Annotated in this window: 47 protein-coding genes and 1 pseudogene (1 of these 48 only partly in view); 33 read left to right on the top strand and 15 right to left on the bottom strand. The window is 67.7% G+C overall.

Annotation, left to right across the window (positions count from 1 at the left end; translation table 11 throughout):
• The first annotated feature begins 432 nt into the window (after nucleotides 1–432).
• The 19 genes from mraZ to ileS all read left to right on the top strand — a co-directional run bounded on the left by mraZ (nucleotide 433) and on the right by ileS (nucleotide 23,991).
• Nucleotides 433–864: a division/cell wall cluster transcriptional repressor MraZ gene (gene mraZ, locus ACFXHA_RS36090; RefSeq protein ID WP_379364248.1), complete on the top strand. Its 432-nt coding sequence runs from the start codon at nucleotides 433–435 to the stop codon at nucleotides 862–864.
• Nucleotides 865–1,032: 168 nt separating this feature from the next.
• Nucleotides 1,033–2,046 carry a 16S rRNA (cytosine(1402)-N(4))-methyltransferase RsmH gene (rsmH, locus tag ACFXHA_RS36095; RefSeq protein WP_379364250.1) on the top strand — a complete coding sequence of 338 codons (1,014 nt, stop codon included), beginning with the start codon at nucleotides 1,033–1,035 and terminating at the stop codon, nucleotides 2,044–2,046.
• Nucleotides 2,047–2,119: 73 nt separating this feature from the next.
• Nucleotides 2,120–2,800 (top strand): hypothetical protein, encoded by a 681-nt coding sequence (locus ACFXHA_RS36100; protein ID WP_379364252.1) that lies wholly within the window; start codon nucleotides 2,120–2,122, stop codon nucleotides 2,798–2,800.
• Nucleotides 2,801–2,840: 40 nt separating this feature from the next.
• Nucleotides 2,841–4,778, top strand: coding sequence for a peptidoglycan D,D-transpeptidase FtsI family protein (locus ACFXHA_RS36105; protein ID WP_379364254.1), 1,938 nt, complete (start codon nucleotides 2,841–2,843; stop codon nucleotides 4,776–4,778).
• A 247-nt stretch (nucleotides 4,779–5,025) separates the two neighbouring features.
• Nucleotides 5,026–6,672: a UDP-N-acetylmuramoyl-L-alanyl-D-glutamate--2,6-diaminopimelate ligase gene (locus ACFXHA_RS36110; RefSeq protein WP_379364256.1), complete on the top strand. Its 1,647-nt coding sequence runs from the start codon at nucleotides 5,026–5,028 to the stop codon at nucleotides 6,670–6,672.
• Nucleotides 6,669–8,153 (top strand): UDP-N-acetylmuramoyl-tripeptide--D-alanyl-D-alanine ligase, encoded by a 1,485-nt coding sequence (gene murF / locus ACFXHA_RS36115; RefSeq protein WP_379364258.1) that lies wholly within the window; start codon nucleotides 6,669–6,671, stop codon nucleotides 8,151–8,153. Before ACFXHA_RS36110 ends, murF begins: the two co-directional genes overlap by 4 nt.
• The gene (gene mraY / locus ACFXHA_RS36120) at nucleotides 8,150–9,226 is read left to right on the top strand and encodes a phospho-N-acetylmuramoyl-pentapeptide-transferase (protein ID WP_379364260.1); all 1,077 of its coding nucleotides are present in this window, start codon (nucleotides 8,150–8,152) and stop codon (nucleotides 9,224–9,226) included. The genes murF and mraY overlap by 4 nt, the downstream gene beginning before the upstream one ends.
• A gap of 49 nt (nucleotides 9,227–9,275) precedes the next feature.
• Entirely contained in the window at nucleotides 9,276–10,718 is a 1,443-nt protein-coding gene (gene murD, locus ACFXHA_RS36125) for a UDP-N-acetylmuramoyl-L-alanine--D-glutamate ligase (protein ID WP_379364385.1), read from the top strand.
• Complete coding sequence (gene ftsW / locus ACFXHA_RS36130) at nucleotides 10,715–12,172, top strand: putative lipid II flippase FtsW (RefSeq protein ID WP_379364262.1); 1,458 nt, start codon at nucleotides 10,715–10,717, stop codon at nucleotides 12,170–12,172. Before murD ends, ftsW begins: the two co-directional genes overlap by 4 nt.
• Before the next feature lie 92 nt (nucleotides 12,173–12,264).
• Nucleotides 12,265–13,710, top strand: a complete 1,446-nt coding sequence (gene murC / locus ACFXHA_RS36135; protein ID WP_379364387.1) for a UDP-N-acetylmuramate--L-alanine ligase — start codon at nucleotides 12,265–12,267, stop codon at nucleotides 13,708–13,710.
• Between the two features lie 6 nt (nucleotides 13,711–13,716).
• Nucleotides 13,717–14,568, top strand: a complete 852-nt coding sequence (locus ACFXHA_RS36140; protein WP_379364264.1) for a cell division protein FtsQ/DivIB — start codon at nucleotides 13,717–13,719, stop codon at nucleotides 14,566–14,568.
• 320 nt (nucleotides 14,569–14,888) lie between these two features.
• Entirely contained in the window at nucleotides 14,889–16,157 is a 1,269-nt protein-coding gene (gene ftsZ / locus ACFXHA_RS36145; RefSeq protein ID WP_379364266.1) for a cell division protein FtsZ, read from the top strand.
• Between the two features lie 122 nt (nucleotides 16,158–16,279).
• Nucleotides 16,280–17,020, top strand: coding sequence for a peptidoglycan editing factor PgeF (gene pgeF, locus ACFXHA_RS36150; protein WP_379364268.1), 741 nt, complete (start codon nucleotides 16,280–16,282; stop codon nucleotides 17,018–17,020).
• Nucleotides 17,017–17,790 (top strand): YggS family pyridoxal phosphate-dependent enzyme, encoded by a 774-nt coding sequence (locus ACFXHA_RS36155; protein ID WP_379364270.1) that lies wholly within the window; start codon nucleotides 17,017–17,019, stop codon nucleotides 17,788–17,790. The genes pgeF and ACFXHA_RS36155 overlap by 4 nt, the downstream gene beginning before the upstream one ends.
• Nucleotides 17,791–17,894: 104 nt before the next feature.
• Entirely contained in the window at nucleotides 17,895–18,695 is an 801-nt protein-coding gene (gene sepF / locus ACFXHA_RS36160; protein WP_379364272.1) for a cell division protein SepF, read from the top strand.
• Nucleotides 18,696–18,994: 299 nt separating this feature from the next.
• Nucleotides 18,995–19,297 carry a YggT family protein gene (locus ACFXHA_RS36165; RefSeq protein ID WP_379364274.1) on the top strand — a complete coding sequence of 101 codons (303 nt, stop codon included), beginning with the start codon at nucleotides 18,995–18,997 and terminating at the stop codon, nucleotides 19,295–19,297.
• 72 nt (nucleotides 19,298–19,369) lie between these two features.
• A complete protein-coding gene (locus ACFXHA_RS36170; protein ID WP_379364276.1) occupies nucleotides 19,370–20,200 on the top strand; it encodes a DivIVA domain-containing protein in 831 nt (276 codons plus the stop codon).
• Between the two features lie 126 nt (nucleotides 20,201–20,326).
• A complete protein-coding gene (locus tag ACFXHA_RS36175; RefSeq protein ID WP_379364389.1) occupies nucleotides 20,327–20,539 on the top strand; it encodes a hypothetical protein in 213 nt (70 codons plus the stop codon).
• Nucleotides 20,540–20,835: 296 nt separating this feature from the next.
• A complete protein-coding gene (gene ileS / locus ACFXHA_RS36180; protein WP_379364278.1) occupies nucleotides 20,836–23,991 on the top strand; it encodes an isoleucine--tRNA ligase in 3,156 nt (1,051 codons plus the stop codon).
• A gap of 53 nt (nucleotides 23,992–24,044) precedes the next feature.
• Here ileS and ACFXHA_RS36185 read toward each other — a convergent pair whose 3' ends face one another.
• Nucleotides 24,045–24,623 (bottom strand): TetR/AcrR family transcriptional regulator, encoded by a 579-nt coding sequence (locus ACFXHA_RS36185; protein WP_379364280.1) that lies wholly within the window; start codon nucleotides 24,621–24,623, stop codon nucleotides 24,045–24,047.
• A gap of 132 nt (nucleotides 24,624–24,755) precedes the next feature.
• Here ACFXHA_RS36185 and ACFXHA_RS36190 point away from each other — a divergent pair, with 132 nt between their 5' ends.
• Nucleotides 24,756–25,043 (top strand): hypothetical protein, encoded by a 288-nt coding sequence (locus ACFXHA_RS36190; RefSeq protein ID WP_379364282.1) that lies wholly within the window; start codon nucleotides 24,756–24,758, stop codon nucleotides 25,041–25,043.
• Nucleotides 25,044–25,311: 268 nt separating this feature from the next.
• Complete coding sequence (locus ACFXHA_RS36195; RefSeq protein WP_379364284.1) at nucleotides 25,312–25,821, top strand: NlpC/P60 family protein; 510 nt, start codon at nucleotides 25,312–25,314, stop codon at nucleotides 25,819–25,821.
• Nucleotides 25,822–25,827: 6 nt separating this feature from the next.
• Here the strand turns inward: ACFXHA_RS36195 and ACFXHA_RS36200 are convergent, their stop codons facing one another.
• Nucleotides 25,828–26,241 (bottom strand): organic hydroperoxide resistance protein, encoded by a 414-nt coding sequence (locus tag ACFXHA_RS36200; protein ID WP_379364286.1) that lies wholly within the window; start codon nucleotides 26,239–26,241, stop codon nucleotides 25,828–25,830.
• 109 nt (nucleotides 26,242–26,350) lie between these two features.
• On the opposite strand from ACFXHA_RS36200, the gene ACFXHA_RS36205 reads away from it, so the two are divergent.
• Complete coding sequence (locus ACFXHA_RS36205; protein ID WP_379364288.1) at nucleotides 26,351–26,890, top strand: TetR/AcrR family transcriptional regulator; 540 nt, start codon at nucleotides 26,351–26,353, stop codon at nucleotides 26,888–26,890.
• A 3-nt stretch (nucleotides 26,891–26,893) separates the two neighbouring features.
• Here ACFXHA_RS36205 and ACFXHA_RS36210 read toward each other — a convergent pair whose 3' ends face one another.
• Nucleotides 26,894–27,937: a hypothetical protein gene (locus ACFXHA_RS36210; RefSeq protein ID WP_379364290.1), complete on the bottom strand. Its 1,044-nt coding sequence runs from the start codon at nucleotides 27,935–27,937 to the stop codon at nucleotides 26,894–26,896.
• A gap of 56 nt (nucleotides 27,938–27,993) precedes the next feature.
• Here ACFXHA_RS36210 and ACFXHA_RS36215 point away from each other — a divergent pair, with 56 nt between their 5' ends.
• Entirely contained in the window at nucleotides 27,994–28,437 is a 444-nt protein-coding gene (locus tag ACFXHA_RS36215) for a MarR family winged helix-turn-helix transcriptional regulator (protein WP_379364292.1), read from the top strand.
• A 21-nt stretch (nucleotides 28,438–28,458) separates the two neighbouring features.
• Here the strand turns inward: ACFXHA_RS36215 and ACFXHA_RS36220 are convergent, their stop codons facing one another.
• The gene (locus tag ACFXHA_RS36220; RefSeq protein ID WP_379364294.1) at nucleotides 28,459–29,466 is read right to left on the bottom strand and encodes an alpha/beta hydrolase; all 1,008 of its coding nucleotides are present in this window, start codon (nucleotides 29,464–29,466) and stop codon (nucleotides 28,459–28,461) included.
• A 229-nt stretch (nucleotides 29,467–29,695) separates the two neighbouring features.
• Nucleotides 29,696–30,574 carry a UTP--glucose-1-phosphate uridylyltransferase gene (locus tag ACFXHA_RS36225; protein WP_379364296.1) on the bottom strand — a complete coding sequence of 293 codons (879 nt, stop codon included), beginning with the start codon at nucleotides 30,572–30,574 and terminating at the stop codon, nucleotides 29,696–29,698.
• Nucleotides 30,575–30,825: 251 nt separating this feature from the next.
• Between ACFXHA_RS36225 and ACFXHA_RS36230 the strand changes: the two genes are divergently transcribed.
• The 3 genes from ACFXHA_RS36230 (at nucleotide 30,826) to ACFXHA_RS36240 (ending at nucleotide 36,218) form a co-directional block, all read left to right on the top strand.
• Nucleotides 30,826–32,151, top strand: a complete 1,326-nt coding sequence (locus ACFXHA_RS36230; RefSeq protein ID WP_379364391.1) for a DNA polymerase IV — start codon at nucleotides 30,826–30,828, stop codon at nucleotides 32,149–32,151.
• A gap of 177 nt (nucleotides 32,152–32,328) precedes the next feature.
• On the top strand, nucleotides 32,329–32,826 hold the full coding sequence (locus tag ACFXHA_RS36235; RefSeq protein ID WP_379364298.1) for a hypothetical protein: 498 nt from the start codon (nucleotides 32,329–32,331) through the stop codon (nucleotides 32,824–32,826).
• A 92-nt stretch (nucleotides 32,827–32,918) separates the two neighbouring features.
• Nucleotides 32,919–36,218, top strand: coding sequence for an arabinosyltransferase domain-containing protein (locus tag ACFXHA_RS36240; RefSeq protein ID WP_379364300.1), 3,300 nt, complete (start codon nucleotides 32,919–32,921; stop codon nucleotides 36,216–36,218).
• Nucleotides 36,219–36,333: 115 nt separating this feature from the next.
• Here the strand turns inward: ACFXHA_RS36240 and ACFXHA_RS36245 are convergent, their stop codons facing one another.
• Nucleotides 36,334–37,035: a hypothetical protein gene (locus tag ACFXHA_RS36245; RefSeq protein WP_379364393.1), complete on the bottom strand. Its 702-nt coding sequence runs from the start codon at nucleotides 37,033–37,035 to the stop codon at nucleotides 36,334–36,336.
• Complete coding sequence (locus tag ACFXHA_RS36250) at nucleotides 37,035–37,928, bottom strand: hypothetical protein (protein WP_379364302.1); 894 nt, start codon at nucleotides 37,926–37,928, stop codon at nucleotides 37,035–37,037. Before ACFXHA_RS36250 ends, ACFXHA_RS36245 begins: the two co-directional genes overlap by 1 nt.
• Before the next feature lie 181 nt (nucleotides 37,929–38,109).
• On the opposite strand from ACFXHA_RS36250, the gene lspA reads away from it, so the two are divergent.
• From lspA to ACFXHA_RS36265, 3 genes are read left to right on the top strand one after another with little or no spacing between them, the layout of a single operon-like run.
• Nucleotides 38,110–38,727 carry a signal peptidase II gene (gene lspA, locus ACFXHA_RS36255; protein WP_379364304.1) on the top strand — a complete coding sequence of 206 codons (618 nt, stop codon included), beginning with the start codon at nucleotides 38,110–38,112 and terminating at the stop codon, nucleotides 38,725–38,727.
• Nucleotides 38,724–39,650 carry an RluA family pseudouridine synthase gene (locus ACFXHA_RS36260; protein WP_379364306.1) on the top strand — a complete coding sequence of 309 codons (927 nt, stop codon included), beginning with the start codon at nucleotides 38,724–38,726 and terminating at the stop codon, nucleotides 39,648–39,650. Before lspA ends, ACFXHA_RS36260 begins: the two co-directional genes overlap by 4 nt.
• Before the next feature lie 12 nt (nucleotides 39,651–39,662).
• Nucleotides 39,663–40,325 carry a hypothetical protein gene (locus ACFXHA_RS36265; protein WP_379364308.1) on the top strand — a complete coding sequence of 221 codons (663 nt, stop codon included), beginning with the start codon at nucleotides 39,663–39,665 and terminating at the stop codon, nucleotides 40,323–40,325.
• Nucleotides 40,326–40,357: 32 nt separating this feature from the next.
• On the opposite strand, the gene ACFXHA_RS36270 is transcribed toward ACFXHA_RS36265, so the two are convergent.
• Nucleotides 40,358–44,833, bottom strand: coding sequence for a hypothetical protein (locus ACFXHA_RS36270; protein ID WP_379364310.1), 4,476 nt, complete (start codon nucleotides 44,831–44,833; stop codon nucleotides 40,358–40,360).
• A gap of 110 nt (nucleotides 44,834–44,943) precedes the next feature.
• On the opposite strand from ACFXHA_RS36270, the gene ACFXHA_RS36275 reads away from it, so the two are divergent.
• Entirely contained in the window at nucleotides 44,944–45,630 is a 687-nt protein-coding gene (locus tag ACFXHA_RS36275; RefSeq protein WP_379364312.1) for a GAP family protein, read from the top strand.
• Here the strand turns inward: ACFXHA_RS36275 and ACFXHA_RS36280 are convergent.
• A complete protein-coding gene (locus tag ACFXHA_RS36280; RefSeq protein WP_379364314.1) occupies nucleotides 45,627–46,418 on the bottom strand; it encodes an inositol monophosphatase family protein in 792 nt (263 codons plus the stop codon). The genes ACFXHA_RS36275 and ACFXHA_RS36280 overlap by 4 nt on opposite strands.
• 105 nt (nucleotides 46,419–46,523) lie before the next feature.
• Here ACFXHA_RS36280 and ACFXHA_RS36285 point away from each other — a divergent pair, with 105 nt between their 5' ends.
• The gene (locus ACFXHA_RS36285) at nucleotides 46,524–48,221 is read left to right on the top strand and encodes a DUF222 domain-containing protein (protein ID WP_379364316.1); all 1,698 of its coding nucleotides are present in this window, start codon (nucleotides 46,524–46,526) and stop codon (nucleotides 48,219–48,221) included.
• An 801-nt stretch (nucleotides 48,222–49,022) separates the two neighbouring features.
• On the opposite strand, the gene ACFXHA_RS36290 is transcribed toward ACFXHA_RS36285, so the two are convergent.
• A complete protein-coding gene (locus ACFXHA_RS36290; RefSeq protein WP_379364317.1) occupies nucleotides 49,023–49,814 on the bottom strand; it encodes an acyl-[acyl-carrier-protein] thioesterase in 792 nt (263 codons plus the stop codon).
• 216 nt (nucleotides 49,815–50,030) lie between these two features.
• Between ACFXHA_RS36290 and ACFXHA_RS36295 the strand changes: the two genes are divergently transcribed.
• Nucleotides 50,031–50,942 (top strand): ADP-ribosylglycohydrolase family protein, encoded by a 912-nt coding sequence (locus ACFXHA_RS36295; RefSeq protein WP_379364319.1) that lies wholly within the window; start codon nucleotides 50,031–50,033, stop codon nucleotides 50,940–50,942.
• A gap of 5 nt (nucleotides 50,943–50,947) precedes the next feature.
• Here ACFXHA_RS36295 and ACFXHA_RS36300 read toward each other — a convergent pair whose 3' ends face one another.
• A complete protein-coding gene (locus ACFXHA_RS36300; RefSeq protein ID WP_379364321.1) occupies nucleotides 50,948–51,775 on the bottom strand; it encodes a PhzF family phenazine biosynthesis protein in 828 nt (275 codons plus the stop codon).
• A 143-nt stretch (nucleotides 51,776–51,918) separates the two neighbouring features.
• A complete protein-coding gene (locus tag ACFXHA_RS36305; protein WP_379364323.1) occupies nucleotides 51,919–54,396 on the bottom strand; it encodes an HAD-IC family P-type ATPase in 2,478 nt (825 codons plus the stop codon).
• A gap of 336 nt (nucleotides 54,397–54,732) precedes the next feature.
• On the opposite strand from ACFXHA_RS36305, the pseudogene rarD reads away from it, so the two are divergent.
• Nucleotides 54,733–55,669, top strand: a pseudogene (gene rarD, locus ACFXHA_RS36310) (EamA family transporter RarD).
• Nucleotides 55,670–55,716: 47 nt separating this feature from the next.
• Here rarD and ACFXHA_RS36315 read toward each other — a convergent pair.
• The 3 genes in view from ACFXHA_RS36315 to ACFXHA_RS36325 are tightly spaced (at most 2 nt apart) and all read right to left on the bottom strand, a layout consistent with a single transcriptional unit that may run on beyond the window.
• Nucleotides 55,717–56,769: an ABC transporter substrate-binding protein gene (locus ACFXHA_RS36315; RefSeq protein WP_379364325.1), complete on the bottom strand. Its 1,053-nt coding sequence runs from the start codon at nucleotides 56,767–56,769 to the stop codon at nucleotides 55,717–55,719.
• A 2-nt stretch (nucleotides 56,770–56,771) separates the two neighbouring features.
• On the bottom strand, nucleotides 56,772–57,662 hold the full coding sequence (locus ACFXHA_RS36320) for an ABC transporter permease (protein ID WP_379364327.1): 891 nt from the start codon (nucleotides 57,660–57,662) through the stop codon (nucleotides 56,772–56,774).
• Nucleotides 57,652–57,671 carry the final stretch of an ABC transporter ATP-binding protein gene (locus tag ACFXHA_RS36325; protein ID WP_379364329.1) on the bottom strand. The gene runs 811 nt beyond the window's last position, so the window shows 20 of its 831 coding nt (coding positions 812–831); its start codon lies off the right edge, out of view — the gene reads right to left on this strand; it ends in the stop codon at nucleotides 57,652–57,654. Before ACFXHA_RS36325 ends, ACFXHA_RS36320 begins: the two co-directional genes overlap by 11 nt.

Genomic DNA, 57,671 nt, shown 5'->3' on the forward strand with positions numbered 1-57,671 from the left:
TGGGTGTTTTTTTTTTATTATCCCACCGCCCCAATTCTTTTGTCCCCCCCCCGGGGGCCCCCAACCGTTTTTGGGGGGGGGCCCCCACGGCGTTTCGTGTAGGTGGGTCTACGGCGTGTCGGGTTGATCCGTGATCCCCCACACCTCCCCACGGGGGTGCCCCACCGGCCCCCACTTGCGCCTGGAATGCCCGCTATCTGCGGGTTTGCTGGCGGTTGTCAGGTGCTCTCCGGCGCGCGTCGCGCGTGTCGGGGGAACTGCGCGAAATCTCCCCCACCTCGGTGATAGCTGGTGTGACCTGCGAAGTTCGCCAAGCGGGGACCGAGATCACCGACGCTTTCGATTGAAAGTGGGGGAAAGTGGGGTAATGTGGAGCCCGCACTACAGGAGGCCGAACAGTCGAGAGGGTGATCCGGTAGGAGGTGGCGAGGCTTGTTTCTCGGTACCTATACCCCTCGGTTGGACGACAAAGGGCGACTGACGTTGCCTGCGAAGTTCCGGGACGAGCTGGCGGGAGGGTTGATGGTCACGAAGGGACAAGACCACAGCCTTGCCGTGTATCCGAAGGACGAGTTCACCGCGTTAGCGCGGAGAGCCGCGGCGGCATCCCGATCGAACCCGCAGGCCCGAGCATTCGTCCGGGCCTTGGCGGCTTCCAGTGATGAGCAACGTCCGGACGCACAGGGCCGGATCGTGCTGTCGGCAGAGCACCGCCGCTACGCCAATCTCTCCAAGGATTGCGTGGTGATCGGCTCGGTCGATTTCCTCGAGATATGGGACAAGACGGCCTGGGATTCCTACCTGGCCGAGCACGAGGAGGATTACTCGCAGGCCAGAGACGAGTCGCTGGGCGGGATCTTCTAGCCCGCAGCGAGGCGAGTGCCCTGCGGCCTCTGCCCGACACCGACCCTGACGTACTTCCCCAACGCCAGGTGCGGTGCTTCGGTCAGAGACCACGGGGCATTCGCCTTGATTCGAAGGTCGCTTTTTGAAGCGTCACAGCGCCCGGCGACCCCCGATGGGGCCGTGCGAATGAACGTGAGGCAGGAATTCCGGGAGGTCCAGGTGCACCGAGGCAATGACGGCCCCCGCCATGTTCCGGTTCTCCTGCACCGCGCCGACGAGATACTCGGTCCCGCACTGCATTCCGACGGCGCGGTCTACCTCGACTGCACCCTGGGACTCGGCGGTCATGCCGAGCATTTCCTGCAGACCTATCCCAATATCCGCCTGGTCGGCCTGGACCGCGACACCACCGCGCTGAAGCTGGCCGGGGAGCGACTATCGCCGTTCCAGGATCGGATCACCCTGGTGCACACCAGGTATGACGGGATCCCTGATGCGCTCGAGCAGGCCGGATTGGCCGAGACCGGTTCGGTGCACGCGATTCTGATGGATCTGGGTGTGTCCTCCATGCAGCTGGACGAGGCCGATCGCGGCTTCGCCTATTCCATCGACGCGCCCCTGGACATGCGGATGGACTCCAGTACCGGCCCCACCGCCGCCGACGTGCTCAATACCTACAGTCACGGCGACCTGGCCCGGGTGCTGAAAACCTATGGCGAGGAACGATTCGCGGGCAAGATCGCCTCCGAGATCGTGCGCCGGCGCCAGCGCACCCCGTTCACCACCAGTGCGCAACTGGTGGAAGTGCTCTACGACTCCATTCCCGCCGCGGCCCGGCGCACCGGCGGGCATCCGGCCAAGCGCACCTTCCAGGCGCTGCGGGTGGAGGTGAACAGAGAGCTGGAATCCCTGGAGGCCGCCCTGCCCGCCGCGCTGGACGCGCTGGCCCCGGGCGGGCGCATCGTGGTGATGAGCTATCAGTCGCTCGAGGACCGGGTGGTGAAGGTGGAGCTGGCCAAGCGGTCGGCCTCGCGCACCCCGCTGGACCTGCCGGTCGAATTGCCCGGCATGGGACCGGAATTCAAGATCCTGACCCGGGGCGCGGAGAAGGCGACCCAGCAGGAGATCGACGAGAACCCGCGGGCCGCTCCGGTGCGCATGCGGGCGGCGGAACGGATCGCAGGGGAGGACCGGTCGTGAAGTTGCGGGGAGAGCCGAGGTTGGCGTACGGCGAGCGATGGCGGTCACGCACCCGCTGGATCGGGGTCGCCCTATGACGATCCAGAAGCAGGCGGCGGGCCGGGGGACGCGCCGCGCGCAGGCCACCGAGAGCGTGAAAAAGGGTGCGGCGCAACGTGCTTACGCGCGTCGCCGTAACCGCGAGGGCGGCCGGGCCGAGCTTCCGGGCATGCGCCGCGGCCGGCGCAGCGATGCGATGCCGCGCGGGCGGATGTCCTTCGTGGCCACCATCATCGCGCTGCTGGGCTGCGGTCTGGCCCTCACCCTGCTGCTGACCACCCGCGCCACCGAGGACAGCTATCAACTCGGTGATCAGCGCCGCGCCAATCAGAAGCTCTCCGATGAACGTGATGCCCTGCAACGCGAGGTCGCCGCTGCCGATTCGGCCCCCGAATTGGCCCAGCGCGCCGCGGAACTCGGCATGATCCCGGCCAAGGATCCGGCCCGCCTGGTGATCGCCCCGGACGGCCAGGTCATCGTGGTCGGCAATCCGCAGCCCGCCCAGGGCAATCCGGTGCCGCCGCTCAACACCACCCCGCCCGCCGCGACCCAGCCGCCCAAACCGGGCCAGCCGCAGGCCGATCGCGTGGTCCCGGTGACCACCACCCCGGCCGCGCCTGCCGCCCCGACCACCACCGCCGCGAATCCCGTTCCGGCGGCTCCGATCCCGACGCCGCAGAACCCGCAGGTCCAGGCGAACGGAGCGCCGCGATGACGAACGCGGTGAGCTGGGAGACGACGAACGGGGTTGGTCGATGAGTCCGACCCGCGCGGGGCGCGGGCGCGATTCGAGCCGGGGACGCAGTACCACCACGCGGAGCCGGACCGGCGCGGGCCGGGCGAGTTCCGGGCCGGGGCGGCAGTCGAGACCGCGGCCCGCTCCGGGGCTGGACTCGAGTACGCGATTCCGGTTCGGGGTGGGCCGGTTGGTCATGCTGGTGGCGCTGGCCGTGGCGGCCATTCAATTGTTGTGGGTGCAGAGTGTTTCCGCGCCGAAGCTGTCGGCGGAGGCGGCGAGTCAGCGATCGACGACGGTGCCGGATCCGGCCACCCGCGGTGCGATCACGGACCGGTACGGCAAGTCGCTGGCCTTCACGATCGCGGCCAAGCAGCTGAGCTTTCGTCCGCTGGTGGTCCGCAAGGACCTCGCGGATGCCTACGAGAAGAATCCGCAGACGGCGCCGAATCCGGACGATCGGCTGGCGGCCATCGCCAAATACATGCACGAGAAGCTCGGCAACGCGGCGATCGAGAAGGACATCCTCGCCCAGTTGAAGAGTGACGAGCCGTTCGTCTACCTGGTGCGGAACGTGGATCCGCGGATCGCCGCCGACATCACCCTGAAGTTTCCGGAGATCGGCCAGGACCGTCAGGACATGCGCCAGTATCCCGGTGGATCGTTGGCCGCCAATGTGATCGGCGCGACCGGCTGGGACGGGCACGGTCAGATCGGCCTGGAATCCTCGATGGACGCGCAGCTGGCCGGCACCGACGGCTCGCTCACCTACGACCGCGGCTCCGACGGCGCGGTGATCCCGGGCTCGTGGCGCGATCGCCACCCCGCGGTCAACGGCTCCGGCCTGGAGCTGACCCTGGACTCGGATCTGCAGTACTACGTGCAGCAGCAGGTGCAGCAGGCCAAGGATCTCTCCGGCGCGGGCGCGGCCTCGGCGGTGGTGCTGGATGTGCACACCGGTCAGGTGCTGGCCATGGCCAACGACAACACCTTCAATCCTTCCCTGGACCCGGCCACCTGGGCCACCACCGATCTGGGCAACCCGTCGGTGCAGGAGGTGTTCGAGCCGGGTTCGGTGAACAAGATCGTCACCGCGGCCGCGGCCATCGAGTACGGCGTCACCAATCCCGATGAGGTGCTGGATGTTCCGGGCGCCATCAATATGGGTGGCGTCACCGTGCACGACGCCTGGGTGCACGGCAACGCGCCCTACACCACCACCGGAGTCTTCGGTAAGTCGTCGAACGTGGGCACGCTCATGCTGGCCCAGCGGGTCGGCGAGGACCGCTGGTACGACATGGTGAAGCGCTTCGGCATCGGCCAGCGCACCGGTGTCGGCCTGCCCGGTGAGAGCGCCGGTGTGCTGCCCTCGCGGGATCAGTGGTCGGGCTCGACCTTCGCGAACCTGCCCATCGGACAGGGCCTTTCGATGACGACCCTGCAGATGACCGCCATGTACCAGGCCATCGCCAATGACGGCGTGCGGATTCCGCCGCGCATCGTGAAGGCCCGCATCGCCCCGGACGGCACCCGCACCGAGGAGGAGCCGCCGGACAGCGTCAAGGTGGTGAGCCCGCAGACGGCGCGCACGCTGCGGCAGATGTTCGAGTCGGTGGTGCAGAAGGATCCCAACGGCGGCAACCAGACCGGCACCGGTACCCAGGCCGCCATCGAGGGCTATCAGGTCGCCGGGAAGACCGGCACCGCGCAGCAGGTCGACCCGAAATGCCACTGCTATTCGGCCGACCGCTACTGGATCACCTTCGCGGGCATGGCGCCCGCCGACAATCCGCGCTACGTGATCGGCATGATGCTGGACGCGCCGGTGCGCAGTTCCGACGGCAGCGGCGGCGGTTCGGCCGCGCCGCTGTTCCACAGCATCGCCTCGTGGCTGCTGCAGCGGGATCGGATTCCGCCGTCGCCGCCCGCCAAACAGCTGGTTCTGCAGGCGAGTTAGAGCAGGGATCGGATGGTAGTGATACATGCCGCGCCCGGCGCTCACAGTGCGCTATGACCGGCCCGCGCAGTGCTGGATGACGGCCCTGCGCAGTGCCGGACGATGACACCGCGCAGGGCCGGATGACCGAACGCCGCCGTGCCGATCGCGCGGCGATCCAACACAGGTAACCTGACACGTCGATCCGGTCCGCCGGACCGTTCTCCTGATATGACCGCCTTGATGACCGCCACTGGAGAGGAGCTTCGTGCCCGCGCAGTTCAGCCCGCAGGTGCTTCGGCCCGCTGCCGCCGCAGCGACCGGCTTGCGCAAGGTGCAGGAACTCACGGGCGCGCGCAGCGCCGCATCCCCGGGAGAACTGGAGAACATCCAGGTCACCGGTATCGAGCAGCGCTCCAACGCGGTTCGCGCGGGTGATCTGTTCGCCGGTCTCGCCGGAGGACACGCGCACGGTGCCCGATTCGCCGCGGATGCGGTCGAGCGCGGAGCGGTTGCGATCCTCACCGATGCGGCGGGTGCGGAGTTGATCGGCGAGATCGCCGTCCCCGTGCTGGTACACGACGCGCCGCGCGCGGTGCTCGGTGAGTTGTCCTCGGCCCTTTACGGTGACCCGTCACGCAAACTCCGCATCGTCGGCATCACCGGTACCTCCGGTAAGACCACCACCTCCTATCTGGTGGAAGCCGGGCTCGCCGCGGCCGGGCTGCGCACCGCGCTCATCGGCACCATCGAGACCCGCATCGGCGGCGTCCGGGTGCCCTCGGCGCTGACCACCCCCGAGGCTCCGCAACTGCACGCGATGTTCGCGCTCATGGTCGAGCAGGGCGTGGACGCGGTCGTCATGGAGGTTTCGAGCCACGCGCTGGCGCTGGGCCGGGTGGACGGGGTGAGCTTCGCGGTCGGTGCGTTCACCAACCTGTCCCAGGACCACCTCGACTTCCATTCCGACTTCGAGGACTACTTCGCGGCCAAGCGCCGCTTGTTCATTCCGGACGGCCCGGATTCCGCCGCCGCGCCGCGCCCTTCGGTGGCCGCGGCCGTATCGGTCATCTGTGTCGACGACGAGTGGGGGCAGCGCCTCGGGGCCGAGATCCGCGCTGACCTGGCCACCGCCTCGGACCGTCGTTTGCAGACCGTCGCCACGCGTGACGGCGTTGCCGCGGACTGGACGGCCGGTGCCGCCACGGCGGGCGTCGGGGGCACCCAGGAGTTCACTGCTTCGGGGCCGCATGTCAATGTGGATGTGCGCCTGCGGCTTCCGGGTGCGTACAACATCGCCAATGGGCTGCTGGCGGTCGCGGTGTGCGCGGCGGCCGGGGTCGAGGCGGAGACTGCCGCTGCGGCGCTCGGTGCGGTGGATGTGCCGGGCCGCATGCAGCGGGTTGACAAGGGCCAGGAGTTTCTGGCCGTGGTGGATTACGCGCACAAGCCCGCCGCGATCGAATCGGTCGTGGCGACCTTGCGCACGTGGTTGGCCGACGGTGCCCATTCAGGGCGCGGGACGGGACGTCTGGCGGTAGTGGTGGGTGCGGGCGGTGATCGTGATGCCGGCAAGCGGCCCTTGATGGGTGCGGCGGCGGCGCGCGGCAGCGACCTGGCCATCATTACCGACGACAATCCGCGCAGCGAGGACCCGGCGGCCATTCGCGCCGCGGTGCTCGCCGGTGCCGAACAGGTGCCGGACGCGGAACGCGGTGAGGTCCGGGAGGTGGGGGACCGGGCGGACGCGATCGCCGCCGTCGTCGCTTGGGCGCAGCCCGGCGACGTGGTGCTGATCGCGGGCAAGGGACATGAGACAGGGCAGGAGATTTCAGGAGTGAAGCATCCGTTCGACGACCGCGAGGTACTCGCGGCCGCCCTGTCGGAAAAGACGAGGGACCTGACGCATTCATGATCGAGATGACTTTGCGGGAGATCGCGGAGGTCGTCGGCGGCACGCTGCACGACGCCCCGGACCCCGACGCCAGGGTCACCGGCTCGGCCGAGTTCGATTCGCGCCGAATCGGTTCCGGTGACCTGTTCCTGGCATTGCCGGGTGAGCGCGCCGACGGCCACGACTTCGCGGCGCGCGCCGTCGCGGCGGGCGCGGTCGCGGTGCTGGCCGCCCGGCCGGTGGGCGTGCCCGCCATCGTGGTGACGCCGCGCCCCGGCGATACGCACGCCCTCGCGCTGGCCCACGACACCGACGGTTCCGGTGCGGCGGTGCTGGCCGCGCTGGCCAAGCTGGCCCGTGTGAGCGTGGATCGGCTGGTGGCCGCGGGCTCCCTGACCGTGGTCGGTGTGACCGGTTCTTCCGGCAAGACCTCCACCAAGGATTTGATCGCGGCCGTGCTCGCGCCGCTGGGATCCGTTGTGGCCCCGCCCGGTTCGTTCAACAACGAGCTCGGCCACCCGTGGACCGCGTTGCGCGCCGACGCGGACACCCGCTTCCTGGTGCTGGAGCTCTCGGCTCGCGGCCCGGGACATATCAAGGCGCTCACCGAGATCGCCCCGCCCGGCATCGGCGTCGTGCTCAATGTCGGCACCGCGCATCTGGGCGAGTTCGGCAGCCGCGAGGTCATCGCGCAGGCCAAAGGCGAACTCGTCGAAGCACTTCCGGCTTCCGGTCTCGCCGTGCTGAACGCCGATGATCACCTGGTCGCCAAGATGGCGGAGCGGACCTCGGCCCGCGTGGTCACGGTCGGGCAGAGCGGCAATGCCGATATCCACGCCTCCGACGTCGTCCTCGACGACCGTGCCCGGGCCCGATTCACCTTGCACGCCAAGGGCCAATCCATCGCTGTCCAGCTGGCCGTGCACGGTGAGCATCAGGTCGGCAACGCGCTTTCCGCAGCCGCTGTCGCCCTCGATCAGGGCGCGGATCTCGCCACCGTCGCACAGGCGCTGTCCGGCGCGACCGTCGTCTCGGGCCGCCGCATGGACGTGCGCACCCGCGCCGACGGCGTCACCGTAGTCAACGACTCCTACAACGCCAACCCGGATTCGGTGCGGGCCGCGCTCAAGGCGCTGGTCACCATGTCCAAGGCCGGTACCGAACCCCGCGCCAGCTGGGCGGTGCTCGGCGAAATGGCGGAACTGGGCGAGGAATCCGTCCTCGAACACGACAAGATCGGCCGCCTGGTGGTGCGCCTGGATGTGGATCGCCTGATCGTCGTCGGCCAGGGCCGTCCCGTGCGCGCCCTGTTCCAGGGCGCGGTGCAGGAGGGCTCCTGGGGTGAGGAGGCCATTCACGTGCCGGACACCGAGGCGGCCATCGCCCTGCTCGACGAGGAATTGGAGCCGGGTGCGGTGATTTTGGTGAAGGGCTCGAACTCCGCGGGCCTGTGGACGGTCGCCGACCATCTGCTCGAGACCGCGCCGGAGGCCACCCGATGACCCAGATCCTATTGTCGGCGGCCATCGCGCTGACCGTCTCCATCCTGCTGACCCCCGTGGTGATCCGCTATTTCGCCAAACAGGGCTTCGGACAGGAGATCCGGGTGGACGGCCCGGAGAGCCACAAGGCCAAGCGCGGCACCCCCACCATGGGCGGCGTCGCCATCATCATCGGCATGTGGGCCGGATACCTGGGCTCGCACCTGATCTCGATGACCTACGGCGAGCCGGGGCCCTCGGCCTCGGGGCTGCTGGTCATGGGCCTGGCCACCGCGCTGGGCTTCGTCGGCTTCCTTGACGACCTGATCAAGCTGCGCAAGCAGCGCAATCTGGGTCTGACCGCGGCCGGCAAGTACATCGGCCAGCTCACCTCGGCGGTCGTGTTCGGTGTGCTGGCACTGCAATTCCGCAACAATCACGGCCTCACGCCCGGCGACAAGCACCTGTCCTACACCCGCGACATCAATACGGTGACGCTGTGGCTGCCGTTCTTCCTGGCGTTCGTCTGCCTGATCGTGGTGGCCTGGTCCAATGCGGTCAACCTGACCGACGGCCTGGACGGTCTGGCCGCGGGCTCCATGAGTCTGGTGCTGGGCGCGTACATGATCATCACCTTCTGGCAGTGGCGTAATTCCTGCTCCGCGCACGCGGTCGCGGGCTGCTACCAGGTCCGGGATCCGCTGGATCTGGCACTGGTGTGCGCCGCGGGCGGCGCGGCCTGCATCGGCTTCCTGTGGTGGAATGCCGCGCCCGCCAAGATCTTCATGGGCGACACCGGTTCGCTGATGCTGGGCGGTCTGCTCGCGGGCCTGTCCATCACCACCCGCACCGAACTGCTCATGGTCGTGATCGGCGCGCTGTTCGTGGCCGAGACCGCCTCGGTGGTGCTGCAGGTGGCGGTCTTCCGCACCACGCGCAATCGCCTGTTCAAGATGGCACCGTTCCATCATCACTTCGAGCTGAGCGGGTGGGCCGAAACCTCGGTGATCATCCGGTTCTGGTTGCTGGCCGGTATGGCCTCGGCGATCGGACTGGGCCTGTTCTACAGCGAATACCTCTCTGCGGCAGGGTGAGTGAGCAATGTCCGAACATTCTCCGAGGGTCCTGCGTTCACCGGGGCCCATGTTGGAATTCCTGCGCGGCCGTGACGTGCTGGTGGCCGGTTGGGGCGTCTCCGGACGCTCGCTGATCGAGCCCCTGCAGGACATCGGCGCGCGCCCGATCGTCACCGACGGCGGCGAGAAGGCACTGGCCGAGGCCGCCGAACTGGGCCTGGGCACCGCCACCGCCGACGAGCTACTGCAACCCGATGCGATGCAACGCTTCGCGCTGGTGATCACCAGCCCGGGCTGGCGGCCGGACTCGCCGGTGCTGGTGTCCGCCGTCACCGAGGGCATCCCGGTGTGGGGCGACGTCGAGTTCGCCTGGTGGGTGGATCAAGCCCGCATCTACGGGCCGGTGCGCAAATGGCTGGTGGTGACCGGCACCAACGGCAAGACCACCACCACCCAGATGACGCACTCGATTCTGCGTGCCGCCGGGATCGCCTCGGTGGCCTGCGGCAATATCGGCCTGCCCATCCTGGACGCGCTGCGCCGCAGCCCGGGTCCGCAGATCCTGGCGGTGGAACTCTCCTCGTTCCAGCTGCACTGGGCCCCGTCGGTGCGCCCGGAGGCGGGCGTGGTGCTGAATGTGGCCGAGGATCACCTGGATTGGCACGGCGGGCTGGACGCCTACGCGGCCGCCAAGGCGCGTGCACTGACCGGTCGGGTCGGCGTGGTCGGCCTGGACGATGCGGTGGCCGCGTCGCTGGCGCGAAAGTCCAAGGCGCGCCGCACCGTCGGCTTCCGCATCGGCGTCCCCGCCGACGGTGAACTCGGTGTGGTGGACGGCAAGCTGCTCGATCGCGCCTTCACCAAGGCCGCCATCCTGGCCGAGGTCGGCGATATCAGCCCGCAGGGCCCGGCCGGGGTGGCCGACGCGCTGGCCGCGGCCGCGCTCACCCGATCCATCGATGTGGCACCGCAGTTCGTGAAGGAGGGCCTGCAGGAGCACAAGGTCGGCCCGCACCGGGCGGCCCACGTGCGGGAGCTGGCGGGCGTCGAGTTCGTCGACGACTCCAAGGCCACCAACCCGCATGCCGCGCGTTCCTCGATCCTGGCCCACCCCAGCGTGATCTGGGTGGCGGGCGGTCAGCTCAAGGGCGCGGGCGTCGAGGACCTGATCGAGGAGTGCCGCGAACACCTGGTCGCGGCCGTGCTTTTCGGGCAGGACGCGGCCGTGATCGCGGCCGCACTCGCGCGACACGCCCCCGATGTCCCGGTCGTGGAGCTGAATTCGGGGGACGATGCTCGGATGGGTGACCCCTTCACCGAGATCGAACCCGACGCGGTGATGGCGCGCGCGGTGCGCGTGGCGGCCGGTTACGCCCATCGCGGCGATACCGTCCTGCTGGCCCCGGCCGCGGCGTCCCTCGACATGTTCGCCGACTACACGCACCGCGGACGGAGTTTCGCGGCCGCCGTGCAGGCCCTGGACGAGAAGGACATCGGGAGAACCGAATGACGACGACGGCGCCGCGGCGGGCCGGGTCTGCCGCCCAGCGCATGCGAACCGGATGGTTCGGAGCCTGGCTGGCCCGCCCGCTGGCGTCGTTCCATCTCGTCGTCGCCATCGCGGTACTGCTCACCGTGCTCGGCCTGGTCATGGTGCTCTCGGCCTCCAGCGTGGAGTCGTATGCCGATGGCAAATCGGCGTATTCGCTGTTCATCCAGCAGACCATGTTCGCCGGTCTGGGCGCGGTGCTGTTCTATATCGCGCTGCGCATCCCCATGCGGGTGATGCGGCGGCTGTCGTTCCCGGTCTTCGCGCTCTCGGTGGTACTGCTGGTGCTGGTGCTGATTCCGGGCATCGGCACCGAGGTGCAGGGTTCGCGGCGCTGGTTCGACCTCGGGGTCGTGTCGGTGCAGCCCTCGGAGATCGTGAAAATCACACTGGTGGTGTGGGGTTCGCACCTGCTGGCCTCGCGGCAGACCGAAAAGGCCGGGTACAAGGACATTCTCATGCCGCTGGTGCCCGCGGGCCTGCTGGCGTGTTTCCTGGTCGTGCTGGAACCCAACCTCTCGACCACCATCGCGCTGGGCATCGTGCTCACCTCGCTGCTGTGGTTCGGCGGGCTGCCACTGCGCATGTTCGTGACGATCGCGGTCTCGGGCGGGGTGGCGGCGAGCATTCTCGCGCTCTCGGCCGGATACCGCTCCGACCGCATGCGCGCCTTCTTCAGCCCCGGCTCCGACCCGCAGGGCATCGGCTATCAGGCCCGGCAGGCCATGTATTCCCTTGCCGACGGCGGCATCTGGGGTCGCGGGCTGGGACAGTCGCGGGCCAAGTGGAGCTATCTGCCCAACGCGCACAACGACTTCATCTTCGCCATCATCGGCGAGGAGCTCGGCTTCCTCGGCTGCGCACTGGTGCTGGGACTGTTCGCGCTGTTCGTCTACGCCGGACTGCGCATCGCCACCCGCTCGGTGGATCCGTTCATCCGGCTGCTGACCGCCTCGGCCACCACCTGGATCACCGGTCAGGCCCTGATCAATGTCGGCTATGTGGTGGGTTTGCTGCCGGTCACCGGTCTGCAGCTGCCGCTGGTGTCGGCGGGCGGCTCGTCGCTGGCCATCACCCTGCTCATGTTCGGCATCATCGCCAATGCCGCCCGGCACGAACCGGAGGCGGTGGCGGCCCTGCACGCCGGGCAGGACGGGCGGGTGAGCCGGCTGCTGCGGCTGCCCACCCCCGAAATGTATTCGCCCGCACGGGCGAAGGCGGCGCGTGCCCGCACCAAGGCGAAGGCCAAGGTCAAGCCGAGTCCGCCGCGCCGCGCGCTACCATCGCCCCGGGAACGGGGTGGCCCGGAACGGTCGTCGCGGCGATCGATAGATTCGGATTCGGCCCGGCGCAGCCGGGCCTGGGAACCCAACTATCCGACCAAAAACGCCAGGGAACGGGGTAATTCGAGGTGACAGTGGAGCGGCCGGACGGCGATGCGGCTACCGCGACCGAGCCGATCGCGGGTGTGCACACCGATTTACCCGAACACCTGCGGCGCGTGCACATGATCGGCATCGGCGGTGCCGGCATGTCGGGCATCGCCCGGATTCTGCTGTCGCGCGGCGGCATGGTGTCGGGCTCCGACGCCAAGGAGAGCCGCGGCGTGCTGGCGCTGCGGGCGCGCGGGGCCGAAGTGCGCATCGGCCACGACGCGAACGCCCTCGACCTGCTGCCCGGCGGGCCCACCGCCGTGGTCACCACCTACGCCGCCATCCCCAAGACCAATCCTGAACTGGTGGAGGCGCATCGGCGCGGGCTGCCGGTGCTGCTGCGCCCGGCCGTGCTGGCCTCGCTGATGGAGGGCCACAAGACGCTGCTCGTCTCGGGCACGCACGGCAAGACCTCGACCACCTCCATGCTGGTGGTGGCATTGCAGCACTGTGGATTCGACCCGTCCTTCGCGGTCGGCGGCGAACTCAACGAGGCTGGCACCAACGCGCACCACGGCACCGGCGGCATCTTCGTGGCCGAGGCCGACGAGAGCGACGGGTCACTGCTGCAGTACGCGCCGGATGTCGCGGTGGTCACCAATATCGAATCCGACCATCTGGATTACTTCGGCACCGACGAGGCGTATGTCCAGGTCTTCGACGACTTCGTGGACCGGCTCGAAAAGGGCGGTCGGCTGGTGGTGTGCCTGGACGATCCGGGCTCGCTGGGGCTGGCGCGGCGCTCGGTCGAGAGGCTGGCCGACGACCCACGCGGCATTCAGGTGATCGGTTACGGCTCGGGCGATTTCGCGGAGTTCGGGGTGCCGGTCGGCGCGCAACTGCTGTCGTTCGAACCGCGTGATGTCGGCGGTGTGGCGGTCTTCCAGCTTTCCGACGAGCCCGCCCCGCGCACCCTGCGCCTGTCGGTGCCCGGCCGCCACATGGCCCTCAACGCGCTCGGCGCGCTGCTGGCCGCTCGTGCCACCGGGGCCGATATGGGCGAGATCATCCAGGGCCTGGAGGGTTTCGGCGGTGTGCACCGCCGCTTCCAACTCACCGGGCGCGAGAACGGCGTGCGCGTCTTCGACGACTACGCCCACCATCCGACCGAGGTGCGCGCGGTGCTCTCGGCCGCCGCCGAACTGGTCGCCCAGGAGGCCCGTGACGGCGCGCGTTCGCGGCCGGGCCGGGTGATCGTGGTCTTCCAGCCCCACTTGTACAGCCGCACCGCCACTTTCGCGACCGAGTTCGGGGCGGCGCTGTCGCTGGCCGACGAGGTCGTGGTGCTCGATGTGTACGGTGCGCGCGAGGAGCCGCTGCCCGGCGTCAACGGTGCGCTGGTGGCCGGCGCGGTCACCAAACCCGTGCACTACCAGCCGGATATGTCGCGCGTCGGCAAGCAGGTGGGTGCACTGGCGCGGCCCGGCGATGTGGTGATCACCATGGGCGCGGGCGATGTGACCATGCTGGGCAGCCAGATCCTCGACGGCCTGCGCGCCCGACCCAGCCACGGGCGGTGAGCACGCATGAGCTCGGGTGGGGGAGTGGACGGTCCGGCGACGCCGGAGTCGGACGAAGACGACTGGGCGGACGGCGATCCGGCCGAGTTCGAGTCGGCTGAGCCCGAGGAGATCGTCGAGAGCTCCGCGGCCCGGCGGGCCCGGCTGCGGCGCGGCCGCGCGCCGCGCGAATCGCGGTTCCGCAATGCCTGGCGGTCGCGCGGGATCCGGCTCGGGGTACCGGCCGGTGTGATCGTGCTGATCGCGCTGGGACTGGTCGCCTGGTTCACCCCGCTGCTGGCCGTCCGCACGGTCCGCATCGAGGGGCTGGCCGCCATTCCGGAACAACAGGTTCAGGACGCGCTGCAGATGCCCGAGGGCCGCTCGATGCTGCGGTTGGACACCGATGCCCTGGCCGAGCGGGTGGCGCGACTACCCAAGGTCCGTTCGGCGCGCGTGCAGCGCGAATTCCCGTCGACCGTCCAGGTGACCGTGGTCGAACGCACCCCCGTGCTGTACTTCGACAGCCCGGACGGGACACACCTGCTCGATTGCGACAGCGTGGAATTCGCCATCGAGCCGCCGGGACCCGGAGTGCCCAAACTCATTACCGACCATCCGGGCGGTTCGGATCCGGTGACCAAGGCCGCGGTCGCGGTCATGGCCGCTATGCCCGTCTCGCTGCGCGATCAGGTGGGCGTGGGAGCGGTTGTGGCCCGCTCGGTTTCGGATATTGCCCTGGAGTTGCGTGATGGGCGTACTGTGCTCTGGGGAGGAACCGTGGACTCGGCGCGCAAGGCGGCGGTGGTCGGCCCCCTGCTTTCCCAGCCGGGCAAGGTATTCGATGTTTCGAGTCCGAATCTCGTCACGGTAAAGTGAGCGATACCCATTGGGCCGCCGAAATTTTCGGTGGTTTGCCGGAAGGGCACCATCGGTTCCGATCCAGGACCGGAGGGCAACCGTCCACGATACGATGCTCGGGTGGGTCGGACGAGGCGAATCACACAAGATTCTGACACTCGTTTCGGCGCGCCTGCGCAAGTAACTCGGTGGCTGCGAATACCGTTCGGCACCAGTCGGATACTTGACATAACGCTGAAGCTATGGTTGAGGGTTTATCGGACCGAGACCATAACGCCGGCGTACGGCGAGTAACCGAAGACGACAAGCTGTTTCAGATCGAAGGAAGGCGAGAGCCCATGACGCCCCCGCACAACTACCTTGCTGTGATCAAGGTCGTCGGTATCGGCGGCGGCGGCGTGAATGCCGTCAACCGGATGATCGAACAGGGACTCAAGGGAGTCGAGTTCATCGCCGTCAACACCGATGCGCAGGCGTTGTTGATGTCCGATGCCGACGTGAAGCTCGATGTCGGCCGCGAATTGACCCGCGGCCTGGGCGCCGGAGCCGACCCCGAGGTCGGCCGCAAGGCCGCCGAGGACCACAAGGACGAGATCGAGGAAGTGCTCAAGGGCGCGGACATGGTCTTCGTGACCGCCGGCGAGGGCGGTGGCACCGGCACCGGTGGCGCGCCCGTCGTGGCGCAGATCGCCCGCAAACTCGGCGCACTCACCATCGGCGTTGTGACGCGGCCGTTCTCGTTCGAGGGCAAGCGCCGCAGCAACCAGGCCGAGGCGGGCATCCAGGCCCTGCGCGAGTCCTGCGACACCCTCATCGTCATCCCCAACGACCGCCTGCTGCAGCTGGGCGACGCGGCCGTGAGCCTGATGGACGCCTTCCGTTCCGCGGATGAGGTGCTGCTCAACGGTGTTCAGGGCATCACGGATCTGATCACCACCCCGGGTCTGATCAATGTCGACTTCGCGGACGTCAAGTCGGTCATGTCCGGCGCGGGCAGCGCCCTCATGGGCATCGGTTCCGCCCGCGGCGAGGGCCGCTCGGTGAAGGCCGCCGAGTCGGCGATCAATTCACCGCTGCTGGAAGCCTCCATGGACGGCGCGCACGGCGTGCTGCTCTCGATCGCCGGTGGTTCCGACCTCGGCCTGTTCGAGATCAACGAGGCCGCCTCGCTGGTGCAGGAGGCCGCCCACATCGAGGCCAACATCATCTTCGGAACGGTCATCGACGATTCGCTCGGCGATGAGGTCCGCGTCACCGTGATCGCCGCCGGTTTCGACGGCAGCGGACCGGCCCGGCGCATCGAACCCGCGGTCAGCCGGTTCACCGGCAGCGGCGCCGGCACCGCCTCGGCCTCGGCCGGATCGGTAAGCCGCAGCAGTGATTACAGCCCGGCGCGCGCCGCCGAGCCCGCCCGCCCCGCCGAGCCCGCCCCGGCACCGGTGGCCCAGCAGCCCGCCCCCGTGGCCGAGCGCGGACCCGCGCCCTCCTACAGCGCGCCGCGTCCCACCACGGTCGATCCGACCATCGGCAGCAACTCCCGCAACCACATTCAGCCCCCGGACGCCGATGACGACGATGTCGACGTCCCGTCCTTCATGCGGCGATAACTCCAAGCGCCCGTAAGGGATTCATCTCACATCGCGCCCGCTCCGATCCCGGAGCGGGCGCGGTGGCGTTCGGGCCGTGGTGAGTTTCGGGTAGCCCGCCGATGGCTACTACCCTCGATGTCATGACTTCTGCTGCACCGATGTTTCGAACCCGGCGGGTGACCACCACTCGCACGGGTGGGTTCTCGCAGGCTCCCTACGACTCGTTCAATCTGGGCGACCATGTCGGGGATGATCCGGAGGCGGTGCGGCGCAATCGGGTTCGGCTGGCGGAGAGTCTCGGGCTGGCGCCCGATCATCTGGTGTGGATGGAACAGATCCACGGGCGGAACGTGGAGATCGTGGACGGGCCGCGCGACGAGCCGGTGCCTGCCACGGATGCGCTGGTGACCACGCGCCGCGATCTGGCGCTGGTGGTGCTGAGCGCCGACTGCGTGCCGATCCTGCTGTCGGATGACGAGGCCGGGGTGATCGCCGCCGTGCACGCGGGCCGCATCGGGGCGAGGATCGGGATCGTGCCGCGCGTGCTGGAGGCCATGGTGTCGGTGGGCGCGAAGCCCGAGCGCATCGGCGCGTTCCTCGGCCCGGCGGCCAGCGGTCGCCAGTACGAGGTGCCCGCCGCCATGCGCGCCGATGTCGAGGCGCATCTGCCCGGCAGCGCGACCACCACCGCCAAGGGCACGCCGGGTCTGGATCTGCGCGCGGGCATCCGCCGGCAGCTGGAGGCGGCCGGGGTGAGCGGCGTGGCCGTGGATCCGCGTTGCACCATCGAGGACAAGACCCTGTTCTCACACCGGCGCGGCGCGCCGACGGGGCGACTCGCCGGTGTGATTTGGATGTCATCCGAGGGAGTTTCAGAATGACCGAAAGTTTTACCGCCCCAGCGGGATCCGATGCGACGGGCGTCACGTCCCGCACCGGTCGCGCCGCGGAGCTGGAAAGCTCCCTCGCAGCGCTCATCGAGCGAATCGACGCAGCGTGCCGGGCCGCTGGCCGAGATCCGGGCGAGGTGCGGCTGCTACCGGTCACCAAGTTCTTCCCCGCCTCGGATATCGAGATCCTCTATCACCTGGGCCGCCGCGAGTTCGGTGAGTCCCGCGAGCAGGAGGCCGCGGACAAGGTGGCGCAGCTGGGACACCTGTCCCAGATGCGCTGGGAATTCATCGGCAGGCTCCAGCGCAACAAGGCGAAATCCGTTGCACGCTGGGCCGATACCGTCTACTCGGTGGACAGCGACCGGCTCGCGAGCGCCCTCGAGACGGGCGCGCGGGCGGCCCTGGACGACGGCACCCGCGCCACCCCCTTGCGCGTCCTGCTGCAGGTGTCCCTCGACGCCGATCCCGAGCGCGGCGGTGTCCGCGACGCGGCGTTGCACGCGCTCGCCGATCAGGTCGCCGCCTCGGAATCACTGCAGCTCGGGGGCCTGATGGCGATCCCCCCGCTGGATGTCGACCCGGATGTCGCATTCGAGCAACTTGCCCGCATCCACGCCGCATTAACGACCGACCACCCCGGCGCGATCGAACTCTCGGCGGGCATGTCCGGCGACTTGGAGTCGGCGGTCCGCCACGGCAGCACGTGCGTGCGTGTCGGTACTGCCCTGATGGGCGCGCGACCGATAACCTCGGCGTAGCAAAGAAACCTCACCAGTCACATTTGAAACATATGCTTGGTGGCTAACGAGGTCTGAGCAGGACAACACCCCAGGCCAACCGGGGCCGAAGGAAGGTCGACCAGATGAGCACGCTGCACAAGTTCAAGGCGTACTTCGGGATGGTTCCGCTCGAGGATTACGAAGACGATTACGTCGACGATCGCGGAGCCGCCCGGAGCGCCGATGAGCGTGGCCAGCGTCGTCCCCGGCCCTACGCCGAACGCGAGCGTGAATACGACCGATACGGCGAGGACCGCTACGACGACGAGCCCGCTTACGAGCCGTCGTACAAGGCCCCCTACAAGCCGGCCTACAGCGCGTCCTCGCGTCGCGACGACTATGCCGACGATGCCCGCGAGCGCGACCACCGCGACCGCTACGACGCCGACGATCGCTACGAGGCGACCCGGCGTCCGACCCGCATCGACACCGCCCCGTCCAGCCGCACCCGGACCGTGGGCGGCAGCGCGCCCATGGTGCGTGGCAGCACCCGCGGCGCGCTCGCGATGGATACCGACGCGGAGCGTCGCATTGAGGATCTGCGGGAGCAGGAGCGCCGTATCGAGGCGGCCCGCCGTCCCCAGATCTTCGAGGACGGAGGCACCTTGTCCAAGATCACGACGTTGCGCCCGCGCACCTATGCGGAGGCGGCCATCATCGGTGAGCGCTTCCGTGACGGCACGCCGGTGATCATGGATCTGGTCGAGATGAGCAACTCCGACGCGCGTCGCCTGGTGGACTTCGCCGCGGGTCTGGCCTTCGCCCTGCGTGGTTCGTTCGACAAGGTCGCCACCAAGGTGTTCCTGCTGTCGCCCGCCGATGTGGACGTCTCCGCCGAGGAGCGCCGCCGCATCGCCGAGAACGGTTTCTACAACCAGAAGTAAGAGCCCACTCTCGGGACTCTCAGGGGCGGGGAACCCCTGATGGACGCCCGAGAGTAGGGTCGGACCAAAAGTAAACCAAGGCAACGAGTTACGTTGCGTATACGGGGGTTGCGACTTTGTCGCGGGGGAATCTTGGGGGAGTCTTGCGCCCGGCTTGTCGGGTATCTGAGTGTCACGATCTGTGGTGGTGCCGTCCTGACGCCCTTGTGGGGTGCGGTGATACGGCAGCGGCCCAGCTGTGACCGGCGCGATCAGTGTTTCTATTTTGCTGATCATGAGATCTGAGGCAGAGTGGTGCGGTGGCCGTGTTCCCGGTGTTGAACCTACTGCTGTTCCTCTTCTGGCTGCTGCTGATCAGCCGGGTCATCGTCGAGTTCATCCGCAGCTTTGCGCGAGACTGGCGGCCGACGGGCTTCGTGGTGATCATCCTCGAGATGATCTTCACGGTCACCGACCCCCCGGTGAAACTTCTGAGGCGTTTGATACCCCCAGTGAATCTTGGGGGAATTCGGCTCGATCTGTCCATTATGGTCTTGCTTTTCATCGTCTTCATCTTGATGACGATCACGGGCCAGGCAGGGCAGTCGATAGCTCAGGTGTGACAGAATGGGCCGAAAGAATGCTTGCCCAGATCTACCGCTAGATCTCCATACGAAGCGTGAAGGGATCGTTCCATGCCGCTGACCCCCGCCGATGTGCATAACGTCGCGTTCAGCAAACCGCCGATCGGGAAGCGCGGATACAACGAGGACGAAGTTGACGCCTTCCTCGACCTGGTCGAGCAGGAGCTCTCACGCCTCATCGAGGAGAATGCTGATCTTCGCCAGCGCGTTGCCGAGTTGGACGCGGAACTGGCTGATGCCAAGAAGAATCGGGGCCCCGCGGTCCAGACCGTGAAGCAGCCCATCGCGCCGGAGCCCATCAAGGCCGCTCCGATCGCACCGCCGCCGCCCATGCCGGCGCCGGTCCCCGTGGCCCCCATCAAGCAGGAAGCGCCCTCCGCGGACGCCAATCTGCAGGCCGCCAAGGTGCTTTCACTGGCCCAGGAGATGGCCGACCGCCTCACCTCCGACGCCAAGACCGAGGCCGAGCAACTGCTGGCCAACGCCAGAGCGAACTCGGAGCGACTGGTCAGCGATGCCCGGACCCGCTCCGAGGCCATGATCGCCGACGCCCGCCAGAAGGCCGAGGCCATGCTGTCCGACGCGCAGACCCGCTCGGATTCGCAGCTGCGCCAGGCCAAGGAGAAGGCCGACGCCCTGCAGGCCGATGCCGAGCGCAAGCACACCGAGATCATGGCGACCATCACGCAACAGCGCAGCGTGCTGGAGAGCCGCATCGAGCAGCTCAAGACCTTCGAGCGCGAATACCGTGTGCGCCTGAAGTCCTACCTGGAGTCGCAGCTGGAGGAGCTGGAGAACCGTGGTTCGGCGGTCCCGGTCGACGGCGGCGAATTCGGGCAGGACGCGTCCGGCAACGGCGCACTTCTCAAGGGCAGCAAGTAAAGTCGTAACTACGGCCTGCGATGCCGCCTCGTCCCGGGTGTTTGCCCGGGGAATGCGGTGTCGTCGCCAACCTTTCGAGTCCTCCGGTGGCTGCCGCCATCGAAGCCCAACGAGGGGGAGGTGCACTTGCTCGTAGTGACGCTCGCGCTCGCTGCCGTGGGCTTCGGCCTGCTGGTGACCGCACTGACCACCGGTTCGGTGATCTGGGCATGGGGCTGCATCATCGTGTGCGTGATCGGCGCGGTGCTGCTGCTCGTCAGTGCGTTGACGCTACGGACCGAGACCGACGAGGAAGCTTCCTCGTCGTCACGACCGGGCGGTAGACACGCTAAACACTGAGTTCTGGCGCCTGGGCGGGTCCGCGGAATATCCGCTGGACCCGCCCCGCTAGTATGGAGACAGTTTTACGGCGTTGATCCGGCCATCACCGGGGAGTCTTCGGAAGAACAGCGAGCCTGCTCGCCCAGTAGAACCGAACGGGTGAGCCCGTCACAGCTCGCAACGAGAGGCTTGGTCGCACAAGGGTTTTGGCTCCGAACGGCCGGGCAAGCGGGGTGGTACCGCGGTTGTGACGCACCTGGCGTCGCCATCGTCCCCGTGCCCACGATGTTGGCACGAGGAGACGAGAGGCCGCCATGGCGGACGAGACGAACACCCGAAACGCATACCCCCGCGTCGAGCTGAGCAAGACGGCCGGTCAGGTGTCCTTCCCTGAGCTGGAGCAGCGGGTCCTCGACTACTGGGCCGCCGACGACACCTTCCGTGCCAGCATCGAGAACCGTTCGCAGGCAGAGGAATTCGTCTTCTACGACGGTCCCCCCTTCGCCAACGGCCTGCCGCACTACGGTCATCTGCTGACCGGATACGTCAAGGATTTGATCCCGCGATTCCAAACGATGCGCGGGAAGAAGGTCGATCGGCGATTCGGTTGGGATACTCACGGCCTGCCCGCGGAAATCGAAGCTGAGAAGCAGCTCGGTATCACGGACAAATCACAGATCGATGCCATGGGTCTGGCGGAATTCAATGCCGCGTGTAAATCCTCGGTCCTTCGCTACACCAACGAGTGGCGTAACTATGTGACTCGTCAGGCGCGCTGGGTCGACTTCGACAACGACTACAAAACCCTCGACCTCGACTTCATGGAATCGGTCATGTGGGCGTTCAAGTCGTTGTACGACAAGGGCCTGATCTATCAGGGCTTCCGGGTGCTGCCCTACAGCTGGTACGAGCAGACGCCGCTGTCGAATCAGGAAGCCCGCCTGGACGACTCCTACCGGATGCGCCAGGATCCGGCCGTCACGGTCGACATGGTGCTGCAGGTTCCCGCGGACCACCCGCTCCAAGCCCTGGACGGCGCGAACGCGCTGATCTGGACCACCACGCCCTGGACCCTGCCGTCCAACCTGGCGATCGCCGTGCACCCCGACGTCACCTACGCCCACATCGAGGGCAAGGACGGCAAGCGCTATGTGCTTGCCGCCGAGCGGGTGTCGCACTACACGCGTGAGTTCGGCGAGGAGCCGACCGTGCTGTCCGAGCATTCGGGCGCGGCGCTGGCGGGCCTGCACTACCTGCCGCCGTTCGACTTCTTCCTCGGCCACCCGCACGCGCACCGGGTGCTCAACGCCGACTACGTGACCACCGACTCCGGCACCGGCATCGTGCACCTCGCACCCGCCTTCGGTGAGGAGGACATGGATGTCGCGACCGCCAACGGGATCGAGATCGTGCAGCCCCTCGACGCGGGCGGCAAGTTCACCTCGATGGTGCCGCCGTACCAGGGCCTCATGGTCTTCGACGCCAACCCGGTCATCATCAAGGACCTCAAGGCCGCCGGAAAGCTGTTGCGGCACGAGACCATCGAGCACTCCTACCCGCACTCGTGGCGTTCGGGTCAGCCGCTGATCTACATGGCGGTGCCGTCCTGGTTCGTGGCGGTCAACAAGGTCAAGGCCCGCATGCTCGAACTCAACCAGGAGATCACCTGGGTACCGGAGCATCTGCGTGACGGCCAGTTCGGCAAGTGGGTGGAGAACGCCCGCGACTGGAACATCAGCCGTAACCGCTACTGGGGCGCGCCCATCCCGGTATGGGTCTCCGACGACCCGGAGTATCCGCGGGTGGACGTGTACGGCTCCCTGGATGCGCTGGAACACGACTTCGGGGTGCGCCCGGCCGATCTGCACCGCCCCGGCATCGACGAGCTGGTGCGCCCGAATCCCGATGACCCGACCGGGAAGTCGATGATGCGGCGCACGCCCGAGGTGCTGGACTGCTGGTTCGAGTCCGGGTCCATGCCCTTCGCCCAGGTGCACTACCCGTTCGAGAACAAGGAGTGGTTCGAGGGCACCGCCGACCAGTCTGCGCACAGCCCAGGCGATTTCGTCGTCGAGTACAACGGCCAGACCAAGGGCTGGTTCTACAACCTGCACGTGCTGTCCACCGCGCTGTTCGATCGTCCCGCAGTGAAGTCGGTTGTTGCGCACGGCATCGTGCTCGGCGACGACGGCCTGAAGATGTCCAAGTCGAAGGGCAACTACCCGAACGTCAACGAGGTCTTCGACCGCGACGGCTCCGACGCCATGCGCTGGTTCCTGATGGCCTCCCCGGTGCTGCGCGGCGGCAACCTGATCGTCACCGAGCGCGGCATCCGCGAGGGTGTCGGCCAGGCGCTGCGCCCGCTGTGGAACGCGTGGACCTTCCTGCAGCTGTACGCAACCCAGCCGGGCACCTGGCGCACCGACTCGAAGAACGTGCTGGACCAGTACATCCTGGCCAAGCTCGCGCAGACCCGCGACGTGATGACCGACGCCCTCGAGGTGTACGACATCGCGACCGCCTGCGACGAGCTGCGCACCTTCGCCGACGCGCTCACCAATTGGTATGTGCGCCGGTCGCGTTCGCGCTTCTGGGAAGAGGACAGCGACGCCATCGACACCCTGCACACGGTGCTCGAGGTGACCACCCGCCTGGCCGCCCCGCTGCTGCCGCTGCTGTCGGAGGTCATCTACCGGGGTCTCACCGGTGAGCGTTCGGTGCACCTGACCGATTGGCCGGCCGCCGACGAGCTGCCGCACGACGCCGCCCTGGTGTCGGCCATGGACGAGGTCCGCACGGTCTGCTCGACGGTGCTGAGCCTGCGCAAGGCCCAGAACCTGCGGGTGCGGCTGCCGCTCTCGGAGGTCACCGTGGCCGCCGCCGACGCCGAAAGCCTGCGTCCCTTCGTGGATCTCATCGCCGACGAGGTGAACGTCAAGCGCGTCGACCTCACCACCGACGTGGCCGCCCACGGCCGCTTCGAACTCGTGGTGAACGCGCGTGCCGCGGGTCCGCGCATCGGCAAGGAAGTCCAGACGGTCATCAAGGCGGTCAAGGCGGGGGAGTGGAACGAGGCCGCCGACGGCACCGTCACCGCCGCCGGCATCGCCCTGCTGCCGGAGGAATACACCCAGCGCCTGGTCGCCGCCGAGCCCGAATCCACCGCCGCCCTGCCCGGCAATGCCGGTCTGGTGGTGCTGAATTCGCTCGTCACCGAGGAACTCGAGGCCGAGGGCTGGGCCCGCGACCTCATCCGCGACCTCCAGGAGACCCGCAAGTCCCTGGGCCTGGACGTCTCCGACCGCATCACCGTGGTCCTGGACGTCCCGGCCGAACGTCAGGCCTGGGCCGAAACCCACCGCGCCCTGATCGCGGGCGAAATCCTCGCCACCGCCCTTACTTTCGCGGCGACCGGCGAGGATGCCTCCGAGGTCGTCGGCGGCGTGAAGGTCTCGATCACCAAGGCGTGAGGCGATAGTCGAAAGGGGCGGAACCGAATCGGTTCCGCCCCTTTCGCATTGCGTCAGGTGCGGGGGCGCAGGCCCTCCAGGACCGGTTCTACGAAGTCGGGGGATTCGAGGACGTCGCCCATGCCGAGCAGGAAGCGGATGTAGACCGGGCCGTAGATCATGTTGGTCATGACGAGTGGGGGGAGGTCGTCGCGGATCTCGCCCGCGCGGATGGCGGTGGCGAGGCGGCGGGCACCGCTCTGCTGGCGAGGTTCGATGAATTTCTCGCGCACCAACTCCATGAGCTTCGCATCGTTCTGGGCCTCGGCGATGACACCGCGGTAGATGCAGCCGATGTCACTAGCGAACATGGCGGTCAGGCCGGTGATCTGGGTCTTGAGGTCGGCGACGAGATCGCCGGTGTCGGGGAAGTCGGTGGTGGTGCCGATCCGGTCGTTGATGGCTTCCAGCGCGATCGCGCCCTTGGACGGCCACCAGCGGTAGATGGTCTGCTTGCCGACCCCGGCCTTGGCGGCGATGGCCTCGATGGTGAGTTTGCCGTAGCCATTGCGGACGGCGAGTTCGATGGTCGCGTCGAGGATCGCCCGGTGGGACTTGGCGCTGCGCAGTTCGGGATTCGGGGCCGATGCCATGCCCTGGATCGTACCTCGAAACGAGACGGAACGTCTCGTCTTGACAGTCGTCGTCAATCGGTCTAACTTCATCAACAAGACGAGACGGACCGTCTCGCCGAAAGATCGGAACTCGGTCGCTAGGAGCGAACAATGACCACCATCGTCACCACCCCCGCCGTGAATGTCACCGCTCCGGTCGCGAATGTCGCTGCGCCCATGACGGTTCCGTCGGTGCACCGGCGGGCCATCATCACCTGGCTGGCCGTCTACCCGACCATCACCATCGCGCTGGCCCTGCTGGGCCCGGAGATGGGGAGCCTGCCGGTGTTCGTGCGCACCCTGATCCTGACCGCGATCGTCGTGCCGACCTCGGCCTACCTGCTGATCCCGATGCTGACCAAGGCCAACCACCACCTGACCCTGCGGCTGCACCGCTGATCTTCAGCAAACGCGAGAGCGCCCATCCGGACCCCGGGTGGGTGCTCTTGGTATTTCGGGACCATGTGCCTGGCCGGGCGATCTTCGAGAACGAGTGACGCGGGTCTCGAGACACGCCAACCCTGGTTCTCTTGTGACGCATGTTGCAGGTGCGATACAACGGCTATCAGCTAGCTATCGATCTTGTTCATTGCTGTTCCCGCGGTATCGCCGATGAAGGGGCGCGCTCATGGCTCGAAGGCAGCTTCGCAGGTTCCGGAACTTTCTCATGACTACGGCGGCGCTCACGGTGGCCGCGGCATTGTGGGCGGGCACGGCCCACGCGGACACCGGATCCTCGTCCGGCTCCGGATCGGGTTCCGCCTCCGGCAGCGCCAGCGGCTCGGCATCGGGCAGCGCGAGCGGCTCGGCGCAGATCCCCCTCGCGAGTCCGCGCGCCATGGTCGCGCTGAGCCTGGCCACCACGCAGTCCGGCAAGCCGTACCGCTGGGGCGGCACCGGCCCGGACGACTGGGACTGCTCGGGCTTGGTGCAGTGGGCCTTTCGCAGTGTCGGCATCGATATGCCGCGCACCACGTGGCAACAGGCCGACGCCGGGCTCGAAGTGCCGTTCGGCTCCCTGCAACCCGGCGATGTGATCGTCCTCAACGACGACGCCTCCCACGTAGGCATCTACGCGGGAGGCGGCAATGTGCTGAACGCGTACGACTGGGGTGTGCCCGTCGGCCTGACTCCGCTGAGCCAGTTCGACATCTACTCCATTCGCCGGTTCTACTGAATCGTCTTACTCGACAACGAGTTCCACGGGGATGTTGCCCCGGGTGGCCTTGGAGTACGGGCACACCTGGTGCGCGGCCTCGACGAGCTCGCGGCCCTTCTCGTTCTGCAGCTCCTCGGGCAGCTCGACGCGCAGCACGACGGAGATGCCGAAACCGGTCTCGTCGTCCTTGTTCAGGCTGACGTCGGCGGTCACCGAGGCGTCGCCCAGCGCGACACCGGCATTGCGGGCCACGACCTGCAGGGCGCCGGCGAAGCAGGCGGAGTAGCCCACGGCGAACAGCTGCTCGGGGTTGGTGCCGTCACCGCTGCCGCCGGCCTCCTTGGGCTGGGCCAGCTTCAGGTCGAGGTAACCGTCGGAGCTGACCGAGCGGCCCTCGCGGCCGACGGAGGTAGCGGACGAGGTGAAGAGCTTAGCCATTTCGAATCTCCCTAGACAGACTTGTCTGTTCAGTACGACCTCAGAGTAGACAGGTCTGTCTGCTATCGTCAATACCGAAGTCCCGACCAGGGGGAAGGAGGTGCCAGTCATGAGTGAAGCCCGTGATCGCCTGCTGGACACCGCGACTCGACTGTTCTATGCCGAGGGCATCCACACCGTCGGCATCGACCGCATCATCGCCGAGGCGGGCATCGCCAAGGCCACCTTCTACCGGCACTTCAAGACCAAGGAAGACCTGGTCGTCGCCTATCTGGTGCGGGAGTATGCCCGGCAACGCGAGATTCTGGAGGCGATTCCCGGCGAAGGCGCGGAGTCCATCGTCGGCATCTTCGAACGACTCGGCGAGCTCAGCTGCGGGCCCGGCTTTCGCGGTTGCCCGTTCCTCAATGCTGCCGTCGAGTTTCCGAATCCCGATCACGCGGTGCGCCAGGTGGTCGACGACTATCGCGGCTGGTTCCGCGATCTCATGGCAGAGCGGCTGCGCGCCGATGGGCGTACCGAGGTCGAGGACGCGTCGCGGGTACTGCTCATGACGCGCGACGGTGTAACCATCAGCGGGGGAGTGGGAGACAACGAGACGGTCCGGGTGGGTATCCGGACCGCCTTGTCGCAGTTGGGTATTCGGTAGGGGTCAGACGCCGACCGTCTCCTCCATCTCCTCCTCCGCCTGTTCGGCGGGCTTGGGGACGGCGGCATGGCGCGGGCCGAGTTCCTTTGCGGCCTGCCGCTTCTCGGCCAGGGCCGCGACGGCCATCAGGGCGAGGCCCGCGGCGAACCACAGGATCAGGCTGCTGATCCGCCCGCCGAATCCGACGCCGTCGAAGTAGAGCAGGCTGCGCGCACCCTCGACGAATCCCGCACCGTTCCAGAAGTGGTGCAGCGTGCCGAAGAAGTCGTTCTGCAGCCACGGGCCGTACACGCCGCCGGAGCTGGTGAAGTTCAGCATGACGAACAGCACCATCATGGCCAGGGTGGTCCAGCGCTTCAGGAAGGTGTGCGCGCCGATGCCGATGGCCAGGATGCCCGCCGAGTACAGCCACGACATGGCCCAGATCCCGGCCGCGTCATGGTCGACCACCTGGAAGATCGGGCCGGACAGGGCGAGGCCGATCAGGCTCACCAGCAGTGAGGTGACGAGGCCGAGGAGTCCGCGCACCCGCATGGACAGGCCCGCGCCCGCCGCGCCGATGGCGGCCACGCTGCCGTAGGAGCCGATGCTCAGCGCCACCAGCAGGAAGAAGATGCCCTGCGCGGTCGGGTCGCCGGGGGCGGGGGTGGTCACGTCGGTGACGGTCAGTGGCGCGTTCTGCAATCCCGCGACCTGTCCGAAGACGGCCTCGGCGGCCATGGCCGTGGTGTCGGATCCGGCCTTGGCGACCAGTAATTCGGGCTTCTGTGGATCGGGCACGTACGCGCCCGCCAGGTCCCGGTGCCGCAACTGGCTGATCGCGTCGTCGCGGGTCGGCACGGTGATCACGTCGAGGGCATTGCCGCCCTTGTCTTTCATGGTCTGCGCCAGCACCTTGACCTGGGCGCTGTCGCCGACGACCGCTACCGCGAGGTGGTTGGGTTCGGGCTGGTGGAACGCGCCCAGGTAGGCCAGGCCCATGCCGAGGCACATGAGCAGCGGGGTGAGTAGGTGGGTGACGACGTGCCGGATCTGATGCGAGGCCATGGGTTCGTTCTCCAATAGTTGGTAAATACAACCAAGCGAAGTTGTAGTCTACAACCATGGATAGCGACGCCGCATTCCCCGCCCGTGCCGATGCGATCGAGGTCATACAGCGCGAGCTCACCGCCTTCGCCCGTCGCGCCCGCGGCCGCGCGACCGAACTGCACCCGGAACTGTCACTGGTCGCGTCGAGCATCCTCGACCTGGTGATCGAGCGGGACGGCTGCCTGGCGGCGGACCTGGCCGGTCACTTCCACCTCGACAAGTCGACGGTCAGCCGCCAGGTCGCCGCCCTGGAGAAGGAGGGCTACCTGGAACGTGAGGTCGACCCTGCCAACCGGCGCAATCTGGTGCTCCGCGCGACTGCCGAGGGAAAGAGCATGGCCCGCGCCGCCTCCCGCAGCCGCGCCGCCGCCTTCACCGAACGCTTCGAAGACTGGGAAGACGCCGATGTCGACCGTCTCGCCCGATACCTGGTGCGCTACAACGCCGCCGACGAGTGACCCCGCCGGAATGACCGGGGCTCAGTTGGTTTCGGGCAGATCCAGGCCCTTGGCCAGCACCGGCCACGAGTTGCGCAGGTCGTCCTGCCAGTAGCCCCAGGAGTGGGTGCCGGGTTTGGTGATGTCGAAGGTCGCGGGGATTTCCAGTTCCCGCAGGCGGGTCTTGAGGTTGCGGGCGCACCAGTCGCTGGCGGCCTCCAGAATGCCGCCGACCAGGATCTGTTGCGGCAGACCGCCGTCGGCCGGCCCGAGGCTGCGGACGTCGGCCACATTGTCGTGGCGGCCGGGCAGGCCACTGCCGTTGGAGATGTAGAGCCCCAGTCCCCGCAGTGCCTCGGCGTGCACGTAGGGATCGTTGGCGGCCCATTCCGGATCATCGCTGGGGCCATACATATTCACCGGATTGCCGCCGCCGATGCTGATCACCAGATCCGCGAACTTCTGCCCGATCGGGTCGCTGATCTGCGGGCAGCCGCTGAAGGCGGCCACCGCCGTGTACAGCCCCGGCGCGGCGATCGGCAGTTGCAGGACCGATGTCCCCGACATCGACATCCCCGCGATGGCGTGAACCTCGTTGGTGTCCAACGCGGTATCGATGATCGGGGGTAGTTCCTCGGTGAGGAAGGTCTTCCACATCGGCTGCCCCAGCCGGGGATCGGCGTTGCGCCAGTCGGTGTAGTAGGTGAACGCGCCGCCGATCGGCATCACCACGTTCACGTTCTTGTCCTCGAAGAACTCGGTGGAGTCGGTATTGCGTTTCCAGGTGGCCGTATCCTGGCCGCCCCCGGCGCCATTGAGCAGGTACAGCACCGGGCGCGGCTGCGAGGTGTCGGCGGGCCGCTGCACTTCCACCGTGATATCGGTGTCCATGGCCGTGGAGTGCACGTGCAGGGTGAGATTCCGCGCGTCGTGGATCTCGAAAGCCTTGATATTGGAGCCGTCGTCGGAGACCGGGGTCCCGAACAGGCGGACGTTGCTGGTGATCGGATCGGGCGGGACCGCAGAGGCTGAACCTGCGGGCACAGCCATCGTGTACGTAGTGACAAGGGAACAACTTGCCGCCGCGAGCAGTGCCGCCCGGGTGCCCAATCCGCCTAGCAAAACCGACCTTCGATCCAGAGGTGCCCGACCCCGATTGCATGATCGTCGAAACATGCCCCCATGTTTCGGGTTTCGACAATATTGGCGCCGGCATGGTTGTGGCGCAAGACACTTGTGCGCCGAACTATGCTCCGAACTCGAATTTTGTGACTACTCACTACTCCGTGACGAGTTGACGCAGCAGCGGACCGTACTCCGGATGCGCCAGCGCCGAGGCGAATTGGGCGGTCAGGTAGTCGGCCGGGTTGCCGGTGTCGTACCAGCGACCCTGAATTACCTGGCCGTACACCGGATTAGCGGCGGCGAAGATATTGATCGCATCGGTCAGGTAGACCTCGCCGGTGCGGTGGGTGTACCAGTCGTCGACCTGTTTGCGCAGCTCGGCGATGATGCCCGGGGTGACCACGTAGCCACCGATGGCGGCGAAGGAGGAGGGCGCGTCGGCGGGCTTGGGCTTCTCCTTGAGGCCGCTGATCCGCATCAGCCCTTCGCCGTTGGTCTCCTCGACCACGGGTACGCCGTAGCGCTGCGATTCGGTCGGATCCATCGGCATGAGCGCCAGCACCGGTGCGCCGGTCTTCTCGTACGCGTTGACGAGCTGCTGCGCGCGCGGCACCTCGGCGACGAAGACGTCGTCGGGCCACAGCACCAGCATGGGCTCGTCGCCCAGGTGGCGGGCCGCGTTCAGGACGGGCGTGCCGTTGCCGTAGGGCCCGTGCTGATCCAGGTAGGTGATGTGCCCGGCGCGGCTGAGTTCGCCGACCTCCTCGACGGCGTCGGCATAGGCGGCCTTGCCGTCGGCGCGCAGCTGGGCCACCAGCGCCGGGTTGGGGCGGAAGTGGTCCTGGATCAACGACTTTCCACCGCTGACCACGATGGTGATGTCGGTGATGCCGGAGGCCACGAGTTCGCGCACCGTGTGTTCGATGACCGGCTTGTCGCCGACCGGGAGCATTTCCTTCGGGATCGCCTTGGTCAGCGGCAGCAGCCGCGAGCCGATGCCGGCGGCGGGAATCACGGCCTTGCGAATCGTCATGGCTCGATCATCACACACGGGATCGGACGTACCTGTCGGTAGCCGCTTGTAGATTTCCCGGTGTGAATACGTCTGCCGACTCCGAGAACCCGGGCATCGTGCCTGGTGGGGGCGATTCGGCGCGGGCGGCCGGTGCACCGGCGCGGACCGCGGGCGCGGCGGCGGATTTACGGCAAACTGACAGCAGATCCAGAGATTCGGACAGCACGTCCCGAGGTTCGGGACAGCGGCGCTGGGTGCTGCACATAGATATGGACGCCTTTTTCGCCTCGGTCGAGCAGCTGACCCGCCCGACCCTGCGCGGCCGCCCGGTGCTCGTGGGCGGCATGGGCGGGCGCGGCGTGGTGGCCGGGGCGAGCTACGAGGCGCGGGTCTTCGGCGCGCGTTCGGCCATGCCCATGCATCAGGCGCGGCGGCTGGTCGGCGGCGCGGCGGTGGTGATTCCGCCGCGCGGAGCCGTATACGGCGAGCTCAGCGGGCAGGTGTTCGAGGCATTGCGGGCGCGGATCCCGGTGCTGGAGACGCTCTCGTTCGACGAGGCGTTCGGTGAACCGGCGGAACTGGCCGGGGCGAGCGCGGATCGGGTCGCGGAGTTCTGTGAGCAGTTGCGCGCGGCCGTGCGCGAGCGCACCGGCCTGACCGCCTCGGTGGGTGCGGGCAGTGGCAAGCAGCTCGCCAAGATCGCCTCGGGTCTGGCCAAACCCGATGGGGTGCGGGTGATTTCGGCTGCCGAGCAGGACCGTTTCCTCTCGGCGCTGCCGGTGCGCAAACTGTGGGGAATCGGCCCGGTCGCCGAAAGTCGTTTGCGCTCACTGGGAATCGAGACGGTCGGCGCGCTGGCCGCGCTCCCGGAATCCGAGGCGTCCTCGATCCTGGGCGGCAGTATCGGTGTGGCGCTGCACCGCCTGGCTCGCGGTATCGACGATCGCCCGGTGGCGGAGCGGGCCGAGGCCAAGCAGATCAGTGCCGAAACTACTTATGAGACCGACATTCTCACCCTGGCCCAGCTGCGCCCGGCCATCGACGCCATGGCGATCTCGGCGCATCGGAGGCTGGGCGCGGACGGCCGCGCCGCCCGCACGGTGGTGCTGAAACTCAAGCGGACCGATATGAGCATCCTCACCCGCTCCTCGACCTTGCCCTATGCCACCGAGGATCTCGCCACGCTCACCGCGGCCGCGCAGCGCTCCGCCCTGGATCCGGCCGATATCGGTCCGATTCGCCTGGTGGGCGTGGGTTTCGCGGGTTTGTCGGAGATTCGGCAAGAGTCCCTGTTCCCCGAATTGGATCAGGCCGTCGACGTGGGCGGCCCGATCTCCGAGGAGCCGGCGTTCGCCGTGCCGGCGGCCCCGGAAGCCGTGGTACCGCCCGCAACTCGCTCCTACGCCGTCGGAATCTGGTATCCCGGACTCGATGTCGAGCATCCCGAGTTCGGACACGGCTGGGTGCAAGGCGCGGGGCACGGCGTGGTGACGGTTCGATTCGAAACCCGTTCGACCGGACCGGGTCCGGCGCGCACCTTCGCCGCCGAGGATCCGGATCTGAAGCGCGCGGACCCCCTTGCCAGCCTGCGATGATGTGGTTGAGACATATTTGCGCGAATTATGAGGATTCGGCCTGAAAATGCCGCGCCATCGCGCACGGAGCCGGTTTCCGAGACTCGGCGTTGGTAGTGTCGCGTCTCGTGCGGCGGCGCCGGACGGTGTAGCTGTCACATTGTCGAACGGACCTACTCGAACGCAAAGGACGAGCAGTTGAAGTTTCAGAAGACTGGACGCATCGCGGTCGCCGCTCTGGCCGTCGTGACCGTACTCGGGCTGTCGGCGTGTGGCAGCGGTGACAAGACCACCACGAAGACCACCGCCAAGACCACCACCTCGCAGGCCGCGCAGACCAGCTACCCGGCGGCCCCGACCGCGGCGGACCTCAACACCCAGCTGCAGAAGGCCCTCGACCCGAACGTGCCGGACTCCGAGAAGCTGGACATGATGCAGGGCGTCCAGGCCGACCCGAGCCTGCCCAACCGGTTGGCCGAGGCCTACAAGCAGAACAACGCGACGATCACCGTCACCAATGTGACCGATCTCGGCAACGGCACCCTCACGGCCGACGCGCAGATCGCGGTCAACGGTGGCGCGCCGCAGCAGGCGGTCGTCCCGTTCGTCGCCGAGGACGGCAAGTGGAAGGTCCAGAAGGAGTGGATCTGCAACGCCCTCTCGCTGGCCAACCAGACCTCTCCGGCCTGCAGCTAGTCCCGATGTGACGGGCCCGGCATCCAGCAGTGGGATGCCGGGTCACAACTCTCTTGGCGCTGGATCATGGCTTCCGCTTAGGATCGGCGGTCGTGACCGACGTGTTGGAGAAGGCGGGGCAGGATTCCGCCGGGAGTGCTGGTGCTGAACCCGAGAGACGAATTTCAGGGGGATGGGCCCGGCCGCTCGCTCTGATCGCCGGATTGGTGGCAGTCGCAGCGGCGCTGGCCGTGCCGCTCCTGCCCGTCGAGGTCGATCACACCACTCTGGCTTGGCCGCAGGGCAATTCGACGCAGAGCATCGAGTCTCCGCTGGTGTCGTACGCGCCATTGACCTTCGATGCCACCATCCCCTGTTCGGCTGTGACACAGCTCGGTTCGAAGGGCGGCACACTGGCCGCCACCGCGCCCAATGGTGCGCCGGATCTCGAACGGTACGGATTCGTGGCGCGGGTCACCGCCGCCGCCACCACCGACGGGGTGACCACGCCGGGCAAGCTGGAGGCGATCACCCACCACAAGACGCTGGTGAGTATTCCCACCGATCAGCTGGCCGCGGGCTGCGCTCTCACCGTGCACTCCGATATGACGGCCACCACCGCCACGCTCTCCGGGTCGAGCGTCGCCCCGGTCACCCTCGACGGCGACTACCGGCCGCAGCTGGTCGGCGTGTACAGCGATCTGACGGTCTCCGACGGGGCCACGGTCACCGCGCAGGTCGACAGCCGCTTCACCTCCACGCCGAGCACGATCAAGCGGATCGCCATCTGGACGGCCATCCTCGGCACCCTGGTCGCGTTGTTCGCGCTGTTCCGGCTCGATCGCCTCGACGGGCGTCGCAGCCGCCGCTTCCTGCCGCAGCACTGGTGGAGCTTCAAGCCGGTCGACGCCGTCGTGCTCGGCACGCTGATCCTGTGGCATTTCATCGGCGCGACCACCTCCGATGACGGTTACCAGTACGGCATGGGCCGGGCCTCGATCCACGCCGGGTACATGGCCAACTACTTCGGCTACTTCGGTGTCCCCGAAACACCGGTCGGCACACCGTATTACGACCTGATCGGCCATATGGCGCAGATCAGCGCGGCCAGCCCGTGGATGCGCCTGCCCGCGCTGCTGTCGGGCATCGCGATCTGGCTGGTGCTCAGCCGCGAGGTGATTCCCCGGCTGGGCGCGCGGATTCGCCGCGATCGGATCGCGGTGTGGACCGGTGCGCTGGGCTTCCTGGTGATCTGGCTGCCCTACAACAACGGCTTGCGCCCGGAACCGCTGGTGGCGCTGGGTGTGTTGCTGACCTGGGTCTCGGTCGAGCGGGCCATTGCGACCGGGAGACTGCTGCCCTACGGCATTGCCATCGCGATCGGCGCGTTCAGCTGTACCGTGGGCCCCTCGGGCATCATCTGTTTCGCGCCGCTGCTGGCCGGCATCCGGCCGATCTGGCGCATTCTCAACAGGCGCGCAACGGCTTTGGGTAAGCCGACCGCGCCCGGCGCGAACGCCTTCGCGATCCTGAAGGCCCGCTTCGGTTCCTACCTGAGTCTGTCCGTGCCGCTGGCCGCGGCCGGTGCGGTGGTGCTGGCGATCATGTTCTGTGATCAGCCGCTCTCGTCGATGTCCGAGATGAGCCGGGTACACACGGCCGTCGGCCCGGACGTGCACTGGGACGGCGAATACATTCGCTACCAGTACCTGTTCATGCCCACCATCGACGGTTCGCTGGCGCGGCGCTTCGGCATGCTCGCCTTCTGGATCGGGCTGCTGGTCTGCATTTTCGTGCTGCTGCGCAAGGGCGGGCGGATTCCGTTCACCGCGCCCGGACCGGTGCGACGCGTGCTGGGTACCGGCGTCGGCATGATGCTGCTGATGATGTTCACGCCCACCAAGTGGACGCACCACAACGGCATCTATGCCGGAATCGCCGGTGTGGTCGCGGTTTTGGCGGCGGTGGCGGTCGGACCGCGGGTGATGCGGTCGCCGCGCAACCGAGCGTTGTTCGCCGCGGTGGTCGCCTTCGCGCTCGCGGTGTCGTTCTCCAGCATCAACGGCTGGTGGTACGTCTCGAACTGGTCGATCTCCTGGAACGACAAGTCGGTCGTGATCGCCGGTATCGGGGTCGACAAGATCCTGCTGGTGGTCACGGTGGGCCTGCTCGCCCTGGCCGCCTGGTTCCATGTGCGCGCGCCGGAACAGCCCGGCCCGCACCGGATCTCGAAGCTGGGCTGGCGTTTCGTCGCCCTGCCGCCGCTGACCATCGCGGCCGCGTTCATGGTGCTGTTCGAGGTGGCCTCGCTGGCCAAGGGTGCGATCGCGCAGTACCCGGCGTACTCGCTGGCCCGCTCGAATGTGGATGCGGTGCTGGGCAAGACGTGCGGTATGGCCAATGACGTACGGGTGGAAGAGCATCCGAACCTCGGCATGCTGAAGCCGGTCAACGGTGACGTGCTCGGCACCTTCACCGCCGACGCGCCCGGCTTCTCGCCCAAGGGTGTGGCCACCGATCTGCGCGCCGACGACGAGGCCGACAACGGCGGCAACGTCTCCGCCGCCGTCAGTGGCCGCTCCAGTGGCACGGTCGACGGAACCACCACCGCGCCACTGCCTTTCGGCCTGGACGCGGACACCCCGATGCTGGGCAGCTACAACAGCACCGAGGCGGTCTCGACCCTGACCACCGGCTGGTACGCGCTGCCCGCGCAGCGTGACAGCGCCGGCATCATCGCGATGGCGGCGGCCGGGCGCATCCGCTCGGTGGACAAGGACGGCATCGTGACGCCCGGGCAGCGGGTGGAGATCGAGTACGGGGTGCCGGGTGCCGACGGTTCCCTGGAACCGCAGGGCCGGGTCACGCCCATCGATATCGGTCCCGCCCCGACCTGGCGCAATCTGCGGGTGCCGATGACCGAGATTCCGGCGTCGGCCACCGCGATTCGCGTGCTGGCCGAGGACCGCGACAGCGATCCCAAGCAGTGGGTGGCGCTCACCCCGCCGCGCATTCCGCAGACCGTCACGCTGCAGGACTTCGTCGGCAAGACCAAGCCCGTGCTGCTGGACTGGGAAGTGGGCCTGCAGTTCCCGTGCCAGCGGCCCTTCGATCACCTCGACGGCATCGCCGAGGTGCCCGACTACCGCATCCTGCCCGACCGGGGCGGCGCGGCCATGACCACGCTGTGGCAGAGCCACGACGGTGGCGGCGCGCTCGGCTGGAGCTCGATGTTGTTGCGGCCGGTCACCTATGCGACCTACCTCGTCAACGATCCGCGCCGGGACTGGGGTGAGCTGCAGAAGCTGGAGCGCATCGACGCGTCGGCGCAGACCGCCAAACCGGTCGTGACCACCGATTCCCATACCGGCCTGTGGAATCCCGGCCCGATCAATGTGACCGGCTGGCAGTAGCTTCGACGGTCCGGACAGCGAACCGCCCCCGTTTCCTCGTGGAAACGGGGGCGGAGTGCGTTTAGGAGAGTGCGTTGAGCGGCGGAGTACGCCGAGCGGGAAGCGAGTCCGGGGACTACGGTCCCGCGGCCCCGCGCAGTTTGCGGACCTGGGCCGCGGTCATGGCGGTGAGTTGCGCCGGGTCCGGCTCTTTGGCGTCGGAGAGGGCGATCTGCACGACCGTCGAACCGACCAGGGTGATGCTCACATCGGTGTAGAGCGTGAGTCCGTCACTGGTGGTGCGTACTTGGAAGGCGGCCGAGCCGTCGCCGTCCTGCGGCTGGGTCAGTCCGCCGAGCCGGAAGTCGACCTTGGTGTTGTCGGCATCCTTGCCGGAGTACTTGGTGCAGCCCTGCAACAGTCCTTGCACGGTGGAGAAGGCTTGTGCCGCGCCGCCGTTCGCGTAGGACGCGGCATCGATGTCCACCGAGGCGAAATTCTGGCCGCCGAACTGGGCCGCGGCCTGCGCGGCCGCACCCGGGGCCTGAGCGGCGATGGCCGCCAGCACATTCGAGCACTGTGCGGGATCGGTCTTGGCTCCCGCGCCGCCCGTGTTACCCGGCGGCGGATCGTCGAGCGCGGTGAAGCCCGCGGGCAGCGCCGCCGCGTCGAGCAGCAGCGAGCGCAGCGTGTACTGATCCGGAACCGCTGCGGCCCCGGGTGTTTGCGTCGGCTTCACCGTCGGCCCCAGGCTGGGCAGGGCGGGCGCGGAATCCTTGTGGCTGCCGCACGCCGTGACGGTCAGCGCCAGCGCGCCCAGTAGCAGCGCGCCTCGCATCACGCCCCCCACTGCACCTCCGTGCGCAGGGTCTGGCGCAGCGTCACCGAGCTGTGCGGGTCACGGTAGGTCTGATTGCCGCCCACTTCGACGGTGCCGGAAACCGGTAGCGGCAGACCGAGATCCACGCCGATGGTGCCGGTGCCGTGCATGAGGTAGTCGACGATCTCCAGCTGGCCGGCCTCGTTGGGCAGATGCCAGACGGTGGATTTCGGGGTCTGCGTGACATTCAGCTCGATGGTGAGCTGATTGCCGTCCCGCGCGGTGAGCGTGCAGGTGGTGACCTGTTCCAGGGGCACGCTGCCGGAAACCTGTTGCCGCACCGTCCATACCGCGCCCACCCCGACCGGGTCCTGCGGGAACGCGATGGACTGGTACACCGCCTGATAGAAGGCCTGCTCCAGGGCCGCGCGCGCGGTATCGGGGGTGGAGGGTTTGGGGGCGAGCTTCAGCGCGGTGATCGCGCCCAGCTCACTGACATCGAAACCGACCCGGGAGCCGTCGGCGGGCAGCAGCGCCTTCGCCAGGTTCGGGTCGGGAGAGGTGACATTGCCGATGGTCAGCTCCACGCCGTCGTTACCGGCCTGCGCGCTGAGCGGAATGGTCATCGCGGGCGGCGAGATATCGCGCAGCGCCTGATTGTTGATCTGCTGCTCGACATGATGATCGGTGCTGAGCGTGACCTGCTGGGTGGTGCCCGGTTCGAGGGTGCGCCGCAGCTGCGAACGAGGTTCCGCGCCCGGCTCGACGACGGTGGTGGTCACCGCCTCGATGGGCATGGTGACCTCTTTGTTGAAGCCCACCGGCTCGGTGTTGTCGGATTCGACGGTGCGCTCGCCGGGGGCGCTGCAACCGACGCCGAACGCGGTCAGGGTCATCGCGAGAACCAGCATCAACACCCCCGAACGCGTGGTGCGCGCACCCGGTCGCCGCGGTGGACGCGGTGGGCCGGAACAGGGTGCGGTGGCGTTCGCCGAGCTGGGGGATGAAGACAACACCGTCACGTCGAACAGGTTACGGCGCGTACCTGAAAAACAGCTGGGATCACGAGCGGGCGGCAGGGCGGTTTCGGGGATGAGGAATGATGTCAGGGTGAGTACCGAGCGGCCGCCCGAATCCGGCGCAGAGGAATCAGACCCGAAGCCAGCGTCCGACGGCGCGTCCGAGTCTCAGCCGTTGCGGTTGCGCACTCTGCTGATCATCGCCGCGGTGTTGCTCGGACTGGACCTGCTGACCAAGACCATCGTGGTCGCCACCATGACTCCCGGCAAGCCGATCTATCTGATCGGGGACTGGGCGCGCCTGTCGCTGATCCGCAATCCGGGTGCCGCGTTCTCCATGGCCACCGGCATGACCTGGCTGCTGACCCTGGTCGCCGCGGCCGTCGTGATCGGTGTCATCCGTATCGGCCGCACGCTGCGTTCGCTGCCGTGGGCGATCGGTCTGGGCATGGTGCTCGGTGGCGCGCTCGGCAATCTGGTCGACCGGTTGTTCCGCGCGCCGGGACCGCTGCAGGGCCATGTGGTGGATTTCGTCGCGGTCGGCTGGTGGCCGGTGTTCAATGTGGCCGATTCGTCGATCGTGTGCGGGGCCATTCTGCTGGTGGCCTTGACGGTGTTCGGTTTCGAACCCGACGGCACGCGCATGCACCGGCAGCAGGAAGCATCGACCGCCGAGGGGGAGACAGCGTGAGGGAAACTCGCAGTATGCCGGTGCCGGATGGTTTGGACGGCATGCGTGTCGATGCCGGACTGTCCCGTTTGCTGGGCCTGTCGCGCACCGCGGTGGTCTCGATGACCGAGGACGGCAGCGTCCAGATCGACGGCGTCGCGGCCGGTAAGTCGGATCGGCTGACCGCCGGCGCGTGGCTGGAAGTCGAATTCCCAGAGCCCAAGCGCGAACTCACCGTCGAGGCGACGCCGGTGGACGGGATGAAGATCCTCTACGCCGACGACGACATCGTGGCCGTCGACAAACCCGTCGGCGTGGCGGCGCATACCGGTGTCGGCTGGACCGGGCCCACCGTGGTCGGCGGGCTGGCGGCCATGGGCTACCGCATCTCCACCTCGGGAGCCCATGAGCGGCAAGGCATCGTGCACCGCCTCGATGTCGGCACCTCCGGCGTGATGGTGGTGGCGCAGTCCGAGCACGCGTACACCCAGCTCAAGCGCGCGTTCAAGTACCGGACCGTGGAGAAGCGCTATCACGCGCTGGTGCAGGGACATCCGGATCCGTCCAGCGGCACCATCGACGCGCCGATCGGGCGGGCGCGCGGCAACGACTGGAAGTTCGCGGTCGTCGCGGACGGCCGCCCGTCGGTCACCCACTACGACACCGTCGAAGCGTTCCAGTCGGCGAGCCTGCTCGACATCCACCTGGAAACCGGCCGCACCCACCAGATCCGCGTGCACTTCTCGGCCGTGCGGCACCCTTGCTGCGGCGACCTGACCTACGGCGCGGACCCGCGGCTGGCCGAACGGCTGGGCCTGGAACGCCAGTGGCTGCACGCCCGCCAGCTCGGCTTCAACCACCCCGCCGACGGCCGCTGGGTCGAGATCACCAGCGAGTACCCCGCCGACCTGGAACACGCTCTCGACGTCCTGCGCACGCACTGATCGGATCCGCCTGTGGATGCACCGACGCTGCGCCGCGCCGGAATCGCGGTCGCCGCAGTACTTTTCGTGGTATTGATCGTCGTCCTGGGCCGGGCCATCCCGCCCCGGGCGGCGATCATCTCCACCGACCGCCTGGGCCCGGAAAGCGGTGAGCCGGTGGCGGATTACCTGGCGTCGGCACGAACATCGCTGGCGGGCAACGACTCCGACAACCACTGGGCGCTGCTCTCCTTGACCACGGGCGTGACCGCCGACCGGATCCCCGAATTCAGTGCCGGCCTGCGTATCTCCGAGGTCGTCTACCACGTGGCCGTGGACCACGTGGCCACCCCGATCATCGCCATCGGTGTCCCCGCCGGCCCCGAGGTCGCCGTCGCCTCGGTGAAAGCGGCTGCCGCCCAGGTGGAATCGACCCAGACCTTCGACGACCGCTCCACCCGCGTCAAAAACCTGGTCGCCACCCGGCTGCGCGCGAACTGCGCCTGCGTCGTCGGCATCGTCCTACAGGGACCCCTCGCAAAACTGCGAGACCTGGCCGCCCGCCCCGGAATCCGCGCCGTCCAAGCCCTCCCCGCCGACGCCGCCGCAGGCGTCTTCGCGGTCTCCCCACTACTCCCGGAACAACTCGACTCCGCCAGCCCGACCCCCGACGACGGCCCGGTCCCGGACAACTGACCTTCGCCGCCGCCGGAAGACCGGGCCTTCGACTACGTATTCCGCGCTGCCCAAGCGTCGGCGAACATCTCGTGCAGCGGGCGCGGCGGGAGGATACTCGAGAACGGCCCGTGGATGCCGTTGCCGGTCAGGTCGCCGTGGAATTCGGCCAGGTGCGGCGACAGTTTCGAGGTCTCCACGGGGAGATGCGGTTTCGATGCTTGCTCGCTCCACGGCCCGGGGATGAAGGCGGTCCGGCCGGCACGGGCCCGTTGTTCCGTTACGACCAGCCCGCACTCGACAAGCTGCGCTTGCGCCTTCTTGTGCCGGGCGGGCGTCCAATGGTTCCAGCGGCGCACATTGCGATCGGTCGGCCGGGCGAGGGTGAGCAATTGCAGGTAGAGCGCGGCGGCGTCCGGAGTTGTCGCGGTCGCCGCCGCCACCTGCTCGACCAGTTCGGGAACGCTCTGCCGGGGATCGGCCTCGAACTGTCCCGGGGCCACCGGCGTGGTGCGGGCCCGCGCGATCATGCGGGCCAGCCCGGTCACCGGCACCTCTTCCCGGTGGATCGCTCGAGTCAGTTTGTCCCATCCGTGGTCCGCGCAGATGCGCAGGGTGCGGGCAACCAGGTCCCGGTCGAAAAGCCCGGCCGGACGCAGGAACACGGTGTGATACCGGTCTGCCGCGTCGGAGATCACCAGCCCGTTGTCGAAGACGACCCGCCCTGTCTGCGCGGCCGCGTACGTGTCGGGGCCGAACAGTTCGGGCGCGTGATCTATCCAGCCGAGGGAGATCAACAGATCCGGTGCCCGCAGCCGGTCCTGGAGCCGGAGATACAGGTCGCCGCTGCCGCTGACGCCTGGATCGGCCACGGGTCTCTCGGTGAGCGCCCAGGCCAGTGCGGTGGCGAGATCCCGGTAGGGACTCCAGCGGCCATAGTTGAGCCGCCGCAGCGGATCTCGCCGATATACCTGCAGATTCTCGTACTTGTCCGATAGCAGCACACACGACATGTCCTCGGTCGCGAGGTCCGAGGCGCTCGGATGCGCCAGTGCCGTCGCGAAACCCGTGCCCAGGTCGGTGACCGCCGCGAGTTCGGCGGTCACGTCCTCGGGGACGTGCAGGCGCTTCCCGATCAGTTCGTTCCACACCGCCGCCATGCGCTCGGCGGCGGCGAGATCGCCATCCGCGGTCCACAATTCGGCGAGGTCCTCGGGCATACCCGCGGCCAGCAAGCGCCGGCGGCCCGGCAGGCCCAGCCGGTCGGAGAGCCGCTCGGCCAGTTCGGTGACTTCTTTGGTGGCGCTGTAGGGCTTGGTGCGCAGCATCTTCCGGTGCGCCTCGTAGTCGCCGCCGACGCGGTCGCGCCGTGGCAGGCCGTCCAGGACGAGCCGGGCGATCGGCTCCCGCACCCCGGTGTGCTCGATGAACAGCCGAACCGCGGGCTCGCTCGGAGTGCGAGGGCCGTTGCGTTCCAGCAGTTCCAGTAGCTGCCGCAGGCGGGCCGCGTCGTCGCGGGTGATGGTCACGGTGCGGGTATGGGTGGCATCGGAGGGCAGCTGGACGGTGGCGGGTTGCAGGAAGGCCTGCCCGTACCGCAGCGTGCGATCACCGCCTTCGAAGCTCGTGAACCCCAGCCGCCATTCGCTGGGCTGGGCGAAAGGCTGTGCGGCCCAGGTGCTCAGCAGTGCGACGAGCGCGGTGCGCTGCGCTCCGGGGGTACGGGCAGTGGTCGCCCGCCAGGCGACCGCGTCGATGTGGCCGAGCAGTGGCGTCCAGTTCTGTGCCGGTGCGGGCGGGCTCAAGCGGCGATCGGCGTCGTCGATCTCCCCGGTCAGGAAGTGGCCGTCGGCGGCGAGGGCGGTGAGGGTGGCGGGCAGCATGGCGGGCTGTAGCTCACTGGGGAAGTCGAGCAGGCCCAGCAACGCCGGGAGCAGATCGGAATCCGGGGTGGTCGCGGTCGGCGTGACGAGGGTGCCGGAACGGAACTTCTCGACGCGTGCGGAGATTCGGCGGCGATCGGCGAGCAGACGGGTCGCGCGGGCGGCGAGCCAGCGCACGCCGTCGGAGAGCCCGGGATCGGTGATTTCCTGCGGCAGCACGCCTTCGGCGAGGAGGGCGGTCGCGCCGTCGGTGTCGAGGCGGCGCAGTGCGCGTGATCCGGCCGCGTCGCGCGGGGTGAGGAAGTGCCAGAAGGCCGGGGGCGGGAAGAACGGCCGCTGTTCCGGATCGTCCTGGGTGGTACCGGAACCCGGTAGCGTCCGTACCTCCCAGAGAGGACTCGCACCCTGCTGAGCACGGATGAGCGGGAACCAACCACCCGATTCGTAGCTCATCAGCAGATCGCCGCCGTGCTCGGGCATCCGCACGATGCCCCACGGATAGCCGGTGTAATAGCCGCCCGCATAGGTGGCGCGGCGGCCGTCAACGCCTTCGAGGGCAAAACCGGTGTGGCCCTGGCGGTCCTGGACGATCCGATATCCGGTTGTACCCGCCGTCGAGCCGAGTGGGGAGGAGACACCCTTGGGCAGATGAGCGTAGGTCAGCATGTGCTGGCTCAGCTTCTGGTGTGTCTGGACCGGGGTGGCGGCGAGGAACGCCGGTAGCGAACTCGTCTCCTCGCGGACGCCGGTCGCGGAATCGACGGCCGCCCAGAAATTCACGCCCTCGCGGTAGCCGCCGTAGCTCCACACCCGCGCACCGTCGTTGAGCTGGACTCTGCACTCTCCGATCCCGTGGCGGTCACCCGCTCGCAGGATCCGCTGTCCGTCGTGGCGACCGTCCGGGGTGGCGAACTGATAGCCGAAGTCATAGTGGTTGTTGCAGGCGGTCATGCCGTTCGCTTCGGTGGGCGTGAACACCGCGGTGGGATCGCTCGCCCAGAAGGCCAGGTCCGGGCGCTTGAAGCCGGTGCTGTGACCTACCAGGAAGTCACCGCCGACGAAGAACACCACGTTCCAGGAGGCTTCTGCAGGCAGCGTGAACTCGGTTCGGGCGATGGTGCCGTGCGGGTCGATCGCCACCGCCCGCTCGGCGTTGTAGAGGGTGAGGATAGGCCAGGTGGCGGTCACGCCGTGCACGTCGCCCAGCTCCGCGATCGCGGTTTCCCAAGCGGGCCAGCCCCATTCGCCCGGGATTCCGGCGTGCAGGGTGTGCAGCAGCGGCCCGGTCCCGTCCAGCTCGGCGAGCGCCTCCTCGATACCGTCGAGCGCTTGCGCGGTGGGCTGGTCGAGTACGGTGTCGAGCTCGGCCAGCGCCAGCTCGGCATCCAGCAGCCCGCCGCCGGCGACCCGCTCGATCAGGGCGACGATCCGGGCGTGCACGGCCCGTTCGATACCCGGGTTCTCCGGTAGCCGGGCGATGGCGGTGCTGCGGGTGTCGCGGTCGGCGTGCACGACGCCTTCCAGCCTGGGGCCCAGCACCGGGTCGGCCGCGAGGGCGATCAGGTCGCGCCGGGACTTGTCGCCCCAGAAATGAATCTTGCCGTGCTGCGGGCCCTCGACGCCGGCACCGGCGGCCAGCAGTGCGTCGGCGAGATCGGCGTCGATGTACGTGTACGAGTACCGGCCCGTCGACATCGATACCGGCACACCGGTTTCCCGCAGGCGCGGGCCGATCCTGTCCACCAGATCGAACAGTTCCGGGGGCATCTGCTGGGTGGTGACTCCGCCGTAGGCGACGGAGACGTAGTTGTACATGTGGAAGAACCGGCCGATCCAGCCTGCCAGGCCACGCGGGGGAGTGAGTGTTCCCGCCGCCATGGCGTCGATGGCCCCGGCCGCGTCCAGCATGCGGAGCAATGCTCCGCCGTCGGTGGCGGTTTCCGGGAACAGATCCAGCAGCGGCGCAGCGTCCTTCACTGGTGTCCGGGCGAAAACCTTTGCCGCACCGTCGAGTAGACCGTCCGGCACCTTGGCCGACCGGCAGGACCCGAGCACCTCGATGAGCACTCGGGCATCCTCGTCGAGACCCAGCCCGGCGGCCTGGGCCGAAGTACGCACGCGCCGAGCCAGATCCGCGCCGAGTGCGGCACCGCCCACCGACATCGCGACCAACAGCCGCGCGAACTCGCGATGCGCGTCCTGCGCCGAACCGATCGTGCCGAGCCAACGCTGGTGGACGGCAACCTCTTTCACCGGCAACGTGCCCGCACGCGCGAACAGCAGCGCGTTATCGCGGTGGAAGTCCACCAGTACCGGAAGCGCATGCTCGCGTTCGGCGGCCCGCGCGCGGCCGTAAGCGCTGCCGGCCGCCGTCCGGAACTTCCTGCCCCAGGGCGAATCATCCGCCCTCGCGCTCAACCAGTGACCGGCCATGTCCCAGACCCAAGGACGATGGGATTCGGGCAGATCCTTGACGCGCCAACCCATCCCGTCGACGAATGCGCCGGGCTTGTGGGTCTTGCGGAATTCGTCCGACAGGGATGTGGTGAGGGTTTCGGCGCTGTCGGCAACGCCGGGATCGAACTGTCGCACCCAGTCCGGGTACAGCCGGGACTTCTGTGGATCGGATGGCGGCAAGATCGACATGCGGCGAATTGTGGCAGAGGGCGGTGACAGCGGGACCGGTGTCCAGGTGTGGGTATCGCGGTGTGCGTCACAGACCGTTCGGGATGGGATCCCGTATGTTCGATGGGGTCATGGTGATCTTTCTGTTGGCGCTGGTGGGGTTCGCTTTCCTGGACTCGCTCGACGTCCTGCTGGTCGGTGTCACGACGGCCGTCGTCTACGACAGCCGGCTGAGCCGCCGGTCGCCGGTGCCTGGAGCGTTGAGCTTCCTTGCCGGCGTGTTTGCCGTCACCACCGCGTTCGGCATCACCTTCGTGCTCGGTCTGCGCTTCCTCACCGATCTGGTGAGTTTCGATATCACCCCGTCGGTTCGGTACTGGGCCGAGTTGCTCGTCGGCGTGGTGCTGCTGGTGCTCGGGAGCTTGCGCCTGTCGAAAAATGATGGGGCGGCGGCAGTTCCGGAGTGGGCACTGCGGGCGCGTCGGAAACCTCTGCTACTGGGCCTCGCCGGAGTCGCCATCGGGCTCGGGCAGGCCCCGACCGCCGTCCCCTATCTCGCGGGCCTGGCCATGATCTCGGCCCGTGACCCGCACCCGCCGCTGTGGCCGCTGATCATCGTCGCCTACTGTCTGATCGCCCTGCTGCCACCGGCACTCGTATTACTCACCTCGACCCTGCGGTCGACGCGGGCGCGGCGTTTCTATCGCGGACTCGTGCGGTCGCTGCAGCGGTTCGGGCCCTTGTCCGTACGGGTGCTGCTGGTGCTGGCCGGGGTGGTGTTGATCGGTGATGCCCTGTATCACCATGCGGCACTCTAGTTTCCGGTAGCGCGGATGATCTCCATCAGCTCGCCGTGCGTGGTGGGATCGGCAGCGGCGACGAGCCCGTGCGGGGCGGTGTGCAGTGGCTGGCCGATCAGCCCCGTCATCGTGCAACCCGCCGCTCGGCAGACGGCGATCCCGGCGGTGAAGTGCACATCGTCGCGCAGATCCCGGTCCACGACATAGGCGGATCGGCGTCCCGCCGCCACCCATGCCAGTGCCAGGGACGTCGACAGGACTCTCGGATAGAACGTGGACATGAATGTCGGGTCGGAGAGCAGGCGGCCGGGAGAGAACCAGCCGCTGTAGGGGGACGGGTTATCGGCGTCGATCTCGACCAGACGGCTGTCGGACCGAGGTTGCAGCGGGTGATCGGTGGCATCACGGCGGAGGGCGGCGGTAGTGCCATCGGTCCAGAACGTCTCGGCGGCAAAAGGATCGGCCACCGCCGCGGCCGTGACGACATCACCGCAACGCAGCGCCACATTGACCGCGACATGCGGAGTGCCGGCGGCGAAATTGCGAGTGCCGCAGAGCGGATCGATCAGCCAGGTCCGATCGGACGGGGTACCGGAGGCGCCGGATTCCTCCGCCAGGAATCGGTCGGTCGGACGGGCGGCCCGGAGGATCTCGAGAATCGCCCGCTCGGCGGCCAGGTCGGCTTGGGTCGCGAAGTCGTCCCCCTCCTTGGCGAATCGAGTTACCGGAGAGTGGAATTGGTCGCGGATCACCGCAGCGGCGGCCTCGGCAGCTCGGATGGCAAGGGCAGCATCAGATTCGGTCACGCCACCCACGATACTGGAGTTCGGAAACGCAGAATGTTCTGAATTCGCTTGTGATACAGGACATTTCGGGTTCCCAGCGCCTTCTCGCAGCGGTAGTATTAGCACATGCATTCGAAGGGGGAATCACTCGACAGCTGCGGCATCACCGCCCTGGTGACCGCGGTGCAGAACTTTTCGACCACCATCCTGCACGACACCCTCGCACCCATCAGTGACTCCGATTTCGTGGCGATGCTGCAGCACCTCGAATCCTGCAAGCGTCAACTCTCCGCCCTGGATTCACGCTTGATCATCGAAATCTCCGAGCGTGGTTTGCCGCAGTCGAGTGGTGCTGGTGCCCTGGTCCCGTTCCTGCGTGAAACCCTGGGCCTGTCCCGCTACGACGCGGCCGGTCGTGTGAAGATCGCCCGCGCCTGCGGTGAGCTGCTCGACGCCACCGGCAAGCCACGCGCCGACACCCTGTCCGCGACCGCCGAAGCGTATGAGGCAGGCGACATCTCGCGTGATCATGCCCGCAACATCGTGGAGGTGATGACGCATCTGCCGGCTGATCTCCCGGCTGAAACCTACGCCGAGACCGAGCAGCACCTCGTCGAGCACTGCCTGACGGGTCAGCCCGATGACCTGCCCAAGATGGGCCGCGAAATCCTCGCCCGTCTGGATCCGGATGGCACAGTCATCTCCGACGCCGACCGTCGTCGCCGTCGCGGTGTGACCGTGGCGCGTCCGGGTGTGGACGGCATGTCGAAGATCGAGGGCTGGCTGACCCCGGAACTGCGCGCCTACTTGGACGCGTTCTTCGCCAAGTATGCCCGCCCGGGCATGTGCAACCTCGACGACCCCGAACCGCTTGCCCTGTCGGCGAAGTCGTTCGACTCGAAGGTGCTGGAGGCCGCCGCTCGTCGTGATCGTCGTGATGCGGGTCAGCGCACCCACGACGCCCTCTTCGCCCTGCTGCAGCCGGTCCCGTCTACCGGCAGGCGCGTCGCCGCGCCCGGCACGTCGGTGGCTGTGGCTGGCATGCGTGGCCACGTGGTGGTCGCGTCGGGAACATCCGGCAACGCGGCGGCCGTCCTCGGCGCACCGGGCACGTCAGTGGCTGCGGCCGGTGAGTCTGCCACCTCGGCTGGCGTTGTCGGCGCGACCGATACCTCCTCCGTCGCGGGATATGGCGAGTCCGTGGACGCAGCAGCCGCATTCGGTGAATCCTTCGGCGCTGCCGCCACGTTCGGCCAGCACCGTGGCCTCAAGACCCAGGTCATCCTCACCATGTCGCTGGCCGACCTGGAGCGTGGTGCGGGTCTGGCGTCCACCGCCACCGGCGGCCACGTCTCCATCAACGAAGCCCTGAAAATGGCTGCAGGCACCCGCCCCGTCCTGGCAGTCCTTGACCCGCACGGCATCCCGCTGTTCCTGGGCCGGGCCAAGCGTCTCGCCTCCCCGGGGCAGCGCCTCGCCCTGATCGCGCGGGACAAGGGCTGCACCCGCCCCGGCTGCGACGCACCCGCGTCGATGTGCGCGGTCCACCACATCACCGACTGGGCCGACGGCGGCCCGACCGATCTGTCGAATCTCGCTCTGGCATGCGACCACTGCCACGCCCTGGTCAACGATTCGGTCGACGGCTGGAAAACCGTGGTCATGGGCAAGGATTCGGCTCACCCGGGCCGCTGCGGTTGGATCGCGCCGAAGCATGTGGATCCGACCGGCACGTCAAAGGTCAACCAGCGTCATCACTTGGGCGCGTTGGCCGCCGCTGCGGCGGATTCCAGCTGTCGGCAGTGGGGTTCACGGGTGGCGTGAAACCCGGGCGGCCGGTGTACAGCTGGCGTTCGCAGGGCAGGGAGGTGTGGTTACGTCGCCTGCCCTACCGGACCTGGGCTGACGCCGGGTCGGGAGCCGTGACCCGCCGATCCCGGCCCACGGACTGCACGCATCACCTTCTCGAGACAAGAACAAAACAAAACAGAACAAGACAAGACAAAACAACAACACCGACGCTCCGACGCTCCGACGCTCCGACGCTCCGACGCTCCGACGCTCCGACGCTCCGACGCTCCGACGCTCCGACGCTCCGACGCTCCGACGCTCCAACGCTCCAACGCTCCAACGCTCCAACGCTCCAACGCTCCAACGCTCCAACGCTCCAACGCTCCACGCTGAGTGGCACATTTTCGAGGGGGGAACAGTGCAAATCGCCCAAGAATGTGCCACTCGACGAAGTTATCGGGCAGTGCGCGTTCGTTGACATCTTGAAGCTCTTTGACAACTCCACAGAGCAGCGATTGCCCACCGAACGGTTGGTCTGCCTCGGGTGCCCCACCCACCCACCCCTGCCAGCGGATCCGTAAACGCGGCTGCGCCGCCTGCTCGAGCCCGCCAGCCGGTCCGGAAACGCGGCTACGCCGCCCGCCCGCCCATCCTCCCCACCTGCCCACGTCGGATTCGTGTTCTTGGTCTTGTTCTTTCGACAATTCCACCGAGCCGATGCACTTCCCGGTCGGTGAGGTGGCTGGTACCGCCACTCGGCGAGCCCAACCCAGCCCCCTCCCAACTCCTCCTCCAGGCGTCTTTTATCTTTTCCGCCCTTGTCTTTTCGCTCTGTCAGTGTTGGGCAGGCCGGAGCTGGGCTATAGCGCGGGTGTCCTGGTCGACGGTGAACCAGAGGGTCACGGCGTCACCTTGACGTTCGGTATGAATGTCGAGCGATTCGCCGTACCGGATGGGCTTGTTGTATTCGAGCACGAAGCGGTGCGGCCCCCGAGTGATTTCGCCTGTGTCAGCAGTGAATTCATGGACTGCATGCCAATACGCGGTGTTGGTGATGTGCTGGAAGTGGTCGGTATCGGTGCGGCGCAAGGGGAACCGGCTACCGGCACCGGCGGGGAGAGGACTGTCGAGCCATTGCCGCCAGCGCAGCCGGTGGTCGTCGGTGGTGGTGCACATGAGCTCGAAGAATTCGTCGGCCACGCGCGACGGACTCATCGTGTCCTTGTTCATGTGGATCCAGAAGCCTTCGGTTTCGATCAGCCCACCGGTGTCCGAGTCGATGCGCGCCCGCATGGTGCACCAGCGCGGGGAGATGCCCGAGCACCAGCGGCGGATGCGGAGTTGGGCGGGCCAGGTGATGGGCTGCAGCACGTCGATGACGGTGCGGCGCACGATCCAGTGCGGGTGGGATTCGAGCGCGCCGGTGTGGGCGAGATGGTCGACTCCGGCGTCCTGCAGATGCCGCGCGATGCCGTCGATGCGGAGGTGCTGGTTCTCGTCCATGTCGACCGTGCCCAGGCGACGGGTGACGTCGAAGATATGTCCGCTGGTGGGGACGGGGGCGAGGGGCAGGGCCAGGGGATGCGGTGCGGCCGGGCTGGGGCGGTCTACGAGCTGGTTCATCATCGGCAGAACCTCCGGAAATCATCCGAGTGGCGGGAGGGTGTGCACAGCACGATCGCGGCGGCGACGGTGATACGGGATACGGGACTGCGCCGGGAGTGGTTCGAGCGTAGTGCAGAACCCGTAAAGACGACGGCTGGCCGAGTCGGCGTGCCCGCCGGGTGAGTAACGTCGTGGTAGATCGATGTTGACGCATCGGAGCGGAAGAGGCGAGCACAGATGGAATTGACGCCGGAGCAGGCCGATCGGGCCGCCGGGGTACTGCTGGGCACGGCGGCGGGGGATGCGCTGGGGGCCGGCTACGAGTTCACGCATCCGGGACCCGAGGTGGAGATCCGGATGAAGGGCGGTGGGAGCTTCCGGTGGGCCCCGGGCGAGTGGACCGACGACACCGCCATGGCGATCGCGGTGGCCCGGGCTGCCGCGAAGGTCGGCGACGTCTGCGGTCCGGAGGGCCTGGACGCGGTGGCCGCCGAATTCGTGGCCTGGTGGGATTCGGGGCCGAAGGATATCGGTAATCAGACCCGGCAGGTGCTCGAGCATCGCGATACCGGTGGGCGTGCCATGCAGATGCGGGCGCACGATCTGACCGGTCTGACGGCCGGTAACGGTTCGCTGATGCGCACCGCCCCGGTGGCGCTCGTCTACCTCGACGACCCCGAGAAGTGCGGTAAGGCAGCCAAACTCGTCAGCTCGCTGACCCACTATGACATGCAGGCCATGCAGGCCTGCAAACTCTGGACCCTGGCCATCCGGCACGCGATCATCCACGGCACCTACGACGGTCTGCGCGAGGCTCTCTCCCAGGTCGACACCGGCTTCTGGGAACCCTTGCTGGACAAGGCCGAATCCGGCAGCCCGGCTGATTTCTCCAACAACGGCTGGGTGGTGCACGCCCTGCAGACCGCCTGGTGGGCCATCACCCACGCCGAAACCCTGCCCGCCGCACTGGAACTGGCCGTCCGCGCCGGCGGCGACACCGATACGACCGCCGCCATCGCCGGTGGCCTGCTCGGAGCCCGCTGGGGCGCGTCCGCCATCCCGGAGGAATGGCTGGCCATCCTGCACGGCTACCCGAGCTACCGCACCGACGATCTGATCGCGCTCACCCGTCAGATCACCGACCGCTGAATTCCTCAGTCCGGCAGGCGAACTACCCCGTCCAGATACCGGCGGCAGCGGCCGGTCAGGCGGACTCGGTCGTCGGACAACGCACAGCGCAGCGCCCCGCCGCGGCGGCTGAGCTGGCGGGCGGTGAGAGTGGTGCGGCCGAGTTCGCGGCTCCACAGCGGGGTCAACTGGGCGTGGGCGGAACCGGTGACCGGGTCCTCCGGGATGCCTTGGCCGGGGGCGAATACCCGGGAGACGAAGTCGACCTCGTCGCCCTCGGCGGTGAGGATGGCGGCGCGGTTCATGGTGGGGAACGCGGAGAAGTTGGGTCGGGAGCCGCGGACCTCGTGTTCGCCGGTGACGAACAGGACGACGTCGGTGCCTTCGAAGGCGCGCAGCGGGCGCACGCCGAGGGCTTGGGCGAGGCGGTGCGGAACCTCCTCGTGCACATCGATTTCCACCGAGGAGACGGACGGCAGGTCCAGCACCAGGTCGTCGCGGTCGCGGTCGACGCGTAACCAGCCGCTGCGCGTGTAGAAGTGGACGCGGTCCGCGCCGGGGTGCATGTCGTCGAGGATCTGCGCGGCGGCGGCCATGGTGGCGTGGCCGCACAGGTCGACCTCCACGGTCGGGGTGAACCAGCGCAGGTGGAAGGCGGGCGAGTTGTCCGGTGGCGCACCCGCTTCCGGCGGCAGCGCGGAAGTGTAGAAGGCGGTCTCGGCGAGATTGTTCTCCTCGGCTAGCCGCTGCAGCAGCTCATCCGGCAACCAGGACAGCAACGGCATGACTGCCGCGGGGTTACCGGAGAATGGGGCGTCGGCGAACGCGTCGAGCTGATGCAGCAGGACCTCCATGGCGCACAAGGTACCTGCGAATTCGGTTACTGCCCAGGACGAGCGAACCCCGGCGAGCCAAACCATGCGACCAGTTTGGATTTTGGGAGAACGGCAACGGCGGCACACCTCGTGGTGTACCGCCGTTCCAGAACAGCTGCGAATCAGGCGTTTTCGACCGACTCCTGGCGAGTGTGCGGTGATTCGCCGAGGACCTTGGCGCTGAGCCACCAAGCGACTTCGACGAGCACCACGCCGATCGCGCCGCAGATGATTGCTGAGGTTGTCAGTGCCACGTTGGACGGATCCAGTTTGAAGAAGTGCCGGGTGAACGGCACCGCGAACAGGATCAGGTATCCCGCAACGGAACCCGTCACCAGGAGGATCTTCCACCAGTTCCAGGGGCGGGCGACGATGGCGAGCACCCAGACCGCGACGATCAGCAGCGTGATGAGTGCGGTGGTGCCCGCTTGGATCTTGGCGGTCTCGCCGGCGTCCGGTCCCTTGTAGGCGATCAGGTAGGAGATGAAGGTCATCACGCCGATCACCGTTCCCGACGGCACCGCCAATCGCATGACGCGGCCGACGAATCCGCTGCGGGCGCGCTCGTTGTTGGGGGCGAGCGAGAGGATGAACGCGGGGATGCCGATGGTGAACCAGGCCGCGATCGTCACGTGCCGGGGCAGGAACGGATAGCCGATCGCCTTGTAGTGGAAGATCTGCGATCCGATGCCCGCGATGCCGACGAGGAACGCCAGCACCACCGAGTACACGGTCTTGGTGAGGAACAGGTTGGAGACGCGTTCGATATTGCCGATGACCCGGCGGCCCTCGCCGACGACGTAGGGCAGCGTGGCGAACCTGTTGTCCAGCAGCACGATCTGCGCGACCGAGCGGGTGGCCGGGCTACCCGACCCCATGGCGACGCCGATGTCCGCGTCCTTCAACGCGAGCACGTCGTTGACGCCGTCACCGGTCATGGCGACGGTGTGCCCGCGCGATTGCAGCGCCGCAACCATGGCGCGCTTCTGATCCGGGCGCACCCGGCCGAAGACGGTCTGCTGGTCGAGGACGTCGGCGAGTTCGTTCTGGTCCTCCGGCAGCTTGCGTGCGTCGACCGGATGATCCCCGCCGGGCATGCCCAGCGAGGTGGCGACCGCGCCGACGGAGACCGCGTTATCGCCGGAAATGACCTTGGTGGAGACGTTTTGGGACGCGAAGTACTCCAGGGTTTCCTTGGCGTCCGGGCGAACCTTCTGCTCCAGCACCACCAATGCGGCGGCAGTCACCGTGCCGGGCGCGTCCGGGGCGTCGACCGAGCGATCACTGCGGGCCAGCAGCAGCACCCGCAGCCCCTTCGCACCGATTTCCTGTGCGGTGGTGGCGATTTCGGAGGCCGGGTCGAGCAGGACATCGGGTGCGCCGATGAGCCAGTTGCCGTGCTCGCCGTAGGACATGCCCGACCACTTCTTGGCCGAGGAGAACGGCGCGACGCCGGTGGACTGCCAGCCGGGGGCCTCGGGCAACGCTTCCTTGATGGCCAGCATGCTGGCGTTCGGCCGTGGATCGTCGCCGGCCAGCGCGGCCAAAACCTGGCGTAGCTCCTGGATGTCGTTGGCAGCTGCCCCGTTTCCGGCCGCGTGCTGCGCCCGGCCGATGTCGCCGGCGGGCCGAATTTCGGCGAGCCGCATGCCGTTCTCGGTGAGTGTGCCGGTCTTGTCGGCGCACACCACATCCACCCGGGCCAGCCCCTCGATGGCGGGCAGTTCCTGCACCAGGCACTTTCGCGCGCCGAGCCGGACCACGCCGACCGCGAAGGCGATGGAGGTCATCAGCACCAGGCCCTCGGGCACCATCGGCACCAGCGCGGCCACCATGCCGTTGACGGCGGGCCGCCAGGATTCCTTGGACGACACCAGCTGGTTGTAGATGGACAGCAGTCCCGCCGGAATCAGCAGGTAGGTAATGACTTTCAGGATGGTGTCGATGCCGCTGCGCAGTTCGGATTTCACCAGCGTGAACTTGCTGGCCTCATCGGCGAGCTTGGCCGCGTAGGCGTCCTTGCCGACCTTGGTGGCCCGGTATGCGCCGCTGCCGGACACCACGAAGCTGCCCGACATGATCGGCCCGCCAAGGGTTTTGTCGATCGGGTCGGCTTCACCGGTGAGCAGTGACTCGTCGACTTCCAGCAGTTCGGTTTCGACGACTTCGCCGTCCACCACGATCTGATCGCCGGGCCCGAGTTCGATGATGTCGTCGAGCACGATCTCCTGCGGGGCGATCGCGACCGCCTTGCCTTCGCGGCGTACGACCGGCTTGGCCTGTCCGACGATGGCCAGCTTGTCGAGGGTCTGCTTGGCCCGGACCTCCTGGATGATGCCGACCGCACTGTTGGCGATGATCAGCAGTCCGAACATCCCGTCGATGATCGACCCGGTGGCCAGCACCAGAATGAACAGCACACCCAGGATCGCGTTGATCCGGGTGAACACATTCGCCTTGACGATGTCGCGGACCGACCGGCTGGCTCGCTCGGGCACATCATTGGTGAGCCCGTCCCGTCGCCGCTGCTCCACCTCGCCGGAGGTGAGTCCCAGCGCGGGTGGGCTGGGTGGACTAGCTGCCTGCGCAGTAATCGACATGCCCTCCACAGTAAAGGGCGATCAAAGAAACTGGTCCGTTGCTGCCCGTCACGCGCCGGACCGGGTGTGCGGATCATCCGATGTATTGACTGTCGTGACGTTCGTTGCGCGGGCTAACGTAATCGGGTGGCCGAAGCACCCGGAAACTCAGACGCAGCGGTTGGCACAGGCACAGGAGTCGGCTCAGGCATAGGGGTTGGTTCAAGCACTGGGGTCGGCCCGGGTGCGGCCGTCGGCTCAGGCAGAGAGGTCGGCCCAGGCGCGGCGGTCGGCTCGGGCAGAGCGGTTGGCTCAGGCTCGGCGGTCGGTCCGAGCGGCGCGGTTGGCCCAGGCGCGGTGGTTGCGTCGGCAGAGGGCGATGCGGCTCGGCGCGGACATGCGAGCACCCGGGACTCCGGCATCGCTTTCGGTATCGGGGCCTATTTCATCTGGGGACTCTTCCCGGCCTTCTTCGGGCTGCTGTCGTTCGCGGGCGCGGGGGAGGTGCTGGCCGAGCGGATTCTCTGGACGCTGGTCGTCTCGATGCTGGCGTTGCTGATCACCGGGCGGATCGGGCGAGCTGCGGCGCATCGACGCCCGCACCTGGCGGCTGGCCGCGGTGGCGTCGGCGGCTATCTCGATGAACTGGGGCGCGTATGTGTACGGGGTCATCTCGCATCACGTAGTCGAGTGCGCGCTCGGCTATTTCATCAATCCGCTGGTGACGGTCGGCTTCGGCGTCGTCATCTTCCGCGAGAAACTGCGTGCGCCGCAGTGGGTGGCGCTGGCGCTGGGCGCGGCGGCGGTCATCGTGATCACCGTCGATTACGGCAGGCCGCCGTGGATCGCCCTGATCCTGGCCTGTTCGTTCGCCACCTACGGTTTGGTCAAGAAGGTGATCCGGCTCGATGCCCTGCCGGGCCTGGCCGCAGAAGGTTTGGCCGCCGCGCCTTTCGCGCTGATCGCGGTCATCATCATCGCGGTCACCGGCAATGCGACCTTCGGCTCCAGCGGTGCGCACACGGCGCTGCTCATGTCGACCGGACCGGTCACCCTGGTCCCGCTGGTGTTGTTCGCACTGGCCGCACCACGAGTCCCGTTGTCCACCATGGGAATTCTGCAATACCTCACGCCCGGTCTGCAGCTGGCCTGGGGTGTCGCCGTCGGCCACGAACCCATGCCCGCCTCCCGCTGGGCCGGATTCGCCCTGATCTGGCTGGCCTTGGCCATCTTCACCGGTGACGCCTTGCGCCGATCGCGCCGGAAGCTGGCGGAGCGGGTCGCCGCGGAATAGGCGAAACCGCACACCCCTCATGCGATGTGCGGTTCCACCGGGGCCGGTCAGGGTTTGCGTGCGCCCTGGGCCTTCTCCACGAACTCGTTGGTGTAGGTGGCATTCAGATCGATGCGGTCCTGCACCGGGGAGACGTTGCGCGAGTACTGCCCGAGAATGCGCAGCACGTTCTCCGCGCCTTCGCGTTTCATCAGACCGTCACCGTTGAACATGCTGATCGAGTCGGTGATGGACTTGACGTAGAGCTTCGGATCCCCGCCCGCGTACTGCGACGGCATCTTGGCGGCGATCTCCTCCGGCGTGTGGGTCTTGATCCACTGCAGGGTCTGCACGAACGAGTTCGCCAGCTTCTGCACGATGTCCGGATGGCTGGCGACGGTCTCGCAGCGCATGTAGAGCGAGGCGGCAGGGTAGAGGCCGCCGAGCGCCGCGCGGGTGCCCTGCTCATTGCGCATGTCCAGCAGGATCTTCGCGTCGCCGGTGCTGACCATCTTGGCGACGGTCGGATCGGTGGTCATGCCCGCGTCGATGCCGTTGTGGTTCATGCCCGCGATGAAGGTCTGTCCGGCACCGACTTTCACCCGCGTGTAGTCGGAGGTCTTCAGTCCGGCCTGCCCGGCGAGGGCCTGGGTGAGGAAGTCGGTGGAGGAGCCCAGCGACGTGACGCCGAGATTGCGGCCCTTGAAGTCCGCGGGGGACTTGATCGATTCGGCGTCGTGCTTGGAGACCAGTTCGACTTCGCCTGGGACATCGGCGAATTGGACCACGGTCTTCAGGCACTGATCCTTGGCCTGCAGGTCGATGGTGTGATCGTAGAAGCCGACCACGGCCTGCACGTCGCCGGTGAGCAGCGCGGTCTCGGCGGTGGCGCCGGACTGCTCGCCCAGCAGTTGGACGTCGATGTCGTTGGCCTTGAAGAAGCCCAGCTTCTCGGTCAGCATGGCCGGCAGATAGATGACCTTCTCCAGGCCGCCCACCATGATGGTGATCTGCGGCCGCCCGTTCTTGTCGGGAATGGCGCGGGAGTCGCGGCAGCCGGTCACCAGCAGCAGCGAGCTGATCGCGAGCAGGATGACGGCAATATGCTTGCGGTACTTCATGCTCAGATCCCGCCGTGGCCCGCGGACGCCTGCGACGGACGCCATTTCAGCAGCCGGTTCTCGGCGATGCCGATCAGCCATTCCGCCACCAGTGCCACGACCGTGATGATGATCATGCCCGCGTAGATGCCCGCGGCGTCGAAGGTGCCCTGCGCATTGCTGATCAACAGGCCCAAACCCTTGCTGGCCCCGGCGTATTCACCGACCACCGCGCCGATCAGCGCGAAGCCGAAGGCGGTGTGCAGCGAGGACAGGATCCAGGTGGTGGCGCTGGGCAGCACGATGGAGCCGAGCACCTGACGGCGGCCGGCACCCAGGATGCGGGCATTGTTGATGACATTGCCGTCGACCTCGCGAGCACCGGTGAAGGCGTTGAAGAACACCGCGAAGAACACCAGCACCACGACCGTCGCCACCTTGGACTGCAAGCCGAGACCGAACCAGATGATGAACAGCGAGGCCAGCACGATGCGCGGAACCGCGTTGAGCGCCTTGATGAACGGGGCCAGCACGTCCGCCCAGTAGCGGGAGCGGCCCAGCAGCACACCCAGCACCACACCGGCGACGGTGCCGATGACGAAGCCGAGCACGGCCTCCTGCACGGTGGTGTACAGCTGCAGCCAGATGGAGCCGAATTGCGTGCCCTGGCTGAACCATTCGACCAGGCGGTCCCAGATGAGCGACGGCTTGGAGTAGAAGAACGGGTCGATCCAGTAGGTGGCGGTGAGCTGCCATGAGCCCAGCCACGCGACGACGATCAGGGCGCGCAGGCCCCAGGTGCGGATCTGGTGCTTGCGGGCGTTCGAGCGGACCCGGGACAGGATCTGCTCCTCGGTCTCCACCTCGAATTCCGGTGAAGTAGCGGCTGTTTCCTTCAAGACATCAAGCGACACGAGTCGCTC

The organism is Nocardia sp. NPDC059240 (assembly GCF_042753865.1).
Taxonomy (GTDB): Bacteria; Actinomycetota; Actinomycetes; order Mycobacteriales; family Mycobacteriaceae; genus Nocardia.

Bases quoted from the DNA above. Each gene is read 5' to 3' on its own strand.
- rsmH (WP_379364250.1), top strand. From the start codon at position 1,033: ATGAACGTGAGGCAGGAATTCCGGGAGGTCCAGGTGCACCGAGGCAAT.
- ACFXHA_RS36100 (WP_379364252.1), top strand. From the start codon at position 2,120: ATGACGATCCAGAAGCAGGCGGCGGGCCGGGGGACGCGCCGCGCGCAG.
- ACFXHA_RS36105 (WP_379364254.1), top strand. From the start codon at position 2,841: ATGAGTCCGACCCGCGCGGGGCGCGGGCGCGATTCGAGCCGGGGACGC.
- murF (WP_379364258.1), top strand. From the start codon at position 6,669: ATGATCGAGATGACTTTGCGGGAGATCGCGGAGGTCGTCGGCGGCACG.
- mraY (WP_379364260.1), top strand. From the start codon at position 8,150: ATGACCCAGATCCTATTGTCGGCGGCCATCGCGCTGACCGTCTCCATC.
- murD (WP_379364385.1), top strand. From the start codon at position 9,276: ATGTTGGAATTCCTGCGCGGCCGTGACGTGCTGGTGGCCGGTTGGGGC.
- ftsW (WP_379364262.1), top strand. From the start codon at position 10,715: ATGACGACGACGGCGCCGCGGCGGGCCGGGTCTGCCGCCCAGCGCATG.
- murC (WP_379364387.1), top strand. From the start codon at position 12,265: ATGATCGGCATCGGCGGTGCCGGCATGTCGGGCATCGCCCGGATTCTG.
- ACFXHA_RS36140 (WP_379364264.1), top strand. From the start codon at position 13,717: ATGAGCTCGGGTGGGGGAGTGGACGGTCCGGCGACGCCGGAGTCGGAC.
- ftsZ (WP_379364266.1), top strand. From the start codon at position 14,889: ATGACGCCCCCGCACAACTACCTTGCTGTGATCAAGGTCGTCGGTATC.
- pgeF (WP_379364268.1), top strand. From the start codon at position 16,280: ATGACTTCTGCTGCACCGATGTTTCGAACCCGGCGGGTGACCACCACT.
- ACFXHA_RS36155 (WP_379364270.1), top strand. From the start codon at position 17,017: ATGACCGAAAGTTTTACCGCCCCAGCGGGATCCGATGCGACGGGCGTC.
- sepF (WP_379364272.1), top strand. From the start codon at position 17,895: ATGAGCACGCTGCACAAGTTCAAGGCGTACTTCGGGATGGTTCCGCTC.
- ACFXHA_RS36170 (WP_379364276.1), top strand. From the start codon at position 19,370: ATGCCGCTGACCCCCGCCGATGTGCATAACGTCGCGTTCAGCAAACCG.
- ileS (WP_379364278.1), top strand. From the start codon at position 20,836: ATGGCGGACGAGACGAACACCCGAAACGCATACCCCCGCGTCGAGCTG.
- ACFXHA_RS36185 (WP_379364280.1), bottom strand. From the start codon at position 24,623: ATGGCATCGGCCCCGAATCCCGAACTGCGCAGCGCCAAGTCCCACCGG.
- ACFXHA_RS36190 (WP_379364282.1), top strand. From the start codon at position 24,756: ATGACCACCATCGTCACCACCCCCGCCGTGAATGTCACCGCTCCGGTC.
- ACFXHA_RS36195 (WP_379364284.1), top strand. From the start codon at position 25,312: ATGACTACGGCGGCGCTCACGGTGGCCGCGGCATTGTGGGCGGGCACG.
- ACFXHA_RS36200 (WP_379364286.1), bottom strand. From the start codon at position 26,241: ATGGCTAAGCTCTTCACCTCGTCCGCTACCTCCGTCGGCCGCGAGGGC.
- ACFXHA_RS36205 (WP_379364288.1), top strand. From the start codon at position 26,351: ATGAGTGAAGCCCGTGATCGCCTGCTGGACACCGCGACTCGACTGTTC.
- ACFXHA_RS36210 (WP_379364290.1), bottom strand. From the start codon at position 27,937: ATGGCCTCGCATCAGATCCGGCACGTCGTCACCCACCTACTCACCCCG.
- ACFXHA_RS36215 (WP_379364292.1), top strand. From the start codon at position 27,994: ATGGATAGCGACGCCGCATTCCCCGCCCGTGCCGATGCGATCGAGGTC.
- ACFXHA_RS36220 (WP_379364294.1), bottom strand. From the start codon at position 29,466: ATGGCTGTGCCCGCAGGTTCAGCCTCTGCGGTCCCGCCCGATCCGATC.
- ACFXHA_RS36225 (WP_379364296.1), bottom strand. From the start codon at position 30,574: ATGACGATTCGCAAGGCCGTGATTCCCGCCGCCGGCATCGGCTCGCGG.
- ACFXHA_RS36230 (WP_379364391.1), top strand. From the start codon at position 30,826: ATGGACGCCTTTTTCGCCTCGGTCGAGCAGCTGACCCGCCCGACCCTG.
- ACFXHA_RS36245 (WP_379364393.1), bottom strand. From the start codon at position 37,035: ATGCGAGGCGCGCTGCTACTGGGCGCGCTGGCGCTGACCGTCACGGCG.
- ACFXHA_RS36250 (WP_379364302.1), bottom strand. From the start codon at position 37,928: ATGCTGGTTCTCGCGATGACCCTGACCGCGTTCGGCGTCGGTTGCAGC.
- lspA (WP_379364304.1), top strand. From the start codon at position 38,110: ATGAGGAATGATGTCAGGGTGAGTACCGAGCGGCCGCCCGAATCCGGC.
- ACFXHA_RS36270 (WP_379364310.1), bottom strand. From the start codon at position 44,833: ATGTCGATCTTGCCGCCATCCGATCCACAGAAGTCCCGGCTGTACCCG.
- ACFXHA_RS36275 (WP_379364312.1), top strand. From the start codon at position 44,944: ATGGTGATCTTTCTGTTGGCGCTGGTGGGGTTCGCTTTCCTGGACTCG.
- ACFXHA_RS36285 (WP_379364316.1), top strand. From the start codon at position 46,524: ATGCATTCGAAGGGGGAATCACTCGACAGCTGCGGCATCACCGCCCTG.
- ACFXHA_RS36290 (WP_379364317.1), bottom strand. From the start codon at position 49,814: ATGATGAACCAGCTCGTAGACCGCCCCAGCCCGGCCGCACCGCATCCC.
- ACFXHA_RS36295 (WP_379364319.1), top strand. From the start codon at position 50,031: ATGGAATTGACGCCGGAGCAGGCCGATCGGGCCGCCGGGGTACTGCTG.
- ACFXHA_RS36300 (WP_379364321.1), bottom strand. From the start codon at position 51,775: ATGGAGGTCCTGCTGCATCAGCTCGACGCGTTCGCCGACGCCCCATTC.
- ACFXHA_RS36305 (WP_379364323.1), bottom strand. From the start codon at position 54,396: ATGTCGATTACTGCGCAGGCAGCTAGTCCACCCAGCCCACCCGCGCTG.
- ACFXHA_RS36315 (WP_379364325.1), bottom strand. From the start codon at position 56,769: ATGAAGTACCGCAAGCATATTGCCGTCATCCTGCTCGCGATCAGCTCG.